The sequence below is a fragment of the Photobacterium aquimaris genome (assembly GCF_002954455.1).
In the GTDB taxonomy this organism is placed as follows: Bacteria; Pseudomonadota; Gammaproteobacteria; order Enterobacterales; family Vibrionaceae; genus Photobacterium; species Photobacterium aquimaris.
In genome coordinates this window covers 1-57,671 of record NZ_MSCC01000003.1, presented here as the reverse complement: position 1 = coordinate 57,671, position 57,671 = coordinate 1, and the positions used below count along the sequence as shown (strand labels likewise).

Here is a 57,671-nt window from a genome sequence, read left to right as displayed (position 1 = left end):
AATCCTGCACCAATAATCGAGTAAGTGCCATAATTACAATCTAATTGGCATTACTACATACATGGCTTCATCATTGGTGGCATCTTCAATTAATGACGGTGCATTGGCATCTGATAATGACAACCGTACTTGATCACACTTAAGGGTGTTCAAAACATCAAGTACATAGCTAACATTGAAACCAATCTCTAAGCTGTCACCCTCATAATCAACATCAAGAAACTCTTCCGCTTCTTCCTGTTCCGGGTTATTGGCTGTGATCCGCATTTCACCATTAGATAAACCAACTCTAACACCACGGAATTTTTCATTGGATAAAATAGCCGCTCGCGCAAATGCTTTACGCATCTCATCACAATTTGCTTCAACAAATTTAGTGCTATTTTGTGGCATTACACGACGATAATCAGGGAAACGACCATCAACGAGCTTAGAGGTAAACACAAAATTACCCACTGTCGCACGTAAATTTGAATGACCAATTTGAATATTGACTAAGGCTTCAGGGTTATCAAACAACCGCACCAATTCAAGTACCCCTTTACGCGGTACAATAATTTGTTTGGTTGGTAAATCATGACCAGTATTAATCGCACATACCGCCATACGGTGACCATCAGTTGCGACAGAACGCAAATGTTGACCATCGGTTTCAAATAACATCCCGTTTAAGTAGTAACGCACATCTTGGTTTGCCATTGAAAACTGGGTACTGTCGATCAGTTGGCGCATACGCCCTTGCTCAAGGGTAAACTCAACCTCACTTTGCCAATCTTCAATATTGGGAAAATCAGCTGCAGGTAAGGTTGTTAATGTATAGCGACTACGACCAGAGCGAATTAAAACGCGATCACCTTCATAGATAACCGCAATAGTGGCGCTATCAGGCAAACCACGGCAAATATCTAAAAATTTACGTGACGGTACAGTTACTGCACCAGCTTCAAAGTCGCCTTCTAATGCAATCTTCGCGATCAATTCGACTTCAAGATCTGTACCTGTCATCGATAAACAGCCATTCTCAACTTGCAGCAGAATGTTACCTAGAATCGGTAATGACGGACGACCACCTAATGCACCAGTTACCTGTTGCAAAGGTTTTAATAAATGTTCACGTTCAACAGTAAATTTCATATTAAGACGACAACGTTCTAATTAGGTTTGAATAATCTTCTTTAATATCGTGGCTTTCTTCACGTAACTGCTCGATCTTACGACAAGCATGGAGCACGGTAGTATGATCGCGACCGCCAAAGGCATCGCCAATCTCAGGAAGACTGTGGTTTGTCAGTTCTTTCGCCAGTGCCATCGCCATTTGACGTGGACGAGCAACACTACGAGAACGACGCTTAGACAGCATATCTGCCATCTTTATTTTATAATATTCAGCAACCGTCTTCTGAATATTATCAATCGTTACCAATTTTTCTTGTAATGCGAGTAAATCGCGCAGTGCTTCACGTACAAAATCAATCGTAATTGCACGACCAGTAAAATTAGCATTGGCAATAACGCGATTCAATGCCCCTTCTAACTCTCGCACATTAGAACGTAAACGCTTAGCAATAAAGAACGCAACTTCATCTGCCAATCGAATATTATGATCTTCGGCTTTCTTCATTAGAATAGCAACGCGAGTTTCAAGTTCTGGCGGTTCAATAGCCACCGTTAATCCCCACCCAAAACGCGATTTTAAGCGATCCTCTACCCCGTTAATTTCACGCGGGTAACGATCGGAAGTAAGAATAATTTGTTGATTACCTTCTAATAACGCATTGAAGGTATGAAAAAATTCTTCTTGTGAACGTTCTTTATTAGCAAAAAATTGAATGTCATCAATCAATAATGCATCGACACTGCGGTAATAACGCTTAAATTCTTCAATGGCGTTATTTTGCAGCGCTTTCACCATATCTTGCACAAAACGCTCTGAATGCATGTAAACCACTTTAGCATTGGGCTTACGATTAGCGATTGCATTACCAACGGCATGCAATAAGTGCGTTTTACCTAAACCAGTACCACCATATAAAAATAATGGGTTATATGCCGCACCTGGGTTATCAGATACCTGACGACATGCAGCAAGACCTAACTGGTTCGATTTACCTTCAACAAAATTATTAAAATTATGCTTAGGATTTACATTTGAACGATAGCCCCCTGGCGATTCAGCTTGTACCGGTGACGGTGCAGGCTCGTAATGCACAGGCTCAGGCTCTGTACGCGGTTTTGATTGTGGTAAGGTAAATACTGGCGGTGCAACATGTTGTGGCGGTGCAGCAACAGGTTTACTACCAACTTCAAACCGTAGGCTCGGCGCATCAGCACCGCAGAATTCATTCAGCAGCCGATTAATGTTATTAAGATATTTATCGCGCACCCAATCTAATACAAATCGATTAGGGGCAAATAATGTCAAGGTATGATCATTTAATTCAGCCTGAAGCGGACGCAGCCACATACTGAATTCTGTCGCAGGGAGTTCTTCCTGAAGGCGTTGAAGGCACTGCAACCATAGCGAAGATGACAAGGTAGACTCCACACTGAATAAACAAAACATAAAAGGAGGATAATTTTATACGTGCTGAACAAGGATCACCAGTAAAGAGATCGCAGATCCAGTGAATAAGATCGAACTTATGCACATGGATCGCACAATAAAATGCAAGATCAGCACAATTTAACCTACCTTTACCCACAGCTATATTAACACATCAATCACAAATATAAGTCGCTCATTCCCCGTTTAATGCTGTTTTTGCTTAATAATGTCCATTTAATCATCATCAATTATCATCCACAGAGAAAACTCATCGTTGTGGGTAACCTTTTATGCCAATTACACGCTTTCTGTATGCCGAAAAAAGCATGATATTGAAGCACAATATGTCATTAGCCAAACAAATGGTTATTTCAAATAACTGTTAATTATTATCTTTATCATTTAATACCAAGGTAGGATTGCTTCACCAAATAAATCGCTATCAAGGTAAGGAATGTACCGAATGAAAAACTGGATAAAACCTCTTGTGATTGCAAGTACACTGCTTGCTTGTACAACGACGAGTGTCATGGCTGCAACCACAGTAAAAGTGGGCATGTCTGGTCGTTATTTTCCATTCACGTTTGTTAGTAAAGATAAATTACAGGGGTTTGAAGTCGACCTATGGAATGAAATTGGCAAACGTAACGATTACCAGGTTGAGTTTGTTACCGCGAGCTTCTCGGGTTTATTTGGTCAATTAGAAACAGGTCGAATTGATACTATTTCTAACCAAATTACCATTACCCCTGCTCGCCAAGCCAAATTTTTATTCAGCCAACCTTATGTTATTGACGGTGCGCAACTTGTGGTTCGTAAAGGTAATACAACTATCCACTCGCCTACAGACTTAGATGGGAAAACGGTAGGGGTTAATCTCGGCTCAAACTATGAGCAGTTATTGCGTCAGTTACCCAATGCTAAGCAAATTAATATCAAAACTTATGACAGTGGTATTGAGCAAGATGTCGCGTTAGGCCGCACAGATGCCTTTGTGATGGATCGTTTATCATCGCTAGCGATCATTAATAGTAAACCACTGCCGTTACAATTAGCGGGTAAACCCTTTGCCACCATCGAAAATGCATGGCCATTTTTAAATAATGCTAAAGGTGAATTATTACAACAACAAGTGAATCAGGCATTAACGGCGATGCATGATGACGGTACCTTAAAAGCAATCTCAACCAAGTGGTTCCATAGCGATATCACTCAATAATCTTCACTCCACCATTGATAATAATTGTCACTGGTGGAGCCTGATTCCCCCTGCTTAATCAGTAAAACGGATCACCATTATGGGTTTTGATTTTAATTATATGTTGTCGTTGATGCCTATTTTGTTGAAATACCTACCAACAACATTATCTATGGCTGCACTTGGGGCTGTTTTTGCGCTAATACTTGGCTTAATTCTCGCTTTAATTCGTATTTATCAGCTACCAGTTCTGAACGCGCTGACACAACTTTATATCAGTTTTTTTCGCGGTACACCGTTACTGGTGCAGCTATTTTTACTCTATTACGGCTTACCACAAGTGATGCCAAGCTTGGTAGGATTAGATGCCTTTAGCGCTGCAGTGATCGGCCTTAGCCTCCATTTTGCCGCTTACATGGCAGAAAGTATTCGCGCCGCCATTATTGGCGTAGATCGTAGCCAACGAGAAGCCAGCTTAGCGATTGGTATGACAGAATCGCAAACCATGCGTCGAATTATATTGCCGCAAGCCACCCGTATCGCATTACCGTCATTGATGAATTATTTTATTGATATGATCAAATCGACCTCACTTGCTTTCACGCTTGGAGTGCCGGAAATCATGGCAAAAGCACAAATGGAAGCCTCATCAAGTTTCAAGTTTTTTGAAGCGTTCCTTGCTGTGGCAATAATATACTGGGCTGTAGTGATAGTGCTTACTCGCTTACAACAGCTAGCTGAAACACGTTTAGACAGGGCCTATGTACGATGATAAACATAAAAAAACTTACTAAGCGCTTTGCCGAACACACAGTTTTTAACGATCTCGATCTGCAGATTAACCAAGGCGAAATCGTAGCGATTATTGGTCCATCAGGAACAGGAAAATCAACTTTTTTGCGTTGCCTTAATTACCTTGATAGTGCTAATAGCGGCACCATCGCTATTAATGATGTCGAGGTTAATTGCCTGCAACCTAAAAAAAGTGACATTTTAGCTCTGCGACGCCAAACCGGGTTTGTATTTCAAAATTACGCTTTATTTAATCACCTCACCGCCGAACAAAATATCAGTGAGGGACTAAAGGTAGTTAAAGAACTCGACAGTCAACAAGCACAACAGCGAGCACTGAGTATTCTGACCGATATTGGCTTAGCCGATAAAGCCAATCAATACCCTGCTGCCCTTTCAGGTGGTCAACAACAGCGAGTCGGTATTGGTCGTGCAATGGCGTTAGAGGCTGAATTACTTTTACTGGATGAACCCACATCAGCGCTGGATCCCCTGTGGGTAAATGAAGTGCTAAACTTGATCAAACAATTGGCACAACAGCAACAAACCATGTTGATCGTCACCCATGAATTACAGTTTGCACGCGAAGTCGCTGACAGAGTGATCTTCATGGCCGACGGTCAATTTGTAGAGCAAGGACCGCCACAGCAGATCTTTAATCACCCTAACGATCCGCGGCTAAAGGCTTTTTTGACTCAAATAGGGATCCAATAAGGATCCTTGAACTTCGCGCTATAAAACGTATAATGCAGCGCCCGTCATTAGATGTGGGTATAATTATTGACTCTTTGTTAGTCAGTGATTACAATTCCGCCTCTTTGTTCGTGGTAATTGTCCAATTATGGCCAATTACATCTAACAAACTTAAAAACTGATCAGTTAATTTAAGGTAAAACCATGAAACGCACATTCCAACCTTCTGTTCTTAAGCGTAAGCGTAGTCACGGCTTCCGTGCTCGTATGGCAACTAAGAACGGTCGTGCAACAATCAATGCACGTCGCGCTAAAGGCCGTAAGCGTCTTTCTAAGTAATCATCGACGATTATTTTGAATAAGTACGCTTTTTCTCGGGAGTTACGTTTGTTAACTCCCGAACATTACAAAACTGTCTTCCAGCAAGCTCATCGTGCTGGCTCTCCTCACTTGACTATTCTTGCCCGTTCTAACGAATTCGACCACCCCCGTCTCGGTCTGGCTGTTCCTAAAAAACAGATTAAAACTGCTGTCGACAGAAACCGCTTCAAACGCGTTGTTCGCGAAAGTTTCCGTTTAAAACAACATCAGCTTCCAGCCTGTGACTTCGTAGTCATCGCTAAGAAATCAGCCAATGATTTGAGTAACGAAGAACTATTTACGTTGTTAGATAAGTTATGGCATCGCCTGTCTCGCCCGTCGCGTGGCTAGTCGTAAGACTAGTCCGCTTTTACCAACTGGCAATCAGCCCGCTTCTTGGGCCACGCTGTCGGTTCACCCCTACATGTTCTCAATATGCGATCGAAGCTGTAAAAACGCATGGAGCGCGAAAAGGTTGTTGGTTAGCGGCGAAACGTCTATTAAAATGTCACCCTTTAAATGACGGTGGTTACGACCCCGTTCCGCCAACCAAGCATAACGACAGAGAACATTAACCATGGGTTCCCAACGTAATATTCTGTTAATTGCCCTACTGTTTGTCTCATTCTTGCTATTTCAGCAATGGCATGGCGACAAGAACCAGCAACCAACGAAGCCGGGTGTAGCGCAGCAAGTCAATAACAATAGTGGTATTCCATCACACTCAAGTGATAATCAACCACTGACTGACCAGAAAACTTCAACTAACTTAATTACCATTAAAACGGATGTACTGGAATTAACAGTCGACACGCTTGGTGGTGATGTTATCAATGCAAAACTACTTAAATACGACAATACTCTCGATTCTAAAGACCCGTATGTTTTATTAAGTGATACTGATGGACGTGATTATATCGCGCAATCAGGCTTAATTGGTGCTAACGGTTCAGACTCACAAACACATGGCCGCGCACAATATGCTGTGACTGCAAAAAGCTTTGTGATGGCACCCGATCAAAACGAACTACGTGTACCAATGACATTTACTAAAGATGGCATTAGCTACATTAAAACATTCGTTTTCAAGCGCAACGATTATGCGGTTAACGTTGACTACACTGTCGACAACAAAACTGACAAAGCAGCGACAGTACAAATGTACGCACAGCTACGTCACCGCCTAGAAAGTAAAACTGGCGGCGGTATTCAAGGCATGGCAATGCACACCTACAACGGTGCGGCATACTCAGCTAACGATACTAAGTATAAAAAATACAGTTTTGATGACATCAAAGAGAAGAATCTTAACCAGTCAGCAAATGACGGCTGGGTTGCGATTATGGAGAACTACTTCGTATCAGCATGGATCCCTCGTGATGGCGCAGATCAGACATCTCAAGTCTACAGCAGCGATAACAACGGTGTAGGTTACATCGGTGTACGTATGCCGTTAGAGACTGTTGCTCCTGGTCAAACAAAAGAAATCAAAGCAACACTTTGGCTTGGTCCTAAGTTGCAAAAAGAAATGGCAGCAACCGCAACTAACCTAAACCTAACGGTTGATTACGGTTGGTTATGGTTCATTGCAAGTCCATTGCATAAATTGCTTTCTTTCATTCACGGTATTGTAGGTAACTGGGGTGTAGCAATTATCATCCTAACGCTAATTGTTCGTGGTGCAATGTACCCACTAACAAAAGCGCAGTACACCTCAATGGCGAAAATGCGCATGCTACAGCCTAAGATTCAGGCAATGCGTGAGCGTTTAGGTGATGACCGTCAACGTCAAAGCCAAGAAATGATGGAGCTGTACAAAAAAGAGAAAGTAAACCCACTTGGTGGTTGTTTACCTATCATGCTGCAGATGCCAATTTTCATTGCACTGTATTGGGCACTAATGGGATCAGTTGAATTGCGTCATGCGCCATTCTTCGGTTGGATTCAGGATCTATCAGCACAAGACCCGTACTACATCCTGCCTGTTCTTATGGGTGTATCAATGTTCCTGATTCAGAAGAACAGCCCATCGACAGTAACGGATCCAATGCAGCAGAAAATCATGACCTTTATGCCGGTTATGTTTACTTTCTTCTTCTTATGGTTCCCATCAGGTCTAGTGTTGTACTGGTTAGTATCAAACATTGTGACTCTGATTCAACAGACTATTATTTTCCGCGCGTTGGAAAAGAAAGGTTTACACAGCAAAGCTAAATAAGCGCTGCCTGTGAATAAAAGGCGACCTTAGGGTCGCCTTTTTTTATGGGGCAGATTAGGCGTAAACCCTCACAGTGGTTTACAATCATCAAGTCATTTTAAAGCAAAGCCAAGGTTATGAATCAACATATCGATACTATCGTTGCACAAGCAACACCACCGGGCCGTGGCGGCGTCGGCATCATTCGCGTTTCAGGTCCTAAAGCGAAAGAAGTAGCCCTTGCCGTTGCTGGTCGTGAGTTAAAAACCCGTTACGCTGAATATCTGCCATTTAAAAATGAAGATGGTACCGCCCTTGATCAGGGGATCGCGCTGTTTTTTAAAGGCCCCAATTCATTCACGGGCGAAGATGTATTAGAACTCCAAGGCCACGGTGGCCCAGTATTAATGGATATGATGATCCGTCGTATTCTTAATATTGATGGTATTCGTCCAGCGCGTCCTGGTGAGTTCTCTGAACGTGCGTTTATGAACGATAAGCTTGATTTAGCCCAAGCAGAAGCCATTGCTGACTTAATTGACGCTAGCTCAGAAGAAGCCGCGAAAAGCGCTTTTAAATCACTGCAGGGTGTATTCTCAAACAAAGTAAATGAATTAGTTGAAGCCTTAATTCATTTACGTATTTTTGTCGAAGCTGCCATTGATTTCCCTGAAGAAGAAATTGACTTCCTATCTGACGGCAAAGTCAGTGGTGATCTCAATAACATCATGACTCGCTTGGCAGATGTTCGTAAACAAGCTAACCAAGGCGCGATCATGCGTGAAGGCATGAAAGTGGTGATTGCTGGCCGCCCTAATGCCGGTAAATCAAGCCTACTCAACGCGTTATCGGGAAAAGACAGTGCGATTGTGACCGATATCGCTGGTACCACTCGTGACGTATTACGCGAACATATTCACATTGATGGAATGCCATTACACATCATTGATACCGCCGGTTTACGTGAAGCAACTGATGAAGTAGAACGGATTGGTATTGAACGCGCATGGGCTGAAATTGAACATGCCGATCGGGTGTTATTCATGGTTGATAGTACCACCACCGACGCCACCGATCCTAAAGAGATTTGGCCTGACTTTATTGAGCGCCTACCTGCTGATATGGGTCTAACCGTCATTCGTAATAAAACAGAACTAACGGGTGAGTCAGCCGGTATCTGTCATGTAAATAATCCAACCTTAATTCGCCTCTCTGCGCGTACAGGCGAGGGTGTCGACGACTTACGTGAACATCTAAAGCAATGTATGGGATTTGCAGGTACGACCGAAGGCGGCTTTATGGCACGTCGTCGTCACTTAGATGCACTAGAGCGTGCAGCTGAACATTTAGAGATCGGTAAACAACAACTTGAAGGTTTTATGGCGGGTGAAATTCTGGCAGAAGAATTACGTCTTGCTCAACAGCACTTAAGTGAGATCACCGGTGAGTTTACCTCGGATGATTTACTTGGACGTATCTTTACTTCGTTCTGTATTGGTAAGTAACTACTAACATTTCACTTGCATTGATGGTTACGCTAAAAACGTCACATATTATTGATATGTGACGTTTTTTATTATTTTTTAGGTTCAGGCTTAGGATAATTTATACTGATATATTCCGGCTCTTCAATCCCAGTCTGTTGATTAAGTACTCGCGTTAACGCAAACAAATAGTTAACTAACAAATTACTGAATCTTGGCAATGTTGGTGGTATTTTTTTCCCCGCAGCATCGACTTTAACTAATTGTCTTACCACCTTTTTAGCCAAGCTTCGGCATTGGTGTAACTGCACCACCGCCCCCACTCCTCGCGGTAATACAAAACGTTTATTGCTATCTGTTACTTGATCGCGAAAGTAATGATAATCCGCTTTCAGCTTACCAATATCATCCTCAAAAATACCGCATTTACCTCGAATTGAACCATTCAAATGAAAAATTCGTGGTTGAAGCCAGATTAATGATTGTTGTATTTCCCCATCGTCTAACTGTGAGATCACCAAGCCAATATAGGTACATAATTCATCGGTGAGAATTTCAAAATCGCACAAGGGTGAATCTTCAAAAATAAACGGATAAGCGAGTTCATCAATATCGCCAGAAAACTTTAATACCATGACTTTATTCATCCTTACCAAATATGGCTAATTCTACCAGTAGACTGTCATTGACAGCGTTCCCAAAATCACTAACTATGTTCGCAAATTTTGCTTGCTAGGGATGTTGCAAGCTCACCATCTACGACGTATGGAAAATTATGTACCGACTATGTAAATATTTATTTTTTATTGGCTGTTTATGCCGTAGTTCAATCAGCTTTGGAGCTGAAACTGTCTACCCAATAACAGTTATTGATGCCAGTAATCAAGCGGTTACATTGAAGAAAATGCCGACTCGTGTCGACTCTAAAAGCATGTTTAGCGATCAAGTTATCATGGCGCTACTACCACTCCAAAATATCACCAGTTTAAGCCGCTTAAGTAAGGATGCTACTTACTCAATTATTGCTAATAAAATTCCAGCCACCCTACCGTTACGTGATCTTAATGTCGAACGTATTATTGCCGAGCACCCAGATTTAGTATTGGTCGCCAGTTGGAGTGATAGCCCTAAAATAGCTCAACTGCGAGCAGCGGGTATTACAGTATTTGTAATAAAAACGGTTTATAGCCTTAAAAACATCGAAAAAAACATCTTATTAGTCGGTAAACTGGTTAATCAAAATACTGCCGCAGCAGCGTTAGTTGAAACAATGCAACAAAAGCTTAAGCAACAGGTTATCGTTCCCAAACAGCCGCTAACCGCGATTGAATACACTCCGTGGGGAGCATCCAGTAACCATAATTCGACTATCAATACCATTATTAGTCAGGCTCAACTCAAAAATGTCATAGCGAATACCAGTGGCGATAAATTTGGCCAAGTGCCGATAGCTAAAGAGCAACTATTAGTGCTCAACCCGGATGTAATTATTATACCAGGAGTGGACAGTGATGGTTTTAAGCAACAGTTACTCCATGATCCAGCCCTGCAAACGTTAACAGCTATTCGAGATCGCCGTGTGATCAGCTTGCCACATTCACTGCGTTCAACTGATAGCCAATACATTGCCGACGCTATCATCTACCTTAATCATAAGGTTTATAAGCCCCATGCTCAGTCATCAATACATTAAACCGCTACAAGGTATTACGGCATTAATCGGATTATTACTGTTGTTAATTATTTACCTTAGTCTCGGCTCTGTCTCTATTCCCATTGATGACATTTTTGCCATGTTCAACAGCTATATTCATGGTGGTGAGGCATTAGCCCAACAACAATATCCTCTCGCCTCGGCGATCATATTACAGATCCGCTTACCGCGTGCTTGTGCCGCCATATTGGCTGGTAGTGCACTGGCCTTAGCAGGTGCCTGTAGCCAAGGCTTATTTAGAAATCCCCTTGCTAGCCCCGATATCTTAGGTATTAGTGCTGGTAGTAGTTTTGCTGCAGTGGTCGCAATAGTCAGTGGCTTAACCGTGGTCAATCCCGCCTTATTACCCGTCGTCACCGCAATAGGAGCTTTAATCACTGCCACTATCGTGTATTTGATTGCCCGCCAAACCCAACAGCATGGCTTATTCATCATTTTAGCTGGCTTGGCAGTATCAAGTTTATTAGGCGGGTTAACCATGGGGGTATTATTAACCGCTCAACAATATGAAGTCAGTGAATTTGTATTCTGGACTATGGGTGGCCTAGATGCGCGAACTTGGCAGCAATTACTATGGCCAACCCCAATGATTATTATTACTGCGTGGATATTATTACGCCATGGACAAACATTAAACCTGCTCGCTTTAGGTGAACAAAATGCCCATGGCATGGGCGTTAATGTCGGTCACAGCCGCCGCTTATTATTGTTACTAACCACCTTACTTACTGCGATGGCAATTGCTGTAGCGGGTCCAATTGGCTTTATTGGCTTAATCGTCCCCCATCTAGCTCGACTCTTAGTGGGGCCAAATAATCGTATTTTACTGCCATTTTCGGCCTTATTTGGCGCAATGTTCCTCTTAGGGTGTGATCTTATTGCACGTACCGTTATTGCTCCCAACGAATTAAAAACTGGGATAATTACCGCGATTATTGGCGGGATCTATTTTATTATTCTATTAATTCGTAGCCAATATAAAGGATTACAATCATGATCCTACCACTTGTGATCGACCAATTAAGTTACCATCAAGGATCACAGCCGTTATTACAGAATATTAACTTTGCCATTAATCCTGGCGAATTAGTCGGTATTATTGGCCCTAACGGCGCAGGTAAAAGCACGCTGCTCAAATGTCTCAGCGGGTTTATGACACCCACCCATGGCAGTATTCGTTTATTTGATCAGCCTCTTAACAGCTATAGTCATCAACAACGAGCTCAGCAATTAAGTTATTTACCTCAATACACAGAACCTGCCTTTGGGTTTGTAGTTAACGATATTATTTATTACGGTTATCACCAATCAGCCGCACTATCACAACATAAAATAAATAATATTATTAGTCAGTTACAAATAGAAGATCTCTTAAATAGACCCATCAATCAACTCTCAGGTGGCGAACAACAACGAGTGCATTTTGCCCGTTTATTAATTCAAAATGCAGCTATCATGCTACTTGATGAACCAACAGCTAGCCTCGATATTGGTCATGAGTCATTATTACTTAATATTCTAAGCCACCATTGCCAACAAGGTAAAAGTGCCTTAATCGCCATTCACAACCTTAATACCGCGATCACATTTTGCGACCGTTTATTATTATTAGAACATGGTCAGCAAATTGCTTTTGATAGCCCTCAAAAGGTATTAACCCCGCAACAAATCACCGCGCTTTATCATCACCACGTCAGTGTCACTCACCATCCAGACAACCAAAAACTATTTATTTTACCGCAACGCCACTCGATCCCCTGAGCAAGGCGATCAACTATCAGATCACCAAAAACAACGATCACAAGCCTGTGCAAAAAACAAGGGGATCATGTGGGTAAGATCGTCATTAATCAGCACGCGTTCTTATCGTGATAATATTATAATGATCGTGTTAGCTATTATAATTACTGATATTTAGTCAAAAATACCCACATTTTCTCCCACTTTCATCCCCATTATTAGCTGGTGGATAAAAATAATAGCCTTTCAGTGAATAAAACGGCCTTCATATACCATAAAGGCTATCTTTATAGGGTTTGATCTCAGTACAATATTCGCTAGGTATTTCGTTTGATGTTGATGATCCCATCAAAGCGCTCACTATAAGGATAATTATGTCAACTATTACTCTGATCACTGGCAGCACTCTTGGTGGTGCTGAATATGTCGCCGATCATGTCGCTGAATTATTAACAGCGCAAGGCCATCAAACCAATATTATCAATCAACCTCAACTTGAACAGCTGGATCAAGATTCTATTTGGTTGATTATTTGCTCTACTCACGGTGCTGGTGATTATCCAGATAACTTTGCTGCCTTTGCTAATGCACTTAGTGAACAAAAACCCGCGCTTGAGGCATTGAAATTTGCCGTTATTGGGCTTGGAGATAGTAACTACGACACCTTTTGCGCTGCAGGCAAAAATATTGAGGCTTTATTGGTTCAATTAGGTGCAACTCCAATCGGCGAACGATTGGATATTGATGTATCAATGACGCCAGTACCTGAAGAACCAGCTGAAATTTGGCTTGAAGAGTGGCAAAATTACTTTAACGGTTAAAAAACAGTCAATAGTTACTCAATTATTTATGTTCTTTAATGGTTTTTTCTGTGGATAACTATAGATCTAAACGGTGATCAACCCATAGTTATCCATTTAATAACTTATATCGCCAATGAGCCCTGTGTATAAGTAGCTATTTTGATCCCAGCCTATCCTCTGGAAGATCCAAGCTACTCCACAGTAAATGATCTTCTTTAAATGCATGATCATAAGGATCATTTAGCGGTTATCCACACGATCAGTGGATCCTAATAGTAGATCTAATAGAAGATCTCTTTAAAAAGATCTTATATATATTTAAACAATCAAAATGGCCGATCAAATGATCTTGATGAAAGATTCTCTCTTGCCAAGAAACAGGATAGAATGTCCGCCCTTTGCTCGAGTTAACTCACTGGCTATTTAAATACCTGAGGAAGTTTCATGTTTTACCAGGAAAAATTTGATGTCATCGTTGTGGGTGGCGGTCATGCCGGTACAGAAGCGGCACTGGCAGCTGCCCGAATGGGACAAAAAACCTTACTGTTGACCCATAATATCGATACGTTGGGCCAAATGTCGTGCAACCCAGCTATCGGTGGGATCGGGAAAGGACACCTGGTTAAAGAAGTTGATGCCCTTGGCGGCTTGATGGCACATGCCATTGATAAAGGCGGTATTCAATTCCGCACCCTCAACTCTTCCAAAGGCCCAGCAGTACGGGCAACACGTGCACAAGCTGACCGTGCACTTTATAAAGCTGCAGTACGTAACGTATTAGAAAATCAGCCAAATTTAATGATTTTCCAGCAAGCTGTGACTGATCTGATTGTTGAAAATAATCGCGCAACAGGCGTGGTTACAGAAATGGGATTAAAATTCCATGCTAAAGCCGTAGTATTGACCGTAGGTACATTCCTTGGCGGCAAAATTCACATTGGTTTAGAAAATTATAGCGGTGGTCGTACAGGCGATCCGGCATCAAATGCCTTAGCCGATCGTCTACGTGAATTACCATTGCGTGTTGATCGCTTGAAAACTGGTACTCCACCACGCATTGATGCACGCAGTGTTGATTTTAGTGTGCTTGAAACGCAACACGGTGATAACCCAACTCCAACGTTTTCGTTCATGGGTAAGCAATCTGACCACCCGCGTCAAATTCCATGTTTTATTACTTACACCAATGAGCGTACTCATGAAGTGATTCGTAATAACCTTGATCGTAGTCCAATGTATGCTGGTGTAATTGAAGGTATTGGTCCGCGTTACTGCCCTTCAATTGAAGATAAAGTGATGCGTTTTGCGGATAAAAATAGCCACCAAATTTTCATTGAGCCTGAAGGCTTAACCACTAATGAACTTTATCCGAATGGTATTTCAACCAGCTTGCCTTTTGACGTTCAAATGCAAATTGTACGTTCAATGAAAGGCTTTGAAAATGCGACTATTATGCGTCCAGGTTATGCGATCGAGTATGATTTCTTTGATCCGCGCGACCTTAAGCAAACCTATGAAAATAAATACATTGATGGTTTATTCTTTGCGGGACAAATTAACGGTACTACTGGTTATGAAGAAGCTGCCGCACAAGGCTTAATGGCGGGTATGAACGCTGCTCTTCAAACCCAAGACAAAGAAGGTTGGAGTCCACGTCGCGATCAAGCTTACATGGGTGTATTGATTGACGATCTATCAACCATAGGCACTAAAGAACCTTACCGTATGTTTACGTCACGCGCGGAATACCGTTTGTTGTTACGTGAAGATAATGCTGATTTACGTTTAACCCCAATGGGTCGTGAGTTAGGTCTAGTTGATGATGAACGCTGGGCGCGTTTCAATCAAAAATTAGAAAATATGGAACAAGAACGCCAGCGTTTGAAAGATATTTGGGTTAATCCAAATTCGGATCATATTGAAAGTTTAAATAAGATCCTTAAATCACCGATCGTGCGTGAAGCTAATGGTGAAGATCTTCTTCGTCGTCCTGAAGTGACTTATGGGCAATTAACCAGTATTGAAACTTTTGCACCTGCACACGATGATATTGAAGCGCGCGAGCAAGTTGAAATTCAAATTAAATACCAAGGTTATATTGATCGTCAGCGTGATGAAGTAGAAAAATCATTACGTCATGAAACCACTAAACTACCGTTTGATCTTGATTATAGCTTGGTGAAAGGCCTATCAAATGAAGTAGTGATTAAGCTGAATGATGCCAAGCCAGAATCTGTCGGTATGGCATCTCGTATTTCTGGTATTACGCCAGCGGCAATTTCATTGCTATTGGTTTATTTGAAAAAACATGGCTTGCTTAAAAAAGGCGAATAAGGGTTAGATAATGAAACAACGTTTGATACAACTTATCGCTCAAACTGATCTTCAGGTCACAGAACAACAACTTGATCAATTGATCGGTTATGTGCAACTGCTGCACAAATGGAATAAAGCGTATAATCTGACTTCTGTGCGCGATCCGAATGAAATGTTAGTTAAACACATTATGGATAGTATTGTGGTGAGCCAATATTTAGACGGTGAGCGTTACATTGATGTTGGTACGGGACCGGGATTACCTGGTATTCCGTTAGCGATTATGTGCCCGAATAAATCATTTACGTTGCTTGATAGTTTAGGTAAACGCATTCGATTTATTCGCCAAGTGATCCATGAGCTAAAAATTACCAATGTGACAGCTGTTCAAAGTCGCGTTGAAGAATTTGATCCCGGCGAAGGCTTTGATGCGGTATTAAGCCGTGCTTTTGCCTCAATGTCAGACATGGTTAATTGGTGTCACCATTTACCGAAACAAGGTGGTCAATTCTTCGCCCTGAAAGGACAGTACAATCAAGATGAAGCAGCAGAGCTTCCTGAGTGGTGTTCTGTTGTTGAAGTTAAATCGTTACAGGTTCCTGATCTCGAAGGCGAGCGTCATTTAGTTGTATTAACAGCCAAAGATTAATTGTTGAGGTTTTTGTGGGAAGAATCATAGCTGTTGCAAATCAGAAAGGTGGTGTTGGTAAAACAACATCGTGTGTCAATCTGGCTGCTTCATTGGCTGCTACTCAGCGTAAAATATTGGTGATCGATCTTGATCCTCAAGGTAACGCGACCATGGCCAGTGGCGTCGACAAATACCAAGTTGAAGCCAGCGCTTATGATCTTTTGGTCGATGAAACTCCTTTTAATCAAGTTGTTATTAACGAAACTACTGGCGGCTATCATTTGATAGCTGCTAATGGCGATGTTACTGCTGCTGAAATTAAATTAATGGAAGTGTTTGCTCGTGAAACGCGGTTACGCAACGCGCTAGCTTCTGTTCGTGATAATTACGATTATATTTTTATTGATTGTCCGCCATCTTTAAACTTGTTAACTATCAATGCAATGACTGCTGCTGATTCGGTATTAGTTCCAATGCAGTGTGAATATTTTGCCCTTGAAGGTTTAACTGCATTGATGGATACCATCAGCAAGTTAACCGCCGTTGTTAACAGTGATCTTAAAATTGAAGGTTTGTTACGCACCATGTTTGATCCTCGTAACCGACTTTCAAATGAGGTATCACAGCAACTTAAAAAGCATTTTGGTGATAAAGTATATCGTACTGTTATTCCACGTAACGTGCGTCTGGCTGAGGCACCAAGTCATGGTCGTCCAGCAATGTATTATGACAAATATTCTAGTGGTGCTAAGGCGTATTTAGCGCTAGCCGGTGAAATGATTCGCCGTGATGAATTAGCACTGCAAGCCACTCCGGTTGAAGCGTAAGGTTTTCCATGAATTTCAATAAAAGAGGCTTGGGCAAAGGCCTTGATGCCCTACTAGCCACCAGCAATGTTGCTCAAGCAAAGAAACAACAAAATGATGAGCACGCCTCACAGCAAACTGTTATTGATGGCGAATTATGCCAAATTGCAGTATCAGCATTGAGCTCTGGTCAATACCAACCTCGTAAAACAATGGCTGCTGATGCGCTAACTGAATTAGCCGATTCGATTCGTGCTCAAGGTGTTATTCAGCCGATTGTTGTACGCCGTATTGATAATCAGCGTTATGAAATTATTGCTGGTGAACGTCGTTGGCAAGCTGCGCGTCAAGCAGGGCTACAAACTGTACCTTGTATTATCAAAAATGTTGATGATCGTGCCACGGTTGCTATCGCGTTGATTGAGAATATTCAACGTGAAGATCTTAATGCAATCGAAGAAGCGCGTGCTTTAGAACGTTTGCAACAAGAATTTTCATTAACCCACCAGCAAGTAGCTGATGCTGTGGGTAAATCACGTGCTGCTGTTTCTAACTTACTACGTTTGAATCAATTGTCTGATGCTGTCAAACAACTGGTTGAACAAAAACAGTTAGAAATGGGTCATGCAAGGGCTTTATTAGCCTTAGATGAACAACAACAGTTAGCTACAGCACAAATAATCATCAATAAGTTGTTAACTGTGCGAGAGGCTGAAAAGCTAGTAAAAACACTATTAAATCCAACCGCAACGCCAGTCAAGTCGGCACCACAGCCACAAACTGTCGCATTACAATTAAGTTTGAGTGAGCGCTTTGGAACCAAAGTTGCCATTAATCAAAATAAAAATGGTAAAGGTAAAATTGTTATTAATTACGACCAACAAGATAAATTAGCGCAAATTCTTGCAATGTTAGGCCACGAACTGTGATCTGCTAGCGGTAATTTTTGATTAGACGATTACCCTGTGGTAGTTAGGTTATTTTGTTGTAAAATATAAATGTTTTTTTTGCTGCAATAAGATTGCATTCAATCTATTCAGTCGTATAATTTTCGCTGTATTTCCCGAACTTATGTGTCGAGGAATGGACTCGAGGAACGAATACATGGTATCGGCGCTAGTGAAACCGGGACGCCAATTGGCAAAACGGTTGCTGTTACTACAATCTGGCGTCGTAGTAGCTACGGCATTAACGGCAGTCTTCGCTGTCAATGTTGACTGGGGAATATCTGCACTTATCGGTGGTGGCATTTTCGTAATCGCCAATACTGTATTTGCTATGTGTGCGTTTATGTTTAGTGGTGCCAGGAAGGCACGATTAGTCATGGCGTCATTTTATGGCGGAGAAGTGCTCAAAATCCTCATAACAGTCATCCTTTTTGCCGCTGCTTACCTGTATAAAGGGGTGGAACTTGTTCCCCTCCAACTAACCTATTTGCTGGTTCTTGGTATTAATATTTTTGGACCGGTTTTATTCATTAACAACAACAAATAGGATCAGTTATGGCTGCGCCAGGTGAAGCGCTAACGCCGTCAAGCTACATCACTCACCACCTTACTAACTTATCGACGGATAAGCTTGGTTTGGTGAGTGAAGGAAGTTTTTGGACGGTAAATATCGACAGCCTTGTTTTTTCTGTTCTGACCGGATTATTCTTTTTATGGGTATTCCGCAAGGTAGCAAAACAGGCGTCATCAGGAGTACCAAGTAAGTTACAATGTTTTGTTGAAATGGTAGTTGAATTCGTTGATACCAACGTTAAAGATACTTTCCATGGCCGCAATTCACTTGTTGCTCCGTTAGCACTAACCATTTTCTGTTGGATTTTACTGATGAACATCATGGACCTTGTGCCAATTGATTTTCTTCCGTATGCCGCACAAAGTGTTGGAATTCCTTATTTGAAAGTGGTTCCAAGTGCTGACGTTAACATCACTATGGCAATGGCGTTAGGCGTATTCGCATTGATGATTTACTACAGCATCAAAGTGAAAGGTCTACTCGGCTTTGCAAAAGAACTGGCTCTTCACCCGTTCAATCACCCAATTATGATTCCGTTTAACTTACTTCTTGAAGTGGTATCGCTGATTGCGAAGCCAATTTCATTAGGTATGCGTTTGTTCGGAAACATGTTTGCTGGTGAGGTGGTGTTTATCCTTATCGCGGCGTTGATGCCGTGGTGGGCTCAATGGCTAGGCTCGGTACCGTGGGCTATTTTCCACATCCTAGTCATTACAATTCAAGCATTCGTATTCATGATGTTAACTATTGTGTACCTGTCTCAGGCGCATGAAGACAATCATTAACGATTATTTGTAACTTTTATATTTTTTATTGGCACTTTAGCCGACAACTATAAACTGGAGATAGTGATGGAAACTTTACTAAGCTTTTCTGCAATTGCCGTGGGCATCATTGTAGGTCTTGCTTCCCTTGGTACAGCGATCGGCTTCGCAATTCTTGGTGGTAAATTCCTTGAAGGCGCTGCACGTCAACCTGAAATGGCGCCAATGCTGCAAGTTAAGATGTTCATTATCGCAGGTCTACTGGATGCGGTTCCAATGATCGGTATCGTAATCGCGTTGCTATTCACATTCGCAAACCCATTTGTTGGCCAACTAGCAGGCTAATAAACCGCTGTGATCAGCCTTTATTAAGAAGGCTGACTCCAGAGTAAATGGACCCTAGCAACCCTTTTTAAGGAGATGCGTTGTGAATATGAATGCAACTTTGCTGGGTCAGGCTATCGCTTTCTTCTTCTTTGTAGTGTTCTGCATGAAATATGTATGGCCACCAATTATGGAAGCGATTGAAGAACGTCAGAAAAAAATTGCTGACGGCTTGGCTGCTGCAGATCGCGCAGCCAAAGACCTGGACCTTGCACAAGCTAATGCTTCTGATCAATTGAAAGAAGCGAAACGCGCCGCGAGTGAGCTGATTGAACAGGCAAATAAGCGTAAAGCTCAAATTGTTGATGACGCTAAAATTGAAGCCCAAGCTGAGCGTGAGAAAATTCTTGCTCAAGGTATGGCTGAAATTGAAGCTGAACGTAATCGTGCTCGTGATGAGTTAAGAAAACAAGTTGCAACTCTAGCTGTGATTGGTGCTGAGAAGATCATTGGGCGCTCTATCGATATGGAAGCGCAAACTGATATTCTTAACAAAGTCACTGCAGAACTGTAATTAAAGGGGCAAGCACATGTCGGATATGACTACTATCGCACGCCCCTACGCTAAAGCAGCATTTGACTTTGCGGTCGAGAATAACGCGCTGGCACAGTGGGCAGAAATGCTAACTTTTGCGGGTGCTGTGGCAACTGATGACACTATGCAAGATATTCTTGATAGTGGCTATGCCGCTGACAAGCTCGCTGAAATATTTGTTTCAGTGTGCAGTGAGCAACTCGACGAATTCGGCCATAACTTAATTAAAGTGATGGCTGTTAATGGACGCCTCAATGCGCTACCCGATGTCTGTGGTGAATTCATGCTGATGAAACATGAGCATGAAAAAACCATCGAAGCTATGGTGATATCAGCCATTGCTCTTGATGAAAACCAGTTAGATGCGATCAGCGCCAAACTTGAGCAGCGTTTAGCACGTAAAGTGATGTTGACCTGCAGTGTAGACGAGACCCTGATTGCTGGGGTCGTAATTAGAGCTGGAGACCTTGTTATCGATAACTCTGTACGGGGAAAATTGAACCGTCTGAGCGATACTTTGCTGTCTTGATTTGGGGAATTGTGCATGCAACTTAATTCCACGGAAATTAGCGCACTGATCAAACAACGTATTGAAAACTTCAACGTTGTAAGTGAAGCGCGTAACGAAGGTACTATCGTTTCTGTAAGCGACGGTATTATTCGAATCCATGGCCTTGCTGACGTAATGCAAGGTGAAATGATTGAACTACCAGGCGGACTATTCGCTTTAGCACTTAACCTTGAGCGTGACTCGGTTGGTGCGGTTGTAATGGGCCCTTATGCTTCGCTACAGGAAGGCATGAAGGTAACCGGTACTGGTCGTATTCTTGAAGTACCTGTAGGTCCAGCGCTACTTGGTCGTGTTGTAAACACCCTAGGTCAGCCTATCGATGGTAAAGGTTCAATTGAAACAGAGACATTCTCTCCTGTTGAAGTAATTGCACCGGGCGTAATCGATCGTAAATCTGTTGATCAACCTGTGCAAACGGGCTACAAAGCAGTCGATGCGATGATTCCAATCGGTCGTGGTCAGCGTGAGCTGATTATCGGTGACCGTCAAACGGGTAAAACCGCGATGGCTATCGATGCCATCATTAACCAGAAGAATTCTGGGATCTACTCTGTGTATGTGGCTATTGGCCAGAAAGCTTCAACGATTGCGAACGTGGTTCGTAAGCTTGAAGAACACGGCGCATTGGAAAACACTATTGTTGTGGTTGCATCTGCTTCTGAAGCTGCTGCACTACAATACCTTGCACCTTACTCAGGTTGTGCAATGGGTGAATACTTCCGTGACCGTGGCGAAGATGCACTGATCGTATACGATGACTTGTCTAAACAAGCCGTTGCTTATCGTCAAATCTCACTATTGCTAAAACGCCCACCGGGTCGTGAAGCATTCCCTGGTGATGTTTTCTACCTTCACTCTCGTCTTCTTGAGCGTGCTTCTCGTGTTAGCGAGCACTATGTTGAGAAATTTACGAACGGTGAAGTGACAGGTAAAACGGGTTCTTTAACCGCGCTACCTATCATTGAAACTCAAGCGGGTGACGTATCGGCATTTGTACCGACTAACGTTATCTCTATCACCGATGGTCAAATCTTCCTACAAACAGAGCTATTCAACGCCGGTATTCGTCCTGCGGTTGATCCTGGTATTTCTGTATCGCGTGTAGGTGGTGCTGCCCAAACTAAAGTTATCAAGAAGCTTTCAGGTGGTATTCGTACTGCCCTAGCACAGTACCGCGAACTAGCAGCGTTTGCTCAGTTCTCGTCAGACCTTGATGATGCAACTAAAAAGCAGCTTGATCACGGTCAGAAAGTGACTGAGTTGATGAAGCAAAAGCAATACTCGCCAATGTCTGTATTTGAGCAAGCGATTGTTATTTTTGCTGCCGAAAAAGGTTTCTTAGGCGATATTGAACTTGCCAAGTTAGCTGATTTCGAAGCTGCGTTGCTTTCATTTGCCAAAGGTCAATTTGCTGAGTTAGTAGCTCAAATTGATGAAACGGGTGCTTACAACGATGATATCGAAGCGCAGTTTGCGAAACTGCTGCAAGATTTCAAAGCGACCCAAACTTGGTAATTGGTTGGTGATCGCTTAGCGATCACCTTCTAACGGAGAGTGACGATGGCCAGCGCAAAAGAGATTCGTAACAAGATCGGTAGTGTTCAAAATACACAGAAGATCACTAAAGCGATGGAAATGGTGGCCGCTTCTAAAATGCGTAAAACGCAAGAAGCGATGGAGTCATCACGTCCATACGCACAAACTATGCGCAAAGTGATCGGTCACATCGCCCTTGGTAGCCTTGAGTATAAGCATCCTTATCTCGAAGAGCGTGAAGCCAAGCGCGTCGGTTACATCATTGTTTCTACTGACCGTGGTCTGTGTGGTGGCTTGAACATTAACTTGTTTAAAAAAGCCATTAACGATGTGCAGACGTGGTCTGAAAAAGGTGCTGAAGTTGATCTTGCGTTAATTGGCGCAAAAGCAACGGCATTTTTTAATAACTACGGCGGCAACGTAACGGCTCAAGTATCAGGCCTTGGTGATTCACCAACGGTGGATGAGCTGATCGGTACTGTTGGCGTAATGCTGAAGAAATATGATGAAGGTCAATTAGATCGTTTGTACCTAGTATACAACCAGTTTGTAAATACTATGGTGCAAGAACCGGTGATTGATCAATTGTTGCCTTTGCCTAAGTCAGAAGACGAAGAGATGCAGCGCAACCATTCTTGGGATTATATTTATGAGCCCGAGCCACAACCGTTACTTGATGCCCTATTGGTTCGTTATGTCGAATCACAAGTGTATCAAGGCGTGGTTGAGAACCTTGCCAGTGAGCAAGCGGCACGAATGGTAGCAATGAAAGCTGCGACCGATAACGCAGGTGATCTGATTGATGACTTGCAACTTGTGTATAACAAAGCCCGTCAGGCGGCGATCACACAAGAATTATCAGAAATCGTTTCTGGTGCATCTGCTGTTTAAGGCAAAGAATTAATAAGTTTAGAGGATTAACGATGGCTACAGGTAAGATCGTCCAGATCATTGGTGCAGTAGTCGACGTAGAGTTTCCACAGGACTCTGTACCCAAAGTATATGATGCCCTTCATGTTGATGCGAAAGAAAAAGGTACGTTAGTACTGGAAGTTCAGCAGCAACTTGGTGGCGGTATTGTGCGTGGTATCGCAATGGGTACTTCTGATGGCTTACGTCGTGGTTTGTCTGTTGAAAATACAGGCCGCCCTATTGAAGTACCAGTGGGTACAGCGACTTTAGGACGTATCATGAACGTTCTAGGTCAACCCATTGATGAGTGTGGTGAAATCGGTGAGCAAGAGCGTTATGCTATTCACCGTCCAGCGCCAAGCTACGAAGAACAATCAAATGCAACCGAGCTGTTAGAAACAGGCGTTAAGGTTATCGATCTTATTTGTCCGTTTGCTAAGGGTGGTAAAATCGGTCTATTTGGTGGTGCGGGTGTAGGTAAGACCGTTAACATGATGGAGCTTATCAACAACATCGCGCTGCAACACTCAGGCCTATCGGTATTTGCCGGTGTCGGTGAGCGTACTCGTGAAGGTAACGATTTCTACTTTGAAATGCAGGAAGCTGGGGTTGTTAACCTTGAGAAGCCTGAAGAATCAAAAGTAGCAATGGTTTACGGTCAGATGAACGAGCCACCAGGTAACCGTCTACGTGTTGCTTTGACGGGTTTGACAATGGCTGAGCGTTTCCGTGACGAAGGTCGTGACGTACTGTTATTTATCGATAACATCTACCGTTACACCCTTGCTGGTACTGAAGTATCTGCACTACTTGGTCGTATGCCATCTGCGGTAGGTTATCAACCAACACTTGCAGAAGAAATGGGTGTACTTCAGGAGCGTATCACGTCAACCAAATCTGGCTCTATCACGTCAGTGCAGGCGGTATACGTACCAGCCGATGACTTGACGGATCCATCACCAGCAACAACCTTTGCTCACTTAGATGCAACAGTTGTACTTTCGCGTCAAATCGCATCGCTAGGTCTATACCCTGCGATCGACCCACTGGATTCAACATCACGTATGCTTGATCCATTGGTAGTAGGCCAAGAACATTACGACATCGCACGTGGCGTTCAGAGCTTGCTACAGCGTTATAAAGAGCTGAAAGATATCATCGCAATTCTAGGTATGGATGAGCTGTCTGAAGAAGATAAGCAAGCTGTATCTCGTGCGCGTAAGATTGAACGTTTCCTAACACAGCCTTACCACGTAGCAGAAGTATTTACCGGTTCTCCTGGTATTTACGTATCACTTAAAGATACGTTACGTAGCTTTAAAGGTATTTTAGCTGGTGAATACGACGATATCCCTGAGCAGGCATTTATGTACTGTGGTGCGATTGAAGACGTATTAGAAAACGCCAAAAAACTGTAAGCTAATTAGGAGGCAATATGGCAGCGATAACCTTTCATCTGGATGTAGTCAGTGCTGAAAAACGTTTGTTTTCTGGTCGTGCTGAAAGTATTCAGGTTACAGGTAGCGAAGGTGAACTTGGTATTCATGCCGGTCACACGCCGTTGTTGAGTGCGATTACTCCCGGTATGGTACGCATTATCAAGCAAGGTGGCGAAGAAGATGTTATTTATCTTTCTGGCGGCATGCTTGAGGTACAACCTGGTATCGTAACCGTACTTGCTGACACCGCTATTCGTGGTATTGATTTAGATACTGCGAAAGCTGAAGAAGCAAAGCGCCAAGCTGAAGAGAGAATTCATAATCAGCATGGCGATATCGATTTTGCCCAAGCAGCCAGTGATCTAGCAAAAGCAATTGCTCAGTTACGCGTTATTGAATTGACTAAACGTTCACGTTAATCATATTTAATAGCAGCATCATAAAAAGCGACCTTAGGGTCGCTTTTTTTATGGTCAAATAGAATTTTTTATCTTATCGATAATCCATAAGAGATGATAGCACTATAAATAGTCGATTTTTGCTGATGTATAAGTAAATGTTATCTATGTGGGGTTTTTTTATTGGTTATTTTTTAGTTAAAATGTGTGGTTCATCTTAAACCTATGTGCATCTACAGGTACAATAGGAATATACAAACTATATATGCATTCAGAGGAATACTCATCATGAGCTTTAGTGCTGTGATTCTTGCCGCGGGAAAAGGTACCCGTATGTACTCTAATTTACCCAAGGTTCTTCATACCCTTGCTGGTAAGCCAATGGTTAAACATGTCATTGATACCTGTAACGATATTGGTTCAAGTAGCATTAATCTTGTTTATGGTCATGGTGGCGATATCATGCAGCAAGTATTAGCTAAAGAAAATGTGAATTGGGTACTACAGGCTGAACAGTTAGGTACCGGGCATGCGGTTAATCAAGCTGTGCCGAATCTTGCTGATGATGAGAAAGCATTGATCCTATACGGTGATGTGCCGTTAATTAGCGCGCAAACGTTAGAGAATCTACTTGATGCTCAGCCTGATGGTGGTATTGCATTATTGACTGTGGTTCTGGATAACCCGATGGGTTACGGCCGTATTGTGCGTCGTAATGGTCCAGTGGTGGCGATTGTTGAAGAAAAAGATGCCACAGAAGAACAAAAGCTGATTAAAGAAATCAATACTGGCGTTATGGTTGCTAATGGCGGTGATCTTAAGCGTTGGTTAGCATCACTTAAAAACGAGAACGCGCAAGGTGAATACTATCTGACTGACATTATTGAAATTGCTCATAACGAAGGTCGTGCGGTTGAAGCGGTACACCCTGCGCTAGCAATTGAAGTTGAAGGGGTCAATAACCGTGTGCAGTTAGCGCGTTTAGAGCGAGCATTCCAAGCGATGCAGGCTGAGCGTTTACTTGAGCAAGGTGTAATGCTACGTGATCCCGCTCGATTTGATTTACGCGGTTCACTACAATGTGGTGCCGATGTTGAAATCGATGTGAATGTTATTATCGAAGGCAGTGTTAGCATTGGTGATAATGTAATTATCGGTGCCGGTTGTGTGCTGAAAAACTGTGAGATTGATGATAACAGTATTATTAGCCCTTACAGTGTGATTGAAGGCGCTATTGTTGGTGAAGCCTGTACGGTTGGTCCATTTGCACGTTTACGTGTTGGTACTGAGTTAATGACTCAAGCCCATGTCGGTAATTTCGTTGAAATGAAGCAAGCTCGTTTAGGTGTTGGTTCTAAAGCTGGCCATCTAAGCTATTTAGGTGATGCTGATATTGGTACTAATGTTAATATTGGTGCGGGTACAATCACTTGTAACTATGATGGTGCTAATAAGTTTAAGACCGAAATCGGCGATGATGTGTTTGTTGGTTCTGATACTCAGCTTATTGCTCCGGTTAAAGTTGCAAGTGGCGCAACTATTGGTGCAGGCTCAACCATTAACCGCAATGTGGGTGAAGATGAGCTAGTGATCACTCGTACGCCAGCACGTACGATTAAAGGTTGGAAACGTCCAACCAAAAAATAGGCTTATTCTATAACTGAAAAAATGTCAGTTTAAAGAGCCATATATTATTAAGCAGAGCATGAGCTCTGCTTTTTTTATGTCTGAATTTTGACCATTTACCGCAGTTTTAGTGCCAATGATGTTATCCCTTAACTGTATTGTTTTGTGATGAAAATTATCTCAAAGGTATTGCCGAATCCTTTTTAGTAACGCTATACTAGTTTCAAATCGAAACTTACTACGTTGTTTAACCTTCATGTCGAAACGTAATACTCAGCAACGTCGCCATGCTATTGCCGTTATGGTCAGTGAGCAAGGCGAGGTTAGCGTTGATGTTTTAGCGCATCACTTTTCTACCTCAGAAGTTACTATCCGTAAGGACTTAGCAGCCTTAGAGATCACTGGTTCATTATTACGCCGCTATGGTGGCGCGATTGCTATGCCGAGTGAAATTGTCACGACAGAGCACACCGAACAAGTTTCAGTGTGTAAGTTAGCGATAGCACAAGCAGCGGCTGATCAAATTCGCGATCACCATCGAATTATTATTGATAGTGGCAGCACTACTGCCGCATTGATCGCGTTATTGGGGGGTAAGCAAGGTTTGATTGTGATGACTAATGCACTCCACGTCGCCAATGCTCTTAATGCACTTGAAAATGAACCGACGCTATTAATGACGGGTGGTACTTGGGATCCCCATTCTGAATCCTTTCAAGGTCAGGTCGCAGAATCAGTATTACGTTCGTACGATTTTGATCAGCTGTTTATCGGTGCTGATGGCATTGATGTTGCCCGTGGTACCACCACCTTTAATGAATTAATGGGGTTAAGCCGAGTAATGGCTGAAGTCTCGCGTGAAGTGGTGGTGATGGTTGAATCAAATAAAGTCGGGCGCAAAATCCCCAACCTTGAATTAGCTTGGCAAGGGATCAGTACTTTGATCACTGATGAAGGCTTAAGTGATAGCGATAAAGCCAGTATTGAGCAACATGGGGTGCGAGTGATTCGTGCCGTCGTTAACGGATAATCTCAAAATAATCAAAGCTGTGGTAAAGGAATTATTATGTGTGGAATAGTGGGTGCAGTAGCACAACGTGATGTGGCTGAAATTCTGATTGAAGGCTTACGTCGTTTAGAATATCGCGGTTATGACTCTGCCGGTATTGCGGTGGTGGCTGTTGATAATACGCTACAGCGTGTACGTCGATTAGGCAAGGTGCAAGCGTTGGCTGATGCGGTTGAGAGTATTGATTTATGCGGTGGTACTGGCATTGCGCATACTCGCTGGGCAACCCATGGTGAACCATCAGAAGCTAATGCCCACCCACATATTTCGGGTCAACATATCGCTATTGTTCACAACGGTATTATTGAAAATCATCAGGTTTTACGTGAGTTATTGCGTGAGCGTGGTTATGTCTTTAGTTCGCAAACAGATACTGAAGTGATTGCCCATTTAGTTGATTGGGAGTTACGTTCGGCAGATTGTTTATTAACAGCAGTACAAAATAGCGTTACTCAACTTGAAGGTGCTTACGGTACCGTAGTGATGGATAGTCGTGATCCTGAGCGAGTGGTGGTGGCGCGCTCTGGCAGTCCATTAGTGATTGGACTTGGCATTGGCGAAAACTTTATTGCTTCTGATCAATTGGCATTATTAAATGTCACTCGACGGTTTATGTTTTTGGAAGAAGGTGATGTTGCTGAAGTGACGCGGCGCAAAGTGACGGTATTTGATAGCCAAGGTCAAGCTGTTGAGCGTAAAGTGAGTGAATCAACAGTAGAGCATGATGCAGCAGATAAAGGCCAATATCGGCATTATATGCAAAAAGAGATCTTTGAGCAGCCAAGTGCATTGATCAACACTATGGAAGGTCGAATTAGCGATGATCATGTGATCATCGAAAGTATTGGCAGTGATGCGGCGACGATCCTCGATAAAGTTGAACATATTCAGATCATTGCTTGTGGTACTTCTTATAATGCTGGCATGGTGGCACGGTATTGGTTTGAATCGATTGCTGGTGTTAGCTGTGATGTCGAGATTGCTTCTGAGTTCCGTTATCGTAAATTCGTTACGCGTCCAAATAGCTTACTGATTACCCTTTCCCAATCAGGAGAAACAGCAGATACATTAGCAGCACTGCGTCTTGCCAAACAAAAAGGCTACATGGCGGCAATGACGATTTGTAATGTTGCGGGTTCATCGTTAGTGCGTGAGTCTGATTTAGCCTTTATGACGCGTGCAGGGGCTGAAATTGGGGTGGCATCAACCAAAGCATTTACTACTCAGCTGGTGGCACTATTGATGCTAGTAACAGCGATTGGTAAGCAGCAAGCCACGCTAGATAAAACACAAGAGCAACACATTGTGGCAGCATTGCAGCAGCTTCCAAGTTATATCGAACAAGCATTAGCGTTTGATAAGCCGATTGAGGCATTAGCAGAAGATTTTGCAGATAAACAGCATGCGTTATTTTTAGGTCGTGGTGAGTTTTATCCGATTGCGGTTGAAGCATCATTGAAATTGAAAGAGATTTCTTACATTCATGCTGAAGCTTATGCGGCTGGTGAGCTTAAACATGGTCCATTAGCGTTAGTGGATGCTGAAATGCCAGTGATTGTGGTAGCCCCAACCAATGATTTACTTGAGAAACTAAAATCAAACATTGAAGAAGTACGTGCACGTGGCGGGTTGTTGTATGTTTTTGCTGATAATGAAGCTGATTTTGATGATGGTGATGGTATGAAGATCATTACCATGCCTAAAGTTGATGAGATTATTGCACCGATTTTTTACACCATTCCAATGCAGTTATTGGCGTATCACGTTGCGCTGATCAAAGGGACAGATGTCGATCAGCCTCGTAATTTGGCTAAAGCGGTAACGGTAGAATAGTCGTTCATACGCAGTTATAACAAAGGTGCCAGCATTGGCACCTTTTTTAATGCGAGTTATTTTTGCGAAATAAAAATAGTTGAATGCAAACTTACGAACTGCAATTCAAAATACAAAAATAGTCATATATGCAACGATAATTGTCTGATTTAATCGTAACTATGGGCTAAAAAACTTGGCGCATCATCTGCAAGGAGTTGTTGTAGTAATTATGTTTACAACGGGTTTTTGGAGTAAATGATGACAGATCGTAAACAACAGATGGCGCAAAGGATCAAAGAGGCGCGTGAGTGGAAAGGCTTAACCCAAGTTTATATGGCCCAGCAATTGAAAGTCGCACGCCAAACCTATTTGGACTTAGAAACCGGTAAAACGGAACCAAAAGTGCGATTATTGGTTGAGATTTCAGAGCTAACCGAACGGCCGTTAACCTGGTTTATCTATGGTGATTTAGGGCTCGATATTATAGAAAGTGAATATAAAGAAGAGATCGATCAATTAGTCCAGTGCTTTGGCTGTCTTCCCCACTCTGCTCGCCAAATAATTTTACAGCAAAGCATTCAATTAGCGCAGTATATGGCTGAATATACACGGACACTGACTCATCGCCATTGATTGTAATAAAAAAGCAGCGTCGTTAACGCTGCTTGATAGCATTTGGTTATTTGAGTTTATTGGGCGAGAAAAAACTTATATGCAGCGCTGTCTGTCTCATCATGCCAATGATAACCCAGTTTACGCAGATGGTTGGTAAACGATAGCAAATCATGCTCAGCTAATTCAAATCCACATAAGACTCGGCCATAATCAGCACCATGGTTACGGTAATTAAATAAGCTAATATTCCATTGACCGCCTAAGGTAGATAAAAACTTAGTCAGTGCGCCTGGATATTCCGGAAATTCAAAGCTATATAACCGTTCTTGCAATGGTTTTGATGGTCGTCCACCAATCATATAGCGCACATGTACTTTGGCCATTTCATCATCCGACAAGTCCATTACCGGATAACCACCTTGACGCAGATCAGCAATAATATGTTCAAGCTCTTGTTGGCCTTGAAGTAACCGTACCCCGACAAACACATTTGCGAGTTTGTCATCATTATAACGGTAGTTAAATTCGGTCACAGCACGGCCACCAATCAGGTGACAAAAATCTAAAAAAGCCCCTGGACGCTCAGGAATCGTCACCGCTAATAGCCCTTCGCGTTTCTCGCCTAATTCACAGCGTTCAGACACATAACGCAGCCCATGAAAGTTAAGGTTAGCACCTGATAAAATAGCAGCTAAGTGGCATTGCTGTAATTGCTGCTGCTCAGCATATTTTTTCAAACCTGCCAGTGATAATGCTCCTGACGGTTCAGCAATCGCGCGAGTATCTTCAAAGATATCTTTCACCGCCGCGCAAATTTCATCGCTACTGACGGTGATCACATCATCAAGATATTGCTCACATAAACGAAAGGTCTCACTGCCAATACGTTTCACCGCGACGCCATCGGCAAACATACCCACTTGATCAAGTGTTACTGGCTGTCCAGCATCAAAAGCCGCCTTTAAACAGGCCGAGTCTTCCGCTTCGACACCGATAACCTTAATCTCAGGTAGCAGTTGTTTTAGTAATACCGAGACGCCCGCGGCTAAACCGCCACCGCCGACAGGAACGAAGACATACTCAAGATGGCCATTTTGTTGCACCAGCTCAATACCAATCGTGCCTTGTCCGGCAATGATGGCTGGATGATCAAATGGAGGTATAAAAGTATAACCATGTTGTTGCGCCAGCATTTCAGCATGAATTTTGGCTTCATCAAAGTTATTACCATGCAAGACCACATTAGCGCCAAATCCGCGTACTGCATCAACCTTAATATCGGGTGTGGTACGCGGCATGACGATAGTGGCGCTAACCTCTAACTTTTGGCTTGATAACGCTAATCCTTGGGCATGATTACCTGCAGATGCCGCAATGACACCAGCCTGACGTTGATGTTCTGTCAGTTGAGTCATCATGTTATAGGCGCCACGTAATTTAAACGAATGTACAGGCTGACGATCTTCTCGCTTTAATTGCACATGATTGCCGATGCGAGCACTGAGGCGAGTTAAATTTTGTAGAGGGGTAACTTGCGCGACCTCATACACCGGGGCGCGTAAAATATTGCGCAGATAATCTGCACCGCTAAGTAAATATTGATCGCTGACAGGGTTCACTTCGGCCATCAGATTATCCTTCTAACTTGGATTTATCACGTACAGCACCTTTATCGGCACTGGTCGCAAGTAGTGCATAGGCTTTAAGTGCTAATGATACCTGGCGTTCGCGATCGACAGGTTTCCAGCCGCGTAATTCGGCTTCTGCACGGCGAGTGGCGAGCGTGGCATCATCAACCAGTAAGTTGATACTGCGATTAGGAATATCAATTGCGATCATATCGCCACTATTAATTAAACCAATAGTACCGCCACTAGCAGCCTCGGGTGAAACATGGCCAATCGATAATCCTGAGGTGCCGCCTGAGAATCGACCATCAGTGATCAGGGCGCACTCTTTACCCAGTCCCATCGATTTCAAATAGGTGGTTGGATAGAGCATTTCTTGCATACCCGGCCCGCCTTTTGGTCCTTCATAACGAATAACGACCACATCACCGGCTTTGACTTTTCCACCAAGAATACCTTCGACAGCAGTATCTTGGCTTTCAAATACTACCGCTGGACCGGTAAAGGTTAAGCAGCTTTCATCAACCCCTGCGGTTTTAACAATACAGCCATCAAGCGCCATGTTGCCTGATAGAACAGCTAATCCGCCTTCATCACTAAACGCAAATTCTCGACTACGAATACAGCCATGTTGGCGATCATCATCAAGGGTGTCCCAACGGCAATGTTGTGAAAAAGCTTTAGTAGTGCGAATACCTGCAGGGCCTGCACGGAAGAAATCTTTTACAGCTTGAGATTGGGTTTGCATAATGTCGTAATGGCGCAGGCTTTCGGCAAAGGTTTCCCCCAAGATATTATGGCATTGGTTGTGGAATAAACCGGCGCGATCAAGTTCACCTAAAATAGCGTAAACGCCACCTGCGCGGTGAACATCTTCCATATGGTATTTAGGCGTGGAAGGAGCGACTTTACATAACTGTGGTACGCGACGTGACATTTGATCAATGTCAGCCATGGTGAAATCAATCCCACCTTCTTGTGCTGCTGCTAATAAGTGTAAAACGGTATTGCTTGAACCGCCCATTGCAATATCCAGTGCCATTGCATTTTCAAACGCGAGTTTATTGGCAATATTACGCGGTAATGCGGTGTCATCGTCTTGTTCATAGTAGCGTTTAGTTAAAGCAACGATACGTTTACCTGCATTAATAAATAGCTGCTCACGATCGGCATGTGTTGCCAGCATTGAACCGTTACCCGGCTGGCTTAACCCTAGCGCTTCGGTTAAACAATTCATTGAGTTAGCAGTAAACATGCCTGAGCAGGATCCGCAAGTTGGACATGCTGAACGTTCGATCTGCTCACTTTGCTCATCAGAAACTGTTGGATCCGCACCTTGGATCATCGCATCTACTAAATCAAGTTTGATCACTTGCTCTGACAGTTTCGTTTTGCCAGCTTCCATTGGACCACCAGAAACAAAAATTACTGGAATGTTTAATCGCAATGACGCCATTAACATTCCTGGAGTGATTTTGTCACAGTTGGAAATACACACCATCGCATCGGCACAATGGGCATTGACCATGTATTCAACGGAATCAGCAATTAATTCGCGTGATGGCAATGAATACAGCATTCCGCCGTGGCCCATGGCAATGCCATCATCAACCGCAATAGTATTAAATTCTTTGGCGATACCGCCTGCTTGTTCGATTTGTTCGGCAACTAATTGCCCCAGATCTTTTAGGTGGACATGACCGGGAACAAATTGAGTAAATGAATTTACAACGGCGATAATGGGCTTACCGAAATCTTGATCTTTAACTCCAGTCGCGCGCCATAGAGCACGTGCGCCTGCCATATTTCGGCCATGGGTGGTGGTTGCTGAGCGATACTTAGGCATAACAATAAAATCCTTTTTGGTTCAGCCATCATGGTGATGGCTGAAGCTATTCATTAAGTTGATTTACAGCCGCTTATTTGGCTGGGTATACGTAGTCCAACCAACCCCATTTGTCGTCGGTTTCGCCGTTAAATAGCCCAAAGTAATCACTTTGTAATTGTTGAGTAATCGGCCCGCGTTTACCGCAACCTACAGTAATTTGATCCACGCTACGTACTGGAACAATTTCAGCCGCAGTGCCGGTCATGAAGATTTCATCGGCAAGGTATAGCGCTTCACGGGCAATATTTTCTTCGCGAACTTCATAGCCGCGCTCTTTGGCTAGAGTCATTATGGTGTCACGCGTGATGCCTGGCAAAATAGCACTGGTTGTTGGTGGCGTTGACAGGATACCGTTACGAACGATAAAAATATTTTCACCAGCCCCTTCTGAAAGGTAACCATCAACACTTAACGCAATCCCTTCAGCGTAACCATGGCGACGAGCTTCGCTACCAACCAGTAGTGATGATAAGTAGTTACCTCCCGCTTTAGCTGCGGTTGGAATGGTGTTGGGTGCAGCACGGTTCCAGCTTGAAATCATCGCATCGACCCCATTCTCTAACGCTTCTTCACCAAGGTATGAGCCCCATGGGAATGCAGCAACAATCAGATCCATGATGGTATTAACTGGAGGACAAACACCTAAACCAACGTTACCCACATAACCTAATGGTCGAATATAGGCTGAATCAAGTTTGTTGACGCGAATGGTTTCACGGCATATTTCCATTAGCTCATCGCAGCTATAAGGAATGGGAAAGCGATAAATTTTGGCTGAATTAAGTAATCGTTGCATATGTTCTGGGTGGCGAAAAACGGCCGGTCCCTTAGGGGTGTTGTAACAACGAATACCTTCAAAAACAGAGGTGCCGTAGTGCATTGCATGGGTAAGAACGTGAACATTGGCTTGTGCCCAAGGTACGATACTACCGTTAAACCAAATATAATCAGCTGTGTTTGCCATGATGAGTTCCCTTCTTAAATTGTATCCAAATTGTCGATTTGTGAGGTGGTAACCGTGGTTACATCCCAGAGTTTTTCTATTTGATTGATCAGAATGCTAATCGGACGATCACTATCAACAATGATAGCGATAGTGGCGATATTGCTATGGTGATTTTGAGTTGCATCCACTTTCTTGATCACAAATCCACGGTGGCGAATAACCCGCAAAATACGCTCAAGTAACACCGGTTTGTCGTTAGCTTTTATGTCGAGTAAATATCTTTCCATGATCAGGTGTTCTCCAACATATCTTGATTAGCGGCACCCGGTGGCACTAATGGCCATACGTTTTGTTCTTCATCTATTACAACATGTAATAAATAAGCACTTTTACTGGCAAGCATTTCAGCCAATGCCGGTGCGACTTCTTCTTTGCGAGTGATGGTTTTGCCGGGAATATCAAACGCCCGTGCCAGCATTACAAAATCTGGATTATCATCCAAAATGGTCTCGCTATGGCGGCCATCAAAAAACAGTGATTGCCATTGACGTACCATGCCTAAACGTTGGTTATTAATCAGGACCATTTTGACTGGAATTTGGCGGCGTTTAAGGGTGCCTAGTTCTTGAACATTCATCATAAATGAGCCATCACCAGAGATCAGAATTGATTGATCTTGTGGGCGTGCAACACTCGCTCCCATGGCGGCAGGTAAACCAAAACCCATGGTGCCAAGTCCGGCAGAAGTAATGTAGTTCTGTGGTTCACGTGGTTGAATATGCTGCGCTGCCCACATTTGGTGTTGGCCTACATCGGTTGATACCATACTGCTATCAGGCATCATGTCAGACAGTTGTTTTAGCAGTAATGGTGCATAAATTAACTCACCAGGATGGTCGTAGCGCCATTTACCAATTTTGCGTAAATGCTCACTGTGGGTTAACCAGCGGCTAATATCCTGACCTAATTCGAGTTGGGGCAAAATGGCATTAATGTCCCCCCGTAAAGGTGCGTTCGCATGGCGGAGTTTATTGAATTCTGCGGCATCGATATCAATGTGGATCACTTTGGCATGGGGAGCAAAAGTATCAAGTTTGCCTGTAACGCGATCATCAAAACGAGCCCCAACCACAATCAATAAATCGGCTTCTTGAACAATAAGGTTTGCAGCTTTGGTGCCATGCATTCCCAACATTCCTAGGTAATGTGGGTCATGGCGAGCAACAGAGCCTAAGCCTTTAAGGGTACTGACTGATGGCATTGGGTTATTGAGCAGAAATTGGCGCAATGTTGCGGTTGCCTGCGCAATTTGCACGCCACCACCGGCGTATAATACTGGTCGCTGACATTGGCGCAATAGTTGTTGCGCGGTTGTTATCGCGGCAGTGTCAGCAATCGGTAGTGCTGGTGGTGTAATTGGTGCTAATAAGGCTGTTGGCGCTGTTGCAAGTTGAACATCTTTGGCGATATCAACGATGACCGGCCCAGGACGGCCTGTCTGAGCAACCATAAACGCTTCGGCTAATGTTGGTGCAAGTTCATTAATATCAGTGACTAAATAACTGTGTTTGGTACATGATAATGACATTCCAATCACATCCATTTCTTGAAAGGCGTCGGTACCTATATGTGAGCTAGCCACTTGGCCTGTAATCGCGACTAATGGTACTGAATCCATAAATGCATCGGCTAAGCCTGTGACTAGGTTGGTAGCACCTGGGCCTGATGTTGCCATACATACAGCAACCTTTTGAGTGGCACGAGCCATACCAATGGCTGCCATTGCTGCTCCTTGCTCGTGGCGACATAAAATATGCTCAACGTTACCATCATAAAGCGCATCGTAGATGGGCATGATTGCGCCACCTGGATAGCCAAAAATAGTTTTAATACCCTGCTGTTGCAGCGCTTGTACGACTAACTCTGCCCCTGTCATCGCTGCTCCTTGCGTATGTGGTTGACATAAAATTCAAATAAAAACCAATCCTGATCTTGTGCTTAAATTTGTTGATTTAAAAAAGCCCCCGAACTTCTCAGTGCGGGGGCTTTGCTGTGTCTTGGTAGCGTTAACTTTCGCCTGCAAATCCCCTGCGCGGTGAGATAATCACCACGATGACGTTAATAATGAGTATTGGGGATGTTGCAGTTATGCGCATAATTGTCCGATTTTTATTGTTTAGTTGTTGCTATACATAAGTGGTAACACAGATCTGTGTCACATGACAAGAAAAAAATTTGGTTTTATAGACAGACTCGCTGCATTAATGGGGCTTTGATGTAACACCTTAGATAAATTTCATTAACCCGCTGGTATGTATTGCCAGTCAATGGGGAGTCACCAATGACACTTGCGATTGTTCATAGTCGAGCCTGTGTGGGCGTTGAGGTTCATTTAAGTAATGGGATGCCAAGTCGGTTTACCAGAGACCACCGTCAAAGAGGCTAAAGATCGAGTGCGGAGTGCAATTATTAATGCTCAATTTGAATTTCCATCGCGCCGAATTACAGTTAATTTAGCCCCAGCAGATTTACCCAAAGAAGGTGGGCGGTTTGATTTACCGATTGCATTAGGAATTTTAGCGGCATCAGGGCAAATTTCGTCGCAGAGGTTAGCACAACATGAGTTTATTGGTGAACTGGCGCTATCGGGTGATTTACGGCCAGTAAAAGGTGCATTACCAGCAGCATTAGCAGCTTTGAAAGCCAAACGCTGTTTAATTGTGCCCGATCACAACGGTGATCAAGTGGCGTTGGTGGCGCAAAATAAACACAAATCAGCACCAACATTATTGGATGTTTGCGGGTTTTTATGTAGTCAACAACAGCTGCAATTACACCAGCAGCCACGCTCAACAGTAACGACAGAGGCAGTAAATGAACAGCGTGATATGCAAGATATTATTGGGCAGCAACAAGGTAAGCGAGCATTAGAAATTGCGGCTGCAGGAAGTCATAATTTATTATTGTTGGGGCCTCCGGGAACAGGTAAAACTATGTTGGCATCGCGATTACGGGATCTATTGCCATCAATGACCCACCAAGAAGCGATTGAGACCGCCGCGGTAGCGTCATTAACCCAACAATCTTTACATCAAGGTAACTGGCTGAATCGTCCCTTTCGTACTCCCCATCATTCCAGTTCAATGGCGGCCTTAGTTGGTGGTGGATCGGTGCCTAAACCTGGAGAAATTTCATTGGCTCATAATGGGTTATTATTTTTAGATGAATGCCGGAATTTGAACGCAAAGTGTTAGATTCATTGCGAGAGCCACTAGAGTCAGGGCAAATCGTCATATCGCGTGCAACAGCTAAAACCACCTTTCCTGCTCGGTTTCAATTAATTGGAGCCTTAAATCCAAGTCCAACGGGTTATTATGAAGGCAATCAATCACGAACCAATCCGCAAGCTATTTTGCGCTATTTAAGCCGTTTATCTGGGCCGCTATTAGATCGATTTGATATGTCGTTAGAAATTCCCGCATTACCTCGCGGCACACTCACTACTCGCGAACTAGATCAATATTGTGGCTTATCATTGCAAGATGCTGAGTTTTTAGAAAATGCCTTGCATCAATTGGGGCTGTCTATTCGCGCCTATCATCGCATTATTAAAGTGGCACGGACAATTGCAGACTTAGCGGAGCAAGAACATATTCAACGATCTCATTTAGCCGAGGCACTTGGCTATCGAGCCATGGATAGGCTGTTAAAGCAACTCAGTAGTCAGGTGGTATAGAGCGAAAAAAAGAGGCTGATTAGAGCCTCTTTTTTATGGTCATAGGTTGTTAATCTGTGATGTTATTTTTTAAGTAAAAAGTTAACTAATTCAAAATATTCATCAGCAGATTTAATTTTACCTGTTTTAACGAGGTATTTATTATTCACCACTACTGCAGGTACACCTGTTAAGCCCGCATCTTCAAAGGCTTTATCATAACGGCTGACCATTGAGTTAACCGCGAAGCTATTGAAAGCACCATCAAACTCTGCTGCTGGTACGCCTTCATCAATGAAGATTTGGCGAACTTCTGCTTCATTACGAGGCGGTTGATTGAGGGTTTGAATACGGTTAAATAGTACCGGTAACATTTTGTCATTGACGTTTAAAATAACGGCAGTAGCAAATGCTTTACTCATTACTTTACCCATTGGACCACCCATAAATGACACGTGCATTTTTTGAAATTTCACATTGTCAGGTAGTTTGGTTTTCAACTGTCGAATCATCGGTTCAAATTGAAAACAGTGCGGGCAATAAAGTGAAAAGAACTCAGTCACAACCGGTGTGGTTGATTGGGGCTGATCTAATACCTTATAGTAGTCGCCTTCCGTAAATTTGGCAGCGTGAACAGAAAAAGACAATAAAGCAGCACTGACGAGTGCAAGTAAATTCTTCATCATTTTGAGGTTCCTGATTATCCATGTCGTAGCTAGATATTAGCTGAGTATAGTCATTAATTGTTGTTATTTTATATTACCTTACCATTGTGGCATTAGCTGCAATGGTTGTTCATTTAGGCTAAAAATTTGTTCTTTAAATGCTAAAACCTGGCCTTCCCAATATTTTGCATCGCCAAACCATGGAAATGCGCGTGGAAATGCTGGATCTTGCCAGCGCTTAGCCAGCCATGCCATATAGTGGACCATTCTAAGTGCACGTAATGGTTCAATTAATTTAAGTTGGCGCGGATCAAAGTCAGCAAATTCATTATAAGCTTCAAGTAGTGTATCTAGTTGTGCCAGTTGATCATGGCGCTCACCATTAAGCATCATCCATAAATCTTGCACAGCAGGGCCATTGCGAGCGTCATCTAAATCAACAAACATTGGTCCATCACGCCATAAAATATTACCAGGGTGACAATCGCCATGTAGGCGTAAAGCGGGCCAGTCGGTTGACCAATGGCTTTCAATTTCTGTAATTAAGCGATCAAGATCAGCAAAAAAACTGTGTTTTAGGTAATCAGGAATAAAGTCGCTATTGGCAAGTATTTGTCGAGGCTGATAAACGTATTCTTCTAATCCTAATGTTGGACGATGAATAAAGGGTTGGCGTTGACCTACTTGATGAATGCGGCCTAAAAAGCGTCCGACCCATTCTAATTGGTCAAAATTATCGACTTCAAATTGACGCCCACCGACACTTGGAAATAGTGCAAATCGATAACCGTTATAATGGTGTAAGGTACTGCCATTGATGGCGATGGGAGCAGCAACAGGAATATCGTGTTGTTCAAGCTCAAGGGTAAATTGATGCTCTTCATCAATTTGTTGATCACTCCAACGTGCTGGACGATAAAATTTGGTCACATATCGTTGGCCATCTTCAGCTTTAAATTGATAAACGCGGTTCTCATAACTATTGAGTGCCAGTAAACCTGACTCGGCATGAACCTCAATACTATCTAACGCATCAAGCAGTACATCGGGGCTGAGATCTGCAAAACTAAAACTTTGTTTTTCCATGACGGAATCCTGAATCTGGCTTGGAATAGTTGTTTAGCTTAACCGTGAATGGGATTAAAACAACTGAAACATTGGTAGCGACAATGATGGCGCGGGATTATTTTTACAAAAAAAGCCAGTTAGTGATAACTGGCTTAAGAAATAAAATAAAACCACTAGTTAGTGATTATTTGATGATACCGCGAGCGCGCAAGATAGCTGTTTTAAAGTCATTTTCACAATCTTTTGCAAGGCCAGGAATCATGGCATCTTTGTCGCTATTACGCATTTTTAAATGGTAAATAAGAACATCATCAGTTAATGCTTCTAGTGGACCTTGGTATTTAGCTTCAGCTGCTAATTTAAGTAGAAATTCAACCAAATTAAGATCGGGATCTTTTTTCCACTCAGGGTGCAGTAACTCAATCAGTTCATTAACGCGATGGGTTTTCATTATTAACTCCGTAGCTTGGGCTGAGCCAATCGTTAGACGATTGTATTATCATTATTTTAGTACCCGTAAATTATAACAAAGCCCGTTGGGATACAATCAATGCCTATGCCAAAATTAGGTTAATAAAAAAGCAGCCAAGGCTGCTTAATATAACAATTAGCGTTGTTGCTGTTGATTGCTATTCAACTCAGACACTATTTGTTGTGGCGTTATTAACTGTGCATCAGCAGTCGTTAAGTGAACGTCAGTTGTCGCTGCTTTTTTAGGATTAACTTTATATTGTGGTGCGTGGGCAGTGGCACGTAAACGCGATGGACTGCGGGGGGTACTTGCATACCTGACTGTGGATGCTGGACGCATAATTCACCTATTGTCAGGCTCATCCATGGCCAAAAATTCAAATATCTTTCTGAAGGGAAAATTCCCTACTGGGTAGAACCCATCCATCAGAACATTGGTTGGTTGTTAACCAAATCGCGCGCAGGATAACAATCTGGTAATTAAAAGTCGAGCATAAAATAAGCAACAAAATGCTAATATTTAATTATTACATTGTTTCGATACTAACTATTGCAATAATTACCCCCTTGATGCACCGTGTCGCTCAGCCTTATATAAGGCAGTATATTGATATTAGCGTTCGTTTAGTTGTACAACAAAGGCCTTGGGAGAGGATCTATGGATCAGGAGCAGCAACGTATTGTTGCTAATCGTAATTTATCTTATCGATTAGCAGAGGCTATTGGTCGCCGTATTTTAATCGGTGATCCTGCCCCTGGCGAAATTTTACCAGGCGAAGTTGAGTTAGGTGAAATGTATGGCGTTAGTCGTACTGCTGTCCGTGAAGCAATAAAAATGCTCGCGGCAAAAGGCATGGTATTACCGCGTCCACGCATTGGTACTCGTGTAATGCCAAAGAAAAACTGGAATTATCTTGATCAAGATTTGCTCGCTTGGTTAGATTTTGATGCTGATTCAGAGTTGATCGTTGAGTATCAAAAAGTGCGCTTGACCTTAGAGCCTGAAGCGGCAGCATTAGCAGCGGTTCATGCGACAGCTGAAGATCGACTTGAATTTGAGCATTTGATGCAGCAAATGTATCAGATGAAAGATAATTTTGATCAAGAACGTTGGATTGAAATTGATACTCGCTTTCATCAGTTAGTGTATTTTTCTTCTGGTAACCATTTTATTAGTCCGTTTGGTAATTTATTCAAAGCGGTATTTGAAAATTACTTTCGTGTTGTCACTCGTGAAGAAGTAATGCAGCTTGATGTTCATCAGCGGATTGTCGACGGTATTTTAAACCACGATCCAGATACAGCACGGCAAGCAACCTTAGAGTTGCTACAGTAGTCCGTTAATTATGGAGCCCAGTGGCTCCTTTTTTTATAAAAAATACTGCCACTAAAGTGATTAACAAAAGGTTGCTTAATTTAGGCTTACAAGTGTAAGCTGAAATGATGATAGTGATTGAATGAAACGTCCTTTGAGGTATATAAATCATGAATAATGTAATCAAAACTGAGTTAGGTTATTCAACGGCAGAAGAAGTTGCCAACAGTGTTAGCCACGGCCTTGGGTTGGTGTTTTCAGTGTTTGGACTATATTTATTGTTAGATAAAGCTTTTGCTTTACAGGCAGATACGTTAAGTATTGTCAGTTATATTGTTTATGGTATGAGTATGATTTTATTGTACCTTGCCTCAACGTTATATCATGCGATCCCGACCCAAAACGCGAAAAAGCCATTAAAGATTTTTGATCATTGCGCTATCTATTTATTGATTGCTGGTACCTATACTCCGTTTTTATTGATTGCTTTGCGTACCCCTTTAGCATGGGGATTAATGGCTGTACTGTGGGGGTTAGCCTTGATCGGTATTGTCGCTAAAATTGTTTTTATTCATCGTTTCAAAAAATTATCATTATTCACCTACCTTGCGATGGGTTGGTCATCAGTGATTGTGATCTACCAATTAGCGATGTCTTTAGCGCCCGGAGGATTAGTATTATTGGCTCTTGGTGGTGTGATCTACTCTTTAGGGGTGGTGTTTTATGTCAATAAGCGTATTCCTTACAACCATGCGATTTGGCATTTGTTTGTTTTAGGCGGTTCTATTTGCCATTTTTGTGCGATTTATTTTTATATTAAACCGCTATAAATCACGAAAAATTCAAATAAAAAAAGAGAGTGCGATGCGCTCTCTTGTTGTTTTTTGGGGACGGTATTTATTAATCTCGCCAAAAAGCGGGAGCAAAAACCACTAACACGGTTAATATTTCTAAACGTCCCATTAGCATGCCTAAGCTTAAAGTCCATTTCGATAAATCAGGTAAACTAGCAAAGTTACCTGTTGGGCCAATGATGGTTCCCATACCTGGACCGACGTTAGCTACCGCAGTAACCGCACCGGTAATACTGGTGATTGGATCTAAACCTTGCAATGCTAACACTGAAGCAATCACGATAATGGTCATGATAAAAGTAAACACCAGTGCCACTACTGAACGTACGATATCATCTGTTACCGGTCGGCCGTTATAGCGCTGAATGAACAATGCTGATGGGTGAATAGATTGCATAATATGTTTGCGTAATAGCGCAAAAGCGATTTGGAAACGGAAGATTTTAATCCCGCCACTGGTTGATCCAGAACAAGCACCAACCAGTAATGTGAATGCAAAAATAATCGTTGGTAAGGGACCCCAAGCGGTAAAATCACCAAGGCCAAAGCCGGTTGTAGTTACCACTGAGATGATATTAAAAAACGACAATCGCATTGCATCAACGACTGAATAACCTTTATTAAAGATCAGACAGGCCGCAACAATTAAACTCGCTACCACTACAAATAAGGTGTAACCCTTCACTTGCGCATCACCAAATAACGTCCGTGGATGACGTTTTTTTAGTGCTTGCACAAACAATAGGAATGGTAATCCACCAGCAAACATAAAGAAGGTTGCAACCCATTGTGCACTGTGTGAAAAGTGATTCATTGAGCCGTCAGAGGTAGAATACCCGCCGGTTGAAAGGGTAGTAAAAGCATGGTTGATCGCATCAAAAGTATTCATGCCAGCACACATAAACGCAATGATACACAGCACGGTGAGAATCAAATACACGTTAATGATATTTTTGGCGACACTTTTGGTGCGAGGCGAGCTTTTATCTGACCAATCGGACGATTCTGTTTGGAATAACCGCATGCCGCCGACATTGAGCATCGGCAAAATAGCGACCCCCATAACAATAAAGCCGACCCCACCCAACCATTGTAAGGTTGAGCGCCACAGTAAAATACTTGGTGCCATTTGATCAAGGCCACTTAATACTGTTGAGCCAGTAGTGGTGATGCCTGACATGGTTTCAAAATACGCATCAGTAAAGCTGATGTGATTAATAAATACAAATGGCAGCGCAGCAAAGGCACTGGCAACGGTCCATACCAGCGTGGTGATCAGGAACATATCCCGTACGCTGAGCTTAAACTCGTCAGTTTTACCGTAAGAAAGTAATAAGAAAGCCACAGAGTGGGTGATAACCACTGCTGCAGCAAAATCCATAAAACCTTCAGTGCCGGTAAAAAAGGCCACTAAGGTAGGTACATACATAAACAGGGCTATCTTAGATAGCACCAGTCCGAGTACAAATAATATTGGACGTAAATTAACCATAAGCAGTTACAAAAAGAAGGGGCTCGGTTGGAAAAGACGTTCAACGTCAGGGATATATTTCTTATCAACTAAGAACATAACTACGTGGTCATTTTGCTCAATCATGGTGCGATCGTGGGCGATTAGCACTTCTTCGCCACGCACAACGGCACCAATAGTGGTACCTGGTGGCAGTTTAATTTCACTAATGGCACGACCAACTACTTTTGAGGTGCTGGCATCACCATGGGCAATGGCTTCAATCGCCTCGGCTGCACCACGACGTAATGATGATACGTTCACAATATCCGCTTTACGAACATGGGTAAGTAGCGCTGAAATGGTTGCTTGTTGAGGTGAAATCGCAATATCGATGGTGCCACCTTGGACTAAATCAACATAAGCACCACGCTGAATCAGTACCATGACTTTTTTTGCACCTAGGCGCTTAGCCAGCATTGCCGACATGATATTGGCTTCATCGTCATTAGTAACAGCAATAAAGACATCAATTTGTTCGATGTGCTCTTCGCTGAGTAATTCTTGATCCGAAGCATCGCCACAAAAGACTATCGTATCTTGCAGCATTTCGGATAAGTTTTCAGCCCGCTGTTGATTGTGTTCGATCAGTTTGACACTGTAGTTTTGCTCTAGACGGCGGGCTAAACCTGCACCGACATTACCACCACCGACAATCATTAAGCGTTTATACGGTTTTTCTAGGCGTTGCAATTCGCTCATTACCGAACGGATATGATTACTAGCAGCGACAAAAAATACTTCATCATCAGCTTCAATAATCGTCGTGCCTTGAGGACGAATAGGTTGACCCTGACGGAAGATTGCTGCAACACGAGTATCAATATGTGGCATGTGTTCGCGCAGGGCTGATAAGGCATTACCTACCAATGGACCGCCGTAGTAGGCTTTTACCGCCACTAAACCGACTTTTTCTTCAGCAAAGCTCACCACTTGTAATGCGCCTGGGTATTCGATTAAGCGTTCAATGTAATCGGTAACCAATTCTTCTGGTGCAATAAGGTGATCGACAGGAACAGCATCGGATTGGAATAATTGCTCTTTTTCACGCAAATATTCAGGAGAACGGATGCGAGCCACGCGGTTAGGGGTGTTAAATAATGAGAACGCGATTTGGCAGGCAATCATGTTAGTTTCGTCAGAGTTAGTGACGGCAACCAACATATCTGCATCTTGAGCCCCAGCATCACGTAATGTTTGTGGGTGGCTTGCAAAACCCTGTACAACCCGTAGGTCATATTTATCTTGCAGTTCACGAAGACGATCTGGGTTTTTATCAACGATGGTTATATCGTTATTCTCGCCAACAAGGTTTTCAGCAAGCGTGCCGCCAACTTGTCCAGCACCGAGAATGATAATTTTCATAGCCTATGCCTGATGAGTAATGCCAACCAACAGTCATTGTCGATTAAAATCGACAATAGGTGGCGTATAAAAGAGACTAAAAAGCGGAACATTGAAGTCAAGTTCCGCTATTGTTAGTGATTTATCTTAGTTTGCTTTAGTTAATACTGCGTAGTAAAAACCATCCATTGCTTCTTCACCAGGAAGGATCTGACGCCCAGGAGAAGCGGGATCGCTATCGACTAAGATTGCGTCAGCTGTACGGGTTAAGAAAGCTTTTACTTGATCACAGTTTTCTTGTGGTGTGATAGAGCATGTCGCATAAACTAAGGTACCCCCTGGTTTTAATTGCAGCCAAATCGCATCAAAAATCTCTGCTTGTAGTAATGCTAATGCGGCAATATCTTCGCCACGACGGAGCCACTTAATATCAGGGTGACGACGAATAACGCCTGTTGCTGAACATGGTGCATCAAGCAAGATACGATCAAATTTTTCGCCATGCCACCATTGCTCAGGGTAACGCGCATCAGCGCATAAAACTTGTGCGGTGAGGTTTAAACGGGTGAGGTTTTCATAAACGCGTTTAAGGCGATTTTCATCACAATCAATCGCCACCACTTGTGCAGAAGGTACTCGCTCCATGATATGAACCGTTTTACCACCAGGGGCGGCACAACAATCGAGAATTAATTCACCCGCTTGTGGTGTTAGGTAATCCACTGCTAGTTGTGCTGCTGCATCTTGAACAGATACCCAACCATCACTAAAGCCTGGTAGTTTGGTTACATCACACGGTGAAATTAAGCGTAATGCGTCTGCCGCTTGCGGATGTAATTCGGTTGCAATACCTTCAGCGTCTAATAAAGTACGGTAGGTATCACGATCATGATGGTGACTATTTACGCGTAACCACATTGGCGCTTTAGTGTTATTAGCTTCACAAATAGCCGCATATTGATCTGGGTAACTGGTTTTAAGTAATTTTAATAACCAACTTGGGTGGCCGTATTTACCCGCATCGTGACTGATTGCTTTCTCATCAAGGGCTTCTTTTTGACGCTGGTAACTACGCAAAATGGCATTAATTAAGCCGCGTAATTGGGGTTTTTTAAGAGTCTTGGTGGCATCAACTGTTTCAGCAACCGCAGCGTGAGCAGGAATGCGCATATAACCAAGTTGATATAAGCCAACTAAAATCAGGTGATGAAAAACCCGTTGTTTACCGGTTAATGGTTTTTCCATTAATGCCTGAGTGATTGACTCTAATCGAGGTAGCCAGCGTAATACGCCGTAGCAGATTTCCTGCAATAAAGCGTGATCACGTTCTCTGATATCCTGCTGCGCTAGCGGTAGCGCGGCAGATAATGACTGCCCTTGATCGACGACCTGATAAATTACTTTGGCCGCTGCGGCTCTTACATTCATAGCTGTTTCCTGAGCGCTGTTGGTGCTGGCGCTACGTGGTTAATCTGAAAAAGAAAAGCCAGTGACTTAACCCTGGCCTTGGTATTTAAAGTTGGTTGCCAACTTGGAACCATTCTCGACGCGAATTTAATAAATCCGCCGCTGACATGGCTTTTTTGCCCGGTGGTTGTAGAGATAATAGACGTAAAGCGCCATTAGCTGTAGCGACCACAATACCGTGTTTATCGGCAGTTAGAATCGTACCCGGTAATTGGCCTTGGTTATCACTCTCAACACTGGCTTGCCATACTTTGATCGTTTGTTCTGCGACAGTGAAGTGGCTCATTGGCCATGGATTAAACGCACGTACGCAACGTTCAATGGCTGTTGCATCCATAGTCCAATCAATTTGGGCTTCTTCTTTGCTTAATTTCTTAGCGTAGTTTGCTTGAGTATCATCTTGCTTGGTCGCGACTGCGGTGCCATTTGCAATTGTTGTTAAACACTCAATTAATGCACTTGGACCAAGATCCGCTAATTTTTCATACATAGTAGCGCTGGTATCGGTCGCCGTGATCGGTAACGTTGCCACTTGCAGCATGTCGCCAGTATCAAGGCCGATATCCATTTGCATGATGGTGACGCCAGTTTCTTTATCGCCCGCCCAAATTGAACGTTGAATCGGTGCCGCACCGCGCCAGCGTGGCAAAATTGAACCATGAACATTAATACAACCAAGTGGCGGTGTATTAAGTACTTCTTGGGGTAATAATAAACCGTAAGCCACAACAACCATAATATCGGCTTCAATCGCAGCGAGTTGTTGTTGAGCTTCAAGATTACGCAGTGAGGCTGGTTGGAACACCGGAATATCGTGTTCTACGGCGATATTCTTAACTGGGCTCGCTGTGAGTTTTTTACCACGACCGGCAGGGCGGTCTGGTTGAGTATAAACCGCCACAACTTGATGCTGTGAAGACAATAACGCCGCCAAATGACGGGCGGCGAAGTCAGGCGTACCTGCAAAAATAATGCGTAATGGTTTGCTCAAGATAACCTCGAATGGTGGGTGTTGTTAGTGAGAACGTTTTAATTTTTCTAATTTGCTTTTAATACGTTGGCGCTTAAGTGGCGACAAGTAATCAACAAATAGTTTGCCAGCAAGGTGATCCAATTCATGTTGAATACAAATTGCCAGAAGGTCATTGGCCTCAAAAGTAATGTTATTGCCGTCACGATCTAATGCTGAAACAGTGATCGTTGCTGCACGTGGAACAAAACCGCGCGCTGTTGGCACTGAAAGACAACCTTCTTCAATACCATCATCACCATGGGCGGCAGTAATTTGAGGGTTAATCAATACCATTGGCTGATCACGTTGTTCAGAAACATCAATAACCACAATCTGTTGATGAATATCGACTTGGGTTGCAGCAAGACCAATACCTTCTTCGTCATACATGGTTTCAAGCATGTCATCGATGATCTGTTGAGTTTGTGGCGTAATCGCCTCTACGGGTTTGGCAACAGTACGTAGGCGGTCATCTGGAAAGATTAAAACTGACAATAGCGACATAAGGGCTCGAATTCGTTAACGGTTACTAGAAAAATATAGCGTTGTTGGTCTAATTCTAGTCATTTTAGCACCCAAATAACAGTACCTAATACGTGCAGGCGTCGTTAACCGTTGTTGGTAGCGTCAATATAGATACCACTTAAGTTGAAATAATTTATGTTAGCTCTTAGCAAAGTTAAAGCATTCTCGATGTAACAGTGATTAATAAACCGTGATATAAGCCGAAAAGCCTTGGGCAGTGGTTGTTAAACGGTCGACATATCAAAGAGCTAATGCCAACCTTTGTCAATTATGAGTGATTGTTTAAATATCGCTAGGTCGCAACTTGTGCAATCGAAGGAACTGATCATATGAGGCAATGGGTTATTATTGTTAGTTTTATTCTTTTTATGCCGTCGTTGGTTGCAGCTCCTCAACCACAGTTAAAAACTACCCATCCTGAAATATATGTGGTTAAAAAAGGCGATACCTTATGGGATATTTCAGCTGTATTTTTAAATAACCCGTGGTCGTGGCCTCAGCTATGGCAAAAAAACAGTTATATTAAAAATCCCCATTTAATTTATCCAGGTGATCGCTTACACCTTATTTGGGTTAATGGTAAACCGCAATTAAGCCTGAAAAAACACCTTAAATTATCCCCTCAAGTGCGAGTTGTGCGCCAGCCGATCACTTCGTTACCAGGATATTTAATGGTGGCATATGTGGCACAAGATAAGTTGATCAGTGCAGAGGCGTTAACGACTCAACCACAGATCCTTGGCACCAGTGAAGAGCGTGGTTATCTTTCTATTGGTGATGTGTTGTGGGCTGATCAGTCATTAGTGCCGACCAGCCAATGGCGAGTGTACCGTTTAGAGCAAGACTTTGTTCGAACTGATGAGCAACAGCAGACGGAGATTACGGCAAAGATCTCAACCCTTAAAGAAATTGCTGATGTAACGGTGATAACCAGTGATGGCGTTACCAGTCAATTACAGGTTGATCGTTTTCAGCAAGAAATTATTCCCAATGATATTTTATTGCCATTATTAGGCACTGATATTCAGCATGACTTATCGTTTTCACCAATGACACCGCCAGTATCATTATCTGCGACAGTGTTGGGTCAAATCAGTGGTTATAGTTATATTTCTAATTACGATGTGATTGTGCTTGATCGCGGTCATCTCGATGGCATGGTTGCTGGGCAAGTATTTGAGTTGTTTAAACCCGGTGCGCAGGTACAAGGTAAAAAAGGTCAATATCATTATCAAACCAGCACTTTATTAACCGATAGTACTCAATTAGGCACTGTCGCTGTGGCTCAAGCGATGGTATTACGTCCTTATGAATATTTTAGTTTAGCGGTGGTACTAAATAACCAGCAACCGTTTAAACCTGGTGTAGTTGCTCAGGCGCCACGCTCATAATCGTGATGACTGACACTGAACTTATTGCATGGTTACAACTGGCGGCTGTTCCTTCATTGGGGGGCAGCCGTATTCAGCGCGTGCTGGCCGATACGAGTCCATCGCAATTAGTGGCAATGACAGCAGAACAATTGCAGCAATATGGGTTAACAGCCAAACAAATACAGGCTTTGTTGCATCCTAATCAACAGCGCTTAGAGCACGCATTGCAATGGCAGCAAGCACCACAACAGCATATTTTAACTCTCGCTTCAGCGCATTATCCTCATCTATTAAAGCAGATTTCGTCACCGCCACCGATATTGTTTATTCGTGGAGATGTGGCCGCGTTAGCCGCCCCCCAAATAGCAGTCATTGGTAGTCGTTCGGCATCCATTGATGGTCGCGAATCAGCGTTCCATTTTGCAAAAGCGTTAGCCGCTAATAATTATGTGGTCACTAGTGGGTTAGCATTAGGGATTGATGGTCAGGCACATCAAGGGGCATTGCAAGCCGGTGGATTAACCATTGCGGTATTAGGCTCAGGGCTTGATCAAATTTATCCTGCTCGACATCGTACATTGGCGGCCAGCATTGTTGAACAAGGTGCATTAGTGTCAGAGTTTTGGCCACAACAACAGCCGTGTCCGCAAAACTTTCCGCGTCGAAATCGTATTATAAGTGGTTTATCGACCGGAGTATTAGTGATTGAGGCGGCGCAAAAAAGTGGCTCATTAATTACTGCTCGTTATGCGTTGGAGCAAGGGCGAGAAGTTTTTGCACTACCTGGTTCGATTCATAATCCCGCCAGTCGAGGTTGTAATGCGCTGATTAAATCAGGTGCTAAACTGGTAGAAAGTCCAGCTGATATTTATGAAGAGGTAGGAAGCCTAACAGAATGTGCAATAAACAATCAAATAGGCGTGCCTTTAGCAACGAAGCAAAATGAAGAATTGCCATTTCCTGCACTGTTGGCTAACGTAGGCACCGAAGCAACACCCGTAGATGTCGTTGCTGAACGCTGTAAACAACCCATCCACCAAATTTTACCGCAATTATTAGAATTAGAGCTGTCTGGTTGGGTGACTGCAGTGCCCGGTGGTTATATCAGAACGAGGAGGGGCTAGTTATGATGGATATTCTTATGTATCTATTTGAAACCTATATTCAAAGCGAAGCCGAGTTATTAGTCGATCAAGACGAACTCTCAGAGGAGCTTCTGCGTGCAGGTTTTCATCAGGATGATATTTACAAGTCCTTAGAGTGGCTTGAAAAACTGGCTGCTTTACAAGAAACAGAAAACACACCATATGTTAACCATAGTGCGATAACGTCAATGCGCATCTATACCGACAAAGAAATGTTACGTATGGATACTGCATGTCGAGGTTTTCTGCTTTATCTTGAGCAAATCGATGTTCTTAATACTGATACGCGAGAAATGGTGATTGATCGAGTGATGGAACTCGATACTCAAGAATTTATACTAGATGATCTAAAGTGGATTATTCTGATGGTGTTGTTTAACGCTCCCGGTAATGAAGCGGCTTATGATCAGGTCGAAGAATTATTATATGGCGCAGAAGATGGAGGTCTACATTAATAATGACCACCGACAATGAGCCCTTATTTGCAGCCCATGAGCACGCTTTACAGCATCAATCATGTCCACAGTGCAACGCTGATTTGGTGATGCGTTTTGGTAAGCATGGCCCTTTTTTGGGGTGTGAACATTATCCTAAGTGTGACTATATTCAGCCCCTTAAACAAAATGATGGCCATATAGTTAAACAGCTCGATATGCCATGTCCTGAATGTGCTCAGCCATTGGTTTTACGCCAAGGTCGCTATGGAATGTTTATTGGTTGTTCAGCATACCCTGAATGTCATTACCTTGCATCGCCAGAAAAAAAACCTCAGCAAACTGATATTAATTGCCCTGAATGTCATCAGGGGCATTTAGTTGAGCGCAAATCACGCTATGGCAAACTGTTTTATGCGTGTGATAAATACCCGCAATGCCGTTTTGCCGTTAATAATAAACCCGTGATTGGTACATGCCAGCAGTGTGGATTTGGCTTGTTGTTAGAAAAGAGATTAGTCAGTGGTATCAAATTGCAGTGCGCTGATCGAAAATGCAATGCTTATCAAGGTGTTGAAAAATAAGTTAATTAATGATGAAAACTAAAAGCCTGCATAATAGTGCAGGCTTTTTTTATCGGCTATTTAGTGTGGTAGTGCAGGAAAATACTGTGGCGGTAATATTTGCCCTAATAACATTAACTGATATTGTAATTGTTCTGGGGTTGCCGCACAGACATTAATATGTCCCATTTTACGACCGTCACGTTTTTCTTTGCCATACCAATGTATATGACAATTTTCTAAGGCTAATACCGCTTCGGGAACGCTATCTTGGCCAAGAATATTGATCATTGCACTTGGACGAATAAGATCGGTGCCGCCTAATGGTAAATTGCACACTGCTCGAAGATGGTTCTCAAATTGGCATGTCTCTGCGCCTTGTTGGGTCCAATGACCTGAATTGTGGACGCGAGGAGCGATTTCATTAACCAGTAATTGGCCATTAACCTCAAAAAATTCCAACGCCAGCACACCAATATAATTTAATTGTTTCGCAACCGCCGTGAACATCTGCTGAGCTTGCTGTTGCAGGGTGTTATCACCAACAATGGCAGTTGATAAGCTAAGTACGCCATCTGTGTGAACATTTTCACTGAGGGTATAAGTTTTAATATCCCCCTTAGCATTACGCGCTCCAATTAAAGATACTTCACGATCAAAACCAATAAATTTTTCTGCCACAATTGCTTGGTTAGCACTTGCCGCAATACATTGCGCCATTTCATTCCATACTGATTCAATTTGATCGTGAGTTTTTAAGCGCCATTGACCTTTACCGTCATAACCGCCTAAGGCACTTTTTAATACTAGCGGTAATCCAATTGCAGTAATTGCAGCGTCTAAATCTGCACGACTATTAATAATATGGTATGGCGCATTAGCAACTTGAGCGTTATTTAATAAGTTTTTTTCAATGCGGCGATCGCCACCGGCCTTGATAGCATCAGGGTGAGGCTTAAATTTACCACTGGCTGCGCAGAGGCTTAAAATAGCATCAGGAATATGTTCAAATTCAGCGGTGATAACATCGGCTGCGGCAATGGCTTCAATCAATGATAATGATTGGCACTGTTGAGTTAGAGGGTGTACCACATTAGTGGTCGTTACATCGTAGGCGATAACATTAATATTCAGTGGTGCGCCGGCGAGTGCCATCATTCGTGCAAGTTGGCCAGCACCAAGTACCAGTACCTGATTCATTATGCATCCTCAGCCGGATTAGGGTTATCGAGTACAGTATCAGTTTGTTGCTGGCGGAAAGCTTCAACAGCCGCTAAAACCTCTGGGTTGTGAGTTGCAATGATTTGAGCTGCTAATAAACCGGCATTGGCAGCACCAGCTTCCCCAATAGCGAGGGTACCAACGGCAATTCCTTTTGGCATTTGCACAATTGATAATAGTGAGTCCATGCCTTTTAAAGCGCGAGATTGCACCGGTACACCTAGCACCGGCAAACTGGTAAACGCAGCGGTCATGCCTGGTAAATGTGCAGCACCGCCAGCACCAGCAATAATGACGCTAATACCGCGATTGCGGGCTGTTTCAGCATACTCTGCTAATAGATGAGGAGTACGGTGAGCTGAAACCACTTTAGTTTCATAGGCAACGTTAAAGCGCTCGAGCATTTCTGCGGCATGTTGCATGGTTGGCCAATCAGATTTTGATCCCATGATAATTCCAACTTTCATTCCGATCTCCTATAGGTAATGAATGACTAAAGTGTTATTTGTGCCATTATACGGTGATTTACCCCAAAGGAAAACGTTTGCGTAGGTAAAGTTACGCTATGATTAACCTTAAATGGTGTTGTTAAGCATGTGTCGGTATGATGATTATCTAACTAAAAAATAAAATATCAGCTGAATAAAGAGCAGAGGAATTTGTGGCAAATATTACCCAAGTAGTAACAGCACTAAAGCAAGGTCAAGTGATTGGATATCCAACCGAAGCGGTATTTGGTGTTGGCTGTGATCCTGATAATCAACAGGCCGTGAATAAATTATTAGCCTTAAAACAGCGCCCAATAGAAAAAGGCTTAATTTTAATTGCAGCTGACTATGAGCAGTTATTGCCTTATATAGATGATAGTCAATTAACACCGCAGCAAAAACAAACGGTATTGGCATCATGGCCGGGGCCTGTCACTTGGGTAATGCCAACCAAAGCCAATGTCCCTGCTTTTTTAACGGGCCAATTTTCTACTATTGCTGTTCGTGTTACTGCACACCCGTTAGTTCAACAACTCTGTCGTGAATTTGGTAAGCCAATAACCTCAACCAGCGCTAATTTAACCGGACTTGAGCCAGGGCGTACCGTGGCTGATGTTGAGCTGCAACTTGGAGATAAACTTGCAGCGATACTTGATGGTGAAACCGAAGGTCGTACTAATCCTTCTGAAATTCGAGATGCCCAAACGGGTAATATTTTCCGTCAGGGGTAATTAATGACTGATTGTGAGCAAATAGAGCTTAATAAGCACGCAGTAAAAACGTTTTTACTTCAACTTCAAGACACCATCTGCCACGCATTGGTACAACAAGATGGCAGCGCGGTATTTGAACAAGATCAATGGCAGCGTGAGCAAGGTGGCGGTGGTCGTAGTCGAGTATTGCGTAATGGCACGGTGTTTGAGCAAGCAGGGGTAAATTTCTCCCATGTCTATGGCGATGAGATGCCAGCATCCGCGACAGCACATCGTCCAGAATTAGCAGGTCGTCGTTTTGAAGCGATGGGCGTGTCATTGGTTATTCACCCTCGCAACCCTTATGTGCCAACCTCTCATGCCAATGTTCGCTTCTTCATCGCAGAAAAAGACGGTGAAGCTCCGGTTTGGTGGTTTGGTGGTGGTTTTGATCTTACCCCTTTCTATCCTTTCGAAGAAGATTGCCAACACTGGCATGATACAGCTAAACAGTTGTGTGCGCCGTTTGGTGATGATGTTTATCAACAGCATAAAGCATGGTGTGATAAATACTTCTTCTTACCGCACCGTAATGAAACCCGCGGTGTGGGTGGTTTATTCTTTGATGATCTCAATCAATGGGGATTTGATAAGAGCTTTGCTTATACTCAAGCGGTCGGTAATGGTTTTGTTGATGCTTATATACCGATAGTGGCTCAGCGACATCAATTACTTTATGGTGAACGCGAACGTGAATTTCAGCTTTATCGTCGTGGACGTTATGTGGAATTTAATTTGGTTTATGATCGTGGCACCTTATTTGGTCTACAAAGCGGCGGAAGAACAGAATCTATTTTAATGTCGATGCCACCATTAGCGCGTTGGGAGTATTGCTATGAACCAGAACCTAATTCAGCAGAAGCGCGGTTGTATCAGGATTATTTAAAGCCGCGAGAGTGGTAATTAATTATTGAGCTCAGATCTCGAAGTGATAGAGTCTATTAATATAAAGGGAGAATTCGTATATGGATAAGTACGTCGTATTTGGTAACCCGGTCGGGCAAAGTAAATCTCCGTTCATTCATACCTTGTTTGCCCGTCAAACGAGCCAGCAGATGACGTATATCAGTCAACTGGTAGCGCTTGATGGTTTTGTACAAGCGGCAGATGCATTTTTTCAGGGTGGTGGTAAAGGTTGTAACATCACGGTACCATTTAAAGAGCAAGCTTATCAATATGCGACCATGCTGACTGAGCGTGCTCGTTTGGCTGGTGCGGTAAATACACTTAAAAAATTGGATGATGGTGTCGTGTTAGGTGATAACACCGATGGTGAAGGGCTGGTACAAGATCTCATCACTCAGCATGTTGAGCTAAAAGATCAACGCATCTTATTATTAGGCGCAGGTGGTGCTGCTCGTGGTGTGATCTTGCCATTATTAGCACAACAACCTCAACAATTGGTTATTGCAAATCGTACTGTAAGCAAAGCACAACAATTGGCAGAGTTGTTTGCTGCTTTCGGTAATGTTGTTGCACTAGAGCAAGCTCAACTTGAGAGTCAAACTTTTGATGTGATCATCAATTCAACTTCCGCCAGTTTATCGGGGGATGTGCCAGCGATATCACCAACGGTGGTTGGTACGAATACTACATGCTATGACATGGTTTATGGTTCAACGATCACCTCTTTTAATCGTTGGGCAAAAGAGCATGGCGCAATTAAAACGTTAGATGGATTAGGGATGCTCGTTGGACAAGCAGCGGAAAGCTTTGTGCTATGGCGCGGCCTTCGTCCAGGAGCTAAACAAGTACAACACGAGTTGCGCCGAACTTTACAAGAGTAAAAGTAATGAACCAAGATATTTTATTTTCAGATATCCAATCATGGGATGCCGTTCGACAAGCTGTTAACTTCCCTGCCCAGCAAGGCGGTGCACTGATTATCTGTTGGGTTACCTTAGACTGGTTACAACAGCATAGTGGGAAAAGTCTATCAACGTCAGATGAGATAATTGCGACTTTCATTGAATATCGATTTGATATTGAAGATATTGCTGAAGCGATGATTGATAATGAAGACTTTAATGATAATGGCGATATTGTTATTAGTGAATAATTTCACCATTATCAAATTTCATCATCAACTAAGGTATTGATCTTTTAAGTCGACATAATTAGTGGCTGATTGAGTTAATGACATTAACTCTTGCTCTGTTAATGGGCGAACTTGTTTAACTGGGCTTCCTATATAAAGGAAGCCAGAACAAAGTCGCTTTTTAGGTGGAACTAAGCTGCCGGCACCTATGATGATATCATGCTCAATAATAGCACCATCTAAAATAATACTTCCCATGCCTACTAATACGCGATCTTCAATTTGGCAGCCATGCAACATGGCTTTATGTCCAACCGTTACGTCATTACCTATAATAAGAGGGTAACCTTTTGGATTTGCAGTGCTGATTCGACTTACATGAAGAATCGAGCCATCTTGAATATTACTGCGTTGACCAATATCAATGTGATTAACATCCCCACGAGCAACCACTAATGGCCACAAACTACTGTTTTCACCAATAGTAACCTGACCGATAACGACCGCAGTGGTATCTATATAAGTAGTATTGGCTATTTGTGGTTGATGATTCTGGTACTGGCGAAGATAAAATGTCATAAAAATGCTTATTTAATCGAAGTTATACTTTTACCATAGCGAAAAATTCGTGTGATTAACAAGCAAAACATAATGGGTTGATCGTTATTTGGACGTTCGGGCAAATATGACGAATTTATTGCAAATTAGACCTTGCCAACGTGATCGAAGTCTCTATAATACGACCTCACTGACACGGAGCAAGCCATTGGCTGGCAACGAAATCA

At 42.9% G+C, this 57,671-nt stretch carries 60 protein-coding genes and 2 pseudogenes (1 of these 62 running past the window's edge); 41 read left to right on the top strand and 21 right to left on the bottom strand.

What is annotated here, in order from left to right; genetic code table 11:
- The 3 genes in view from recF to dnaA are tightly spaced (at most 2 nt apart) and all read right to left on the bottom strand, a layout consistent with a single transcriptional unit that may run on beyond the window.
- A protein-coding gene (gene recF / locus BTN98_RS16460; RefSeq protein WP_060999242.1) for a DNA replication/repair protein RecF crosses the window boundary here: on the bottom strand, nucleotides 1-31 show its 5' portion. It extends 1,052 nt beyond the left edge of the window; 31 of the gene's 1,083 nt are visible here — the first part of the coding sequence; it begins with the start codon at nucleotides 29-31; its stop codon lies off the left edge, out of view.
- 2 nt (nucleotides 32-33) lie between these two features.
- Entirely contained in the window at nucleotides 34-1,134 is a 1,101-nt protein-coding gene (gene dnaN, locus BTN98_RS16455) for a DNA polymerase III subunit beta (protein ID WP_060999244.1), read from the bottom strand.
- A gap of 1 nt (nucleotide 1,135) precedes the next feature.
- A complete protein-coding gene (gene dnaA, locus BTN98_RS16450; protein WP_060999246.1) occupies nucleotides 1,136-2,533 on the bottom strand; it encodes a chromosomal replication initiator protein DnaA in 1,398 nt (465 codons plus the stop codon).
- Nucleotides 2,534-3,008: 475 nt separating this feature from the next.
- Here dnaA and BTN98_RS16445 point away from each other — a divergent pair, with 475 nt between their 5' ends.
- From BTN98_RS16445 to mnmE, 8 genes are all read left to right on the top strand, one after another.
- Nucleotides 3,009-3,764 (top strand): amino acid ABC transporter substrate-binding protein, encoded by a 756-nt coding sequence (locus BTN98_RS16445; RefSeq protein ID WP_060999247.1) that lies wholly within the window; start codon nucleotides 3,009-3,011, stop codon nucleotides 3,762-3,764.
- Between the two features lie 79 nt (nucleotides 3,765-3,843).
- Nucleotides 3,844-4,515: an amino acid ABC transporter permease gene (locus tag BTN98_RS16440; RefSeq protein WP_060999249.1), complete on the top strand. Its 672-nt coding sequence runs from the start codon at nucleotides 3,844-3,846 to the stop codon at nucleotides 4,513-4,515.
- A complete protein-coding gene (locus tag BTN98_RS16435; protein ID WP_060999251.1) occupies nucleotides 4,512-5,249 on the top strand; it encodes an amino acid ABC transporter ATP-binding protein in 738 nt (245 codons plus the stop codon). Before BTN98_RS16440 ends, BTN98_RS16435 begins: the two co-directional genes overlap by 4 nt.
- 183 nt (nucleotides 5,250-5,432) lie before the next feature.
- A complete protein-coding gene (gene rpmH, locus BTN98_RS16430) occupies nucleotides 5,433-5,567 on the top strand; it encodes a 50S ribosomal protein L34 (protein ID WP_006233350.1) in 135 nt (44 codons plus the stop codon).
- 15 nt (nucleotides 5,568-5,582) lie between these two features.
- The gene (gene rnpA / locus BTN98_RS16425; protein WP_082732189.1) at nucleotides 5,583-5,939 is read left to right on the top strand and encodes a ribonuclease P protein component; all 357 of its coding nucleotides are present in this window, start codon (nucleotides 5,583-5,585) and stop codon (nucleotides 5,937-5,939) included.
- Entirely contained in the window at nucleotides 5,906-6,163 is a 258-nt protein-coding gene (gene yidD / locus BTN98_RS16420; RefSeq protein ID WP_080159046.1) for a membrane protein insertion efficiency factor YidD, read from the top strand. The genes rnpA and yidD overlap by 34 nt, the downstream gene beginning before the upstream one ends.
- A 2-nt stretch (nucleotides 6,164-6,165) precedes the next feature.
- Nucleotides 6,166-7,806 (top strand): membrane protein insertase YidC, encoded by a 1,641-nt coding sequence (gene yidC, locus BTN98_RS16415; protein WP_060999257.1) that lies wholly within the window; start codon nucleotides 6,166-6,168, stop codon nucleotides 7,804-7,806.
- A 116-nt stretch (nucleotides 7,807-7,922) separates the two neighbouring features.
- Complete coding sequence (gene mnmE / locus BTN98_RS16410; RefSeq protein ID WP_060999259.1) at nucleotides 7,923-9,290, top strand: tRNA uridine-5-carboxymethylaminomethyl(34) synthesis GTPase MnmE; 1,368 nt, start codon at nucleotides 7,923-7,925, stop codon at nucleotides 9,288-9,290.
- Between the two features lie 71 nt (nucleotides 9,291-9,361).
- Here mnmE and BTN98_RS16405 read toward each other — a convergent pair whose 3' ends face one another.
- Nucleotides 9,362-9,904 carry a cobalamin adenosyltransferase gene (locus BTN98_RS16405; RefSeq protein WP_060999261.1) on the bottom strand — a complete coding sequence of 181 codons (543 nt, stop codon included), beginning with the start codon at nucleotides 9,902-9,904 and terminating at the stop codon, nucleotides 9,362-9,364.
- Nucleotides 9,905-10,044: 140 nt separating this feature from the next.
- Between BTN98_RS16405 and BTN98_RS16400 the strand changes: the two genes are divergently transcribed.
- The 21 genes from BTN98_RS16400 to BTN98_RS16300 all read left to right on the top strand — a co-directional run bounded on the left by BTN98_RS16400 (nucleotide 10,045) and on the right by BTN98_RS16300 (nucleotide 30,482).
- Nucleotides 10,045-10,962 carry an ABC transporter substrate-binding protein gene (locus BTN98_RS16400; protein ID WP_060999264.1) on the top strand — a complete coding sequence of 306 codons (918 nt, stop codon included), beginning with the start codon at nucleotides 10,045-10,047 and terminating at the stop codon, nucleotides 10,960-10,962.
- A complete protein-coding gene (locus BTN98_RS16395) occupies nucleotides 10,940-11,980 on the top strand; it encodes a FecCD family ABC transporter permease (RefSeq protein WP_060999266.1) in 1,041 nt (346 codons plus the stop codon). The genes BTN98_RS16400 and BTN98_RS16395 overlap by 23 nt, the downstream gene beginning before the upstream one ends.
- Complete coding sequence (locus tag BTN98_RS16390; protein WP_060999268.1) at nucleotides 11,977-12,744, top strand: ABC transporter ATP-binding protein; 768 nt, start codon at nucleotides 11,977-11,979, stop codon at nucleotides 12,742-12,744. Before BTN98_RS16395 ends, BTN98_RS16390 begins: the two co-directional genes overlap by 4 nt.
- 353 nt (nucleotides 12,745-13,097) lie before the next feature.
- Entirely contained in the window at nucleotides 13,098-13,544 is a 447-nt protein-coding gene (gene mioC / locus BTN98_RS16385) for an FMN-binding protein MioC (RefSeq protein WP_060999269.1), read from the top strand.
- Nucleotides 13,545-13,970: 426 nt separating this feature from the next.
- A complete protein-coding gene (gene mnmG / locus BTN98_RS16380; protein WP_060999271.1) occupies nucleotides 13,971-15,860 on the top strand; it encodes a tRNA uridine-5-carboxymethylaminomethyl(34) synthesis enzyme MnmG in 1,890 nt (629 codons plus the stop codon).
- Between the two features lie 10 nt (nucleotides 15,861-15,870).
- On the top strand, nucleotides 15,871-16,491 hold the full coding sequence (gene rsmG / locus BTN98_RS16375) for a 16S rRNA (guanine(527)-N(7))-methyltransferase RsmG (protein WP_060999273.1): 621 nt from the start codon (nucleotides 15,871-15,873) through the stop codon (nucleotides 16,489-16,491).
- 14 nt (nucleotides 16,492-16,505) lie between these two features.
- On the top strand, nucleotides 16,506-17,300 hold the full coding sequence (locus BTN98_RS16370; RefSeq protein ID WP_060999276.1) for a ParA family protein: 795 nt from the start codon (nucleotides 16,506-16,508) through the stop codon (nucleotides 17,298-17,300).
- A gap of 8 nt (nucleotides 17,301-17,308) precedes the next feature.
- The gene (locus BTN98_RS16365) at nucleotides 17,309-18,208 is read left to right on the top strand and encodes a ParB/RepB/Spo0J family partition protein (protein WP_060999277.1); all 900 of its coding nucleotides are present in this window, start codon (nucleotides 17,309-17,311) and stop codon (nucleotides 18,206-18,208) included.
- A gap of 175 nt (nucleotides 18,209-18,383) precedes the next feature.
- Nucleotides 18,384-18,773 (top strand): F0F1 ATP synthase subunit I, encoded by a 390-nt coding sequence (locus BTN98_RS16360; protein WP_060999279.1) that lies wholly within the window; start codon nucleotides 18,384-18,386, stop codon nucleotides 18,771-18,773.
- A gap of 8 nt (nucleotides 18,774-18,781) precedes the next feature.
- Entirely contained in the window at nucleotides 18,782-19,585 is an 804-nt protein-coding gene (atpB, locus tag BTN98_RS16355; protein ID WP_060999282.1) for a F0F1 ATP synthase subunit A, read from the top strand.
- Between the two features lie 66 nt (nucleotides 19,586-19,651).
- The gene (atpE, locus tag BTN98_RS16350; protein ID WP_012551447.1) at nucleotides 19,652-19,909 is read left to right on the top strand and encodes a F0F1 ATP synthase subunit C; all 258 of its coding nucleotides are present in this window, start codon (nucleotides 19,652-19,654) and stop codon (nucleotides 19,907-19,909) included.
- Between the two features lie 82 nt (nucleotides 19,910-19,991).
- On the top strand, nucleotides 19,992-20,462 hold the full coding sequence (gene atpF, locus BTN98_RS16345) for a F0F1 ATP synthase subunit B (RefSeq protein WP_060999284.1): 471 nt from the start codon (nucleotides 19,992-19,994) through the stop codon (nucleotides 20,460-20,462).
- Between the two features lie 16 nt (nucleotides 20,463-20,478).
- Nucleotides 20,479-21,012, top strand: a complete 534-nt coding sequence (gene atpH / locus BTN98_RS16340; RefSeq protein ID WP_060999286.1) for a F0F1 ATP synthase subunit delta — start codon at nucleotides 20,479-20,481, stop codon at nucleotides 21,010-21,012.
- A 15-nt stretch (nucleotides 21,013-21,027) separates the two neighbouring features.
- Complete coding sequence (gene atpA, locus BTN98_RS16335; protein ID WP_060999287.1) at nucleotides 21,028-22,569, top strand: F0F1 ATP synthase subunit alpha; 1,542 nt, start codon at nucleotides 21,028-21,030, stop codon at nucleotides 22,567-22,569.
- Between the two features lie 45 nt (nucleotides 22,570-22,614).
- Nucleotides 22,615-23,481 carry a F0F1 ATP synthase subunit gamma gene (atpG, locus tag BTN98_RS16330; protein WP_060999288.1) on the top strand — a complete coding sequence of 289 codons (867 nt, stop codon included), beginning with the start codon at nucleotides 22,615-22,617 and terminating at the stop codon, nucleotides 23,479-23,481.
- A 32-nt stretch (nucleotides 23,482-23,513) separates the two neighbouring features.
- Nucleotides 23,514-24,920 carry a F0F1 ATP synthase subunit beta gene (gene atpD, locus BTN98_RS16325; RefSeq protein WP_060999290.1) on the top strand — a complete coding sequence of 469 codons (1,407 nt, stop codon included), beginning with the start codon at nucleotides 23,514-23,516 and terminating at the stop codon, nucleotides 24,918-24,920.
- 17 nt (nucleotides 24,921-24,937) lie between these two features.
- Nucleotides 24,938-25,360, top strand: coding sequence for a F0F1 ATP synthase subunit epsilon (locus tag BTN98_RS16320; protein WP_060999292.1), 423 nt, complete (start codon nucleotides 24,938-24,940; stop codon nucleotides 25,358-25,360).
- Between the two features lie 267 nt (nucleotides 25,361-25,627).
- Entirely contained in the window at nucleotides 25,628-26,986 is a 1,359-nt protein-coding gene (gene glmU, locus BTN98_RS16315; RefSeq protein WP_060999294.1) for a bifunctional UDP-N-acetylglucosamine diphosphorylase/glucosamine-1-phosphate N-acetyltransferase GlmU, read from the top strand.
- 235 nt (nucleotides 26,987-27,221) lie between these two features.
- A complete protein-coding gene (locus BTN98_RS16310) occupies nucleotides 27,222-27,995 on the top strand; it encodes a DeoR family transcriptional regulator (RefSeq protein ID WP_060999296.1) in 774 nt (257 codons plus the stop codon).
- 36 nt (nucleotides 27,996-28,031) lie between these two features.
- The gene (gene glmS, locus BTN98_RS16305) at nucleotides 28,032-29,867 is read left to right on the top strand and encodes a glutamine--fructose-6-phosphate transaminase (isomerizing) (RefSeq protein ID WP_060999297.1); all 1,836 of its coding nucleotides are present in this window, start codon (nucleotides 28,032-28,034) and stop codon (nucleotides 29,865-29,867) included.
- Nucleotides 29,868-30,107: 240 nt separating this feature from the next.
- Nucleotides 30,108-30,482 (top strand): helix-turn-helix transcriptional regulator, encoded by a 375-nt coding sequence (locus BTN98_RS16300; protein WP_060999299.1) that lies wholly within the window; start codon nucleotides 30,108-30,110, stop codon nucleotides 30,480-30,482.
- Between the two features lie 56 nt (nucleotides 30,483-30,538).
- Here BTN98_RS16300 and ilvA read toward each other — a convergent pair whose 3' ends face one another.
- The 5 genes from ilvA to ilvG form a co-directional block, all read right to left on the bottom strand.
- A complete protein-coding gene (gene ilvA / locus BTN98_RS16295) occupies nucleotides 30,539-32,092 on the bottom strand; it encodes a threonine ammonia-lyase, biosynthetic (RefSeq protein WP_060999301.1) in 1,554 nt (517 codons plus the stop codon).
- Between the two features lie 4 nt (nucleotides 32,093-32,096).
- Complete coding sequence (gene ilvD / locus BTN98_RS16290; protein WP_060999303.1) at nucleotides 32,097-33,938, bottom strand: dihydroxy-acid dehydratase; 1,842 nt, start codon at nucleotides 33,936-33,938, stop codon at nucleotides 32,097-32,099.
- 73 nt (nucleotides 33,939-34,011) lie between these two features.
- The gene (locus BTN98_RS16285) at nucleotides 34,012-34,947 is read right to left on the bottom strand and encodes a branched-chain amino acid transaminase (protein WP_174545297.1); all 936 of its coding nucleotides are present in this window, start codon (nucleotides 34,945-34,947) and stop codon (nucleotides 34,012-34,014) included.
- 11 nt (nucleotides 34,948-34,958) lie between these two features.
- Complete coding sequence (gene ilvM / locus BTN98_RS16280; protein WP_045029730.1) at nucleotides 34,959-35,213, bottom strand: acetolactate synthase 2 small subunit; 255 nt, start codon at nucleotides 35,211-35,213, stop codon at nucleotides 34,959-34,961.
- A gap of 2 nt (nucleotides 35,214-35,215) precedes the next feature.
- Nucleotides 35,216-36,862, bottom strand: coding sequence for an acetolactate synthase 2 catalytic subunit (gene ilvG / locus BTN98_RS16275; protein WP_060999307.1), 1,647 nt, complete (start codon nucleotides 36,860-36,862; stop codon nucleotides 35,216-35,218).
- 463 nt (nucleotides 36,863-37,325) lie between these two features.
- Here ilvG and BTN98_RS16270 point away from each other — a divergent pair.
- Nucleotides 37,326-38,356, top strand: a pseudogene (locus BTN98_RS16270) (YifB family Mg chelatase-like AAA ATPase); the annotation flags it as partial.
- A 30-nt stretch (nucleotides 38,357-38,386) separates the two neighbouring features.
- A complete protein-coding gene (locus BTN98_RS20885) occupies nucleotides 38,387-38,662 on the top strand; it encodes a magnesium chelatase subunit ChlI family protein (RefSeq protein ID WP_412779392.1) in 276 nt (91 codons plus the stop codon).
- 62 nt (nucleotides 38,663-38,724) lie between these two features.
- On the opposite strand, the gene BTN98_RS16265 is transcribed toward BTN98_RS20885, so the two are convergent.
- The 4 genes from BTN98_RS16265 to BTN98_RS16250 form a co-directional block, all read right to left on the bottom strand.
- The gene (locus BTN98_RS16265) at nucleotides 38,725-39,327 is read right to left on the bottom strand and encodes a thiol:disulfide interchange protein DsbA/DsbL (protein ID WP_060999309.1); all 603 of its coding nucleotides are present in this window, start codon (nucleotides 39,325-39,327) and stop codon (nucleotides 38,725-38,727) included.
- A 78-nt stretch (nucleotides 39,328-39,405) separates the two neighbouring features.
- Nucleotides 39,406-40,392, bottom strand: a complete 987-nt coding sequence (locus BTN98_RS16260; protein ID WP_060999311.1) for a serine/threonine protein kinase — start codon at nucleotides 40,390-40,392, stop codon at nucleotides 39,406-39,408.
- A 166-nt stretch (nucleotides 40,393-40,558) separates the two neighbouring features.
- Nucleotides 40,559-40,825 carry a YihD family protein gene (locus tag BTN98_RS16255; protein ID WP_060999313.1) on the bottom strand — a complete coding sequence of 89 codons (267 nt, stop codon included), beginning with the start codon at nucleotides 40,823-40,825 and terminating at the stop codon, nucleotides 40,559-40,561.
- 156 nt (nucleotides 40,826-40,981) lie between these two features.
- Nucleotides 40,982-41,185: a hypothetical protein gene (locus tag BTN98_RS16250; RefSeq protein ID WP_060999315.1), complete on the bottom strand. Its 204-nt coding sequence runs from the start codon at nucleotides 41,183-41,185 to the stop codon at nucleotides 40,982-40,984.
- Nucleotides 41,186-41,503: 318 nt separating this feature from the next.
- On the opposite strand from BTN98_RS16250, the gene BTN98_RS16245 reads away from it, so the two are divergent.
- A complete protein-coding gene (locus BTN98_RS16245; protein WP_060999317.1) occupies nucleotides 41,504-42,181 on the top strand; it encodes a FadR/GntR family transcriptional regulator in 678 nt (225 codons plus the stop codon).
- A 149-nt stretch (nucleotides 42,182-42,330) separates the two neighbouring features.
- Entirely contained in the window at nucleotides 42,331-42,990 is a 660-nt protein-coding gene (trhA, locus tag BTN98_RS16240; protein ID WP_060999319.1) for a PAQR family membrane homeostasis protein TrhA, read from the top strand.
- Nucleotides 42,991-43,060: 70 nt separating this feature from the next.
- On the opposite strand, the gene BTN98_RS16235 is transcribed toward trhA, so the two are convergent.
- The 5 genes and pseudogenes from BTN98_RS16235 to def form a co-directional block, all read right to left on the bottom strand.
- Nucleotides 43,061-44,506, bottom strand: coding sequence for a TrkH family potassium uptake protein (locus BTN98_RS16235; protein WP_060999321.1), 1,446 nt, complete (start codon nucleotides 44,504-44,506; stop codon nucleotides 43,061-43,063).
- A gap of 6 nt (nucleotides 44,507-44,512) precedes the next feature.
- Entirely contained in the window at nucleotides 44,513-45,889 is a 1,377-nt protein-coding gene (trkA, locus tag BTN98_RS16230) for a Trk system potassium transporter TrkA (protein ID WP_060999322.1), read from the bottom strand.
- A 126-nt stretch (nucleotides 45,890-46,015) separates the two neighbouring features.
- Nucleotides 46,016-47,299, bottom strand: a pseudogene (gene rsmB, locus BTN98_RS16225) (16S rRNA (cytosine(967)-C(5))-methyltransferase RsmB); the annotation flags it as partial.
- A gap of 82 nt (nucleotides 47,300-47,381) precedes the next feature.
- On the bottom strand, nucleotides 47,382-48,326 hold the full coding sequence (gene fmt / locus BTN98_RS16220) for a methionyl-tRNA formyltransferase (protein ID WP_060999326.1): 945 nt from the start codon (nucleotides 48,324-48,326) through the stop codon (nucleotides 47,382-47,384).
- Nucleotides 48,327-48,350: 24 nt separating this feature from the next.
- Nucleotides 48,351-48,851 (bottom strand): peptide deformylase, encoded by a 501-nt coding sequence (gene def / locus BTN98_RS16215; protein WP_060999327.1) that lies wholly within the window; start codon nucleotides 48,849-48,851, stop codon nucleotides 48,351-48,353.
- 350 nt (nucleotides 48,852-49,201) lie between these two features.
- Here def and BTN98_RS16210 point away from each other — a divergent pair, with 350 nt between their 5' ends.
- From BTN98_RS16210 to BTN98_RS16195, 4 genes are read left to right on the top strand one after another with little or no spacing between them, the layout of a single operon-like run.
- Nucleotides 49,202-50,263 (top strand): LysM peptidoglycan-binding domain-containing protein, encoded by a 1,062-nt coding sequence (locus BTN98_RS16210; RefSeq protein ID WP_060999330.1) that lies wholly within the window; start codon nucleotides 49,202-49,204, stop codon nucleotides 50,261-50,263.
- 5 nt (nucleotides 50,264-50,268) lie between these two features.
- Nucleotides 50,269-51,369: a DNA-processing protein DprA gene (gene dprA / locus BTN98_RS16205; RefSeq protein ID WP_060999331.1), complete on the top strand. Its 1,101-nt coding sequence runs from the start codon at nucleotides 50,269-50,271 to the stop codon at nucleotides 51,367-51,369.
- A 2-nt stretch (nucleotides 51,370-51,371) separates the two neighbouring features.
- Nucleotides 51,372-51,845, top strand: coding sequence for a DUF494 family protein (locus BTN98_RS16200; RefSeq protein WP_060999333.1), 474 nt, complete (start codon nucleotides 51,372-51,374; stop codon nucleotides 51,843-51,845).
- Nucleotides 51,846-51,847: 2 nt separating this feature from the next.
- Entirely contained in the window at nucleotides 51,848-52,408 is a 561-nt protein-coding gene (locus BTN98_RS16195; protein WP_060999334.1) for a DNA topoisomerase family protein, read from the top strand.
- Nucleotides 52,409-52,468: 60 nt separating this feature from the next.
- Here BTN98_RS16195 and BTN98_RS16190 read toward each other — a convergent pair whose 3' ends face one another.
- On the bottom strand, nucleotides 52,469-53,587 hold the full coding sequence (locus BTN98_RS16190) for a 5-(carboxyamino)imidazole ribonucleotide synthase (RefSeq protein WP_065190124.1): 1,119 nt from the start codon (nucleotides 53,585-53,587) through the stop codon (nucleotides 52,469-52,471).
- A complete protein-coding gene (purE, locus tag BTN98_RS16185) occupies nucleotides 53,587-54,075 on the bottom strand; it encodes a 5-(carboxyamino)imidazole ribonucleotide mutase (RefSeq protein ID WP_060999335.1) in 489 nt (162 codons plus the stop codon). Before purE ends, BTN98_RS16190 begins: the two co-directional genes overlap by 1 nt.
- A 194-nt stretch (nucleotides 54,076-54,269) precedes the next feature.
- On the opposite strand from purE, the gene tsaC reads away from it, so the two are divergent.
- The 4 genes from tsaC (at nucleotide 54,270) to BTN98_RS16165 (ending at nucleotide 56,907) form a co-directional block, all read left to right on the top strand.
- Entirely contained in the window at nucleotides 54,270-54,827 is a 558-nt protein-coding gene (gene tsaC / locus BTN98_RS16180) for an L-threonylcarbamoyladenylate synthase type 1 TsaC (protein ID WP_060999337.1), read from the top strand.
- A 3-nt stretch (nucleotides 54,828-54,830) separates the two neighbouring features.
- A complete protein-coding gene (gene hemF / locus BTN98_RS16175) occupies nucleotides 54,831-55,751 on the top strand; it encodes an oxygen-dependent coproporphyrinogen oxidase (protein ID WP_060999338.1) in 921 nt (306 codons plus the stop codon).
- 62 nt (nucleotides 55,752-55,813) lie between these two features.
- Nucleotides 55,814-56,635, top strand: a complete 822-nt coding sequence (gene aroE / locus BTN98_RS16170; RefSeq protein WP_060999340.1) for a shikimate dehydrogenase — start codon at nucleotides 55,814-55,816, stop codon at nucleotides 56,633-56,635.
- Nucleotides 56,636-56,640: 5 nt separating this feature from the next.
- On the top strand, nucleotides 56,641-56,907 hold the full coding sequence (locus tag BTN98_RS16165; protein ID WP_060999342.1) for a DUF1488 family protein: 267 nt from the start codon (nucleotides 56,641-56,643) through the stop codon (nucleotides 56,905-56,907).
- Nucleotides 56,908-56,931: 24 nt separating this feature from the next.
- Here BTN98_RS16165 and BTN98_RS16160 read toward each other — a convergent pair whose 3' ends face one another.
- Entirely contained in the window at nucleotides 56,932-57,465 is a 534-nt protein-coding gene (locus tag BTN98_RS16160; RefSeq protein WP_060999343.1) for a gamma carbonic anhydrase family protein, read from the bottom strand.
- Between the last annotated feature and the right edge of the window lie 206 nt (nucleotides 57,466-57,671).

Excerpts from the sequence above, each read along its gene's own strand:
- BTN98_RS16365 (WP_060999277.1), top strand. The coding sequence starts at position 17,309 with ATGAATTTCAATAAAAGAGGCTTGGGCAAAGGCCTTGATGCCCTACTA.
- BTN98_RS16210 (WP_060999330.1), top strand. The coding sequence starts at position 49,202 with ATGAGGCAATGGGTTATTATTGTTAGTTTTATTCTTTTTATGCCGTCG.
- dnaN (WP_060999244.1), bottom strand. The coding sequence starts at position 1,134 with ATGAAATTTACTGTTGAACGTGAACATTTATTAAAACCTTTGCAACAG.
- BTN98_RS16260 (WP_060999311.1), bottom strand. The coding sequence starts at position 40,392 with ATGGAAAAACAAAGTTTTAGTTTTGCAGATCTCAGCCCCGATGTACTG.
- BTN98_RS16165 (WP_060999342.1), top strand. The coding sequence starts at position 56,641 with ATGAACCAAGATATTTTATTTTCAGATATCCAATCATGGGATGCCGTT.
- purE (WP_060999335.1), bottom strand. The coding sequence starts at position 54,075 with ATGAAAGTTGGAATTATCATGGGATCAAAATCTGATTGGCCAACCATG.
- BTN98_RS16440 (WP_060999249.1), top strand. The coding sequence starts at position 3,844 with ATGGGTTTTGATTTTAATTATATGTTGTCGTTGATGCCTATTTTGTTG.
- atpE (WP_012551447.1), top strand. The coding sequence starts at position 19,652 with ATGGAAACTTTACTAAGCTTTTCTGCAATTGCCGTGGGCATCATTGTA.
- BTN98_RS16255 (WP_060999313.1), bottom strand. The coding sequence starts at position 40,825 with ATGAAAACCCATCGCGTTAATGAACTGATTGAGTTACTGCACCCTGAG.
- mnmE (WP_060999259.1), top strand. The coding sequence starts at position 7,923 with ATGAATCAACATATCGATACTATCGTTGCACAAGCAACACCACCGGGC.
- atpB (WP_060999282.1), top strand. The coding sequence starts at position 18,782 with ATGGCTGCGCCAGGTGAAGCGCTAACGCCGTCAAGCTACATCACTCAC.
- BTN98_RS16190 (WP_065190124.1), bottom strand. The coding sequence starts at position 53,587 with ATGAATCAGGTACTGGTACTTGGTGCTGGCCAACTTGCACGAATGATG.
- BTN98_RS16245 (WP_060999317.1), top strand. The coding sequence starts at position 41,504 with ATGGATCAGGAGCAGCAACGTATTGTTGCTAATCGTAATTTATCTTAT.
- BTN98_RS16390 (WP_060999268.1), top strand. The coding sequence starts at position 11,977 with ATGATCCTACCACTTGTGATCGACCAATTAAGTTACCATCAAGGATCA.
- mioC (WP_060999269.1), top strand. The coding sequence starts at position 13,098 with ATGTCAACTATTACTCTGATCACTGGCAGCACTCTTGGTGGTGCTGAA.
- atpA (WP_060999287.1), top strand. The coding sequence starts at position 21,028 with ATGCAACTTAATTCCACGGAAATTAGCGCACTGATCAAACAACGTATT.
- trkA (WP_060999322.1), bottom strand. The coding sequence starts at position 45,889 with ATGAAAATTATCATTCTCGGTGCTGGACAAGTTGGCGGCACGCTTGCT.
- BTN98_RS20885 (WP_412779392.1), top strand. The coding sequence starts at position 38,387 with ATGTCGTTAGAAATTCCCGCATTACCTCGCGGCACACTCACTACTCGC.
- BTN98_RS16235 (WP_060999321.1), bottom strand. The coding sequence starts at position 44,506 with ATGGTTAATTTACGTCCAATATTATTTGTACTCGGACTGGTGCTATCT.
- trhA (WP_060999319.1), top strand. The coding sequence starts at position 42,331 with ATGAATAATGTAATCAAAACTGAGTTAGGTTATTCAACGGCAGAAGAA.
- BTN98_RS16400 (WP_060999264.1), top strand. The coding sequence starts at position 10,045 with ATGTACCGACTATGTAAATATTTATTTTTTATTGGCTGTTTATGCCGT.
- aroE (WP_060999340.1), top strand. The coding sequence starts at position 55,814 with ATGGATAAGTACGTCGTATTTGGTAACCCGGTCGGGCAAAGTAAATCT.
- BTN98_RS16405 (WP_060999261.1), bottom strand. The coding sequence starts at position 9,904 with ATGGTATTAAAGTTTTCTGGCGATATTGATGAACTCGCTTATCCGTTT.
- BTN98_RS16320 (WP_060999292.1), top strand. The coding sequence starts at position 24,938 with ATGGCAGCGATAACCTTTCATCTGGATGTAGTCAGTGCTGAAAAACGT.
- yidD (WP_080159046.1), top strand. The coding sequence starts at position 5,906 with ATGGCATCGCCTGTCTCGCCCGTCGCGTGGCTAGTCGTAAGACTAGTC.
- hemF (WP_060999338.1), top strand. The coding sequence starts at position 54,831 with ATGACTGATTGTGAGCAAATAGAGCTTAATAAGCACGCAGTAAAAACG.
- ilvM (WP_045029730.1), bottom strand. The coding sequence starts at position 35,213 with ATGGAAAGATATTTACTCGACATAAAAGCTAACGACAAACCGGTGTTA.
- BTN98_RS16300 (WP_060999299.1), top strand. The coding sequence starts at position 30,108 with ATGACAGATCGTAAACAACAGATGGCGCAAAGGATCAAAGAGGCGCGT.
- ilvG (WP_060999307.1), bottom strand. The coding sequence starts at position 36,862 with ATGACAGGGGCAGAGTTAGTCGTACAAGCGCTGCAACAGCAGGGTATT.
- BTN98_RS16360 (WP_060999279.1), top strand. The coding sequence starts at position 18,384 with ATGGTATCGGCGCTAGTGAAACCGGGACGCCAATTGGCAAAACGGTTG.
- def (WP_060999327.1), bottom strand. The coding sequence starts at position 48,851 with ATGTCGCTATTGTCAGTTTTAATCTTTCCAGATGACCGCCTACGTACT.
- rpmH (WP_006233350.1), top strand. The coding sequence starts at position 5,433 with ATGAAACGCACATTCCAACCTTCTGTTCTTAAGCGTAAGCGTAGTCAC.
- BTN98_RS16160 (WP_060999343.1), bottom strand. The coding sequence starts at position 57,465 with ATGACATTTTATCTTCGCCAGTACCAGAATCATCAACCACAAATAGCC.
- rsmG (WP_060999273.1), top strand. The coding sequence starts at position 15,871 with ATGAAACAACGTTTGATACAACTTATCGCTCAAACTGATCTTCAGGTC.
- mnmG (WP_060999271.1), top strand. The coding sequence starts at position 13,971 with ATGTTTTACCAGGAAAAATTTGATGTCATCGTTGTGGGTGGCGGTCAT.
- BTN98_RS16435 (WP_060999251.1), top strand. The coding sequence starts at position 4,512 with ATGATAAACATAAAAAAACTTACTAAGCGCTTTGCCGAACACACAGTT.
- ilvD (WP_060999303.1), bottom strand. The coding sequence starts at position 33,938 with ATGCCTAAGTATCGCTCAGCAACCACCACCCATGGCCGAAATATGGCA.
- BTN98_RS16265 (WP_060999309.1), bottom strand. The coding sequence starts at position 39,327 with ATGATGAAGAATTTACTTGCACTCGTCAGTGCTGCTTTATTGTCTTTT.
- yidC (WP_060999257.1), top strand. The coding sequence starts at position 6,166 with ATGGGTTCCCAACGTAATATTCTGTTAATTGCCCTACTGTTTGTCTCA.
- ilvA (WP_060999301.1), bottom strand. The coding sequence starts at position 32,092 with ATGGCCGAAGTGAACCCTGTCAGCGATCAATATTTACTTAGCGGTGCA.
- glmU (WP_060999294.1), top strand. The coding sequence starts at position 25,628 with ATGAGCTTTAGTGCTGTGATTCTTGCCGCGGGAAAAGGTACCCGTATG.
- BTN98_RS16395 (WP_060999266.1), top strand. The coding sequence starts at position 10,940 with ATGCTCAGTCATCAATACATTAAACCGCTACAAGGTATTACGGCATTA.
- BTN98_RS16250 (WP_060999315.1), bottom strand. The coding sequence starts at position 41,185 with ATGCGTCCAGCATCCACAGTCAGGTATGCAAGTACCCCCCGCAGTCCA.
- BTN98_RS16195 (WP_060999334.1), top strand. The coding sequence starts at position 51,848 with ATGACCACCGACAATGAGCCCTTATTTGCAGCCCATGAGCACGCTTTA.
- atpG (WP_060999288.1), top strand. The coding sequence starts at position 22,615 with ATGGCCAGCGCAAAAGAGATTCGTAACAAGATCGGTAGTGTTCAAAAT.
- BTN98_RS16445 (WP_060999247.1), top strand. The coding sequence starts at position 3,009 with ATGAAAAACTGGATAAAACCTCTTGTGATTGCAAGTACACTGCTTGCT.
- glmS (WP_060999297.1), top strand. The coding sequence starts at position 28,032 with ATGTGTGGAATAGTGGGTGCAGTAGCACAACGTGATGTGGCTGAAATT.
- BTN98_RS16310 (WP_060999296.1), top strand. The coding sequence starts at position 27,222 with ATGTCGAAACGTAATACTCAGCAACGTCGCCATGCTATTGCCGTTATG.
- dprA (WP_060999331.1), top strand. The coding sequence starts at position 50,269 with ATGACTGACACTGAACTTATTGCATGGTTACAACTGGCGGCTGTTCCT.
- atpH (WP_060999286.1), top strand. The coding sequence starts at position 20,479 with ATGTCGGATATGACTACTATCGCACGCCCCTACGCTAAAGCAGCATTT.
- atpD (WP_060999290.1), top strand. The coding sequence starts at position 23,514 with ATGGCTACAGGTAAGATCGTCCAGATCATTGGTGCAGTAGTCGACGTA.
- BTN98_RS16200 (WP_060999333.1), top strand. The coding sequence starts at position 51,372 with ATGATGGATATTCTTATGTATCTATTTGAAACCTATATTCAAAGCGAA.